Below are 57671 nucleotides of genomic sequence, written 5' to 3' on the forward strand. Positions count from 1 at the left end.
CTATCCGGGTGCGCCGCACGGCATCACCGATACGCACAAGGATCGGCTGAATCAGGACTTGCTGGATTTCGTCCGCAAGTAAGGCTGCGCGAAACCCGGTTCCGCGAAGCGGGCCGGGTTTCGTCGTTCAGTGGCGGATGGACCACAGCAGTGACGGACCCGCTGAACAAATGGAATCTGACCCCGTTGACGGAAAATCGTGACCTGTCCCCTATTGTTCCTTTTTTGTCTGTGCCTTTCGTGCTGCGTTCCAGAATGTGTTGAATACGATCTTTATCCCAAGCCACCACGCATAAATTGCATAGGTGGATTGACACTCTTCTTCGGAGAGCAATCCATGGGCTAGCTCATTTCTGAGGTTCGGCCCAAATGCATCGCAGAGGAGTGCTTTGAGCTCAAACGTTAAGTCCTCTCCGAATATTTGTGTGGCCTGTGGAATCTCCATTAATGTGCTGAGGCCGTTCTCGTTCTCGATTCCATCCTTATCAATGTTGGTGGTTTTGACGCCAGCCGCCTTCAAGTGCCAACGAACCATATGTTCTATCTGAGGAATCAGAATTTGGAGAGCCACAACAAAATCATTGTCGTAGCCCGCGAAAAGTGCTCGCCCCATGAGCTGCTTTCTGTCTTCTGGGACGATTGGAGAGCGATTTGCGATAAAGATAAAATCCTCCACGCGGAGCCGGTGTTCGAGGCGCAAAATTTCCAGCGCAGGCCATATTTCACCCTGTACGACCAAGCCTAGCTCCATGCCGTAGTGCTTGACCATCTCTGCCCATAATGTGGCCTTGTTCTCATCAGAATCGGCGTCTCCAAACCCCATTCCAGGGCGTTTCGCAATCACGCGACCGTCACGCGACATATGGGTCGCAGAAAATAGGGCCTGTAGGGGATGCTCGCGAAGCATCTTCTCTGAGAACTCCCGAATCTTGGCTGCTTGCGCTCCACGATAGATGTTCGCAAACGCTGCGAGCGCGTCTAGCGTTGATTTTCCCTTCACGGCATTTATGGCCGTTTCGACGATCTCGGAAATATCGATAGTCGGCGAAGAAATTACGCCCATTTCTGTGAGTGACTTGGCCCCCGCATCGTTCAGGTGCTTGTGCAACTCGGCGATCCGTTCGTCGGCCCGATGGGTGTTCCGTTCACTGTGAGGAATCTTGCGATAAGTCTGGAGTGCGCTTTCATAAAAGCTTGCGGCAACCATATTGCTTGGCTGTTCTGACGATAGTCTAGCTATCGCCTCCTTAACCCAACCTTCGGCTAGGCAAGCAGTCATTTCTGCTGCTTTGGATATGTTGCCTGTCTTGTGAAACCATCTTGATGCCGCATCAAAGTAGTCTCTAGCTCGATGCAAGTCGCCTTCGACGTCAAAGGAGCGCGCCAAGGCTTCAAGCTTGGTAGCAATTGATGGACCGTGATCCTGTCCAAGCCTATGCATTGCAAGCATGTCTGAAACCCAAAGTGCAAGGTACACGTCTTCTTTTCGGGATTTATCGAACGCAGCCAGGATGGCGGTTTCGATCTCATTCATTCGATCACCAGCTCCGGACTTGAGCATTTTGGTCAGGCTGATCGCTCGCTGCCAACACTCACGGCTGCCACGTATCCACGTTTCAGAATCGAGGGGAAGTTGACGGTAGGCGTCGATCGCGAGCAATGCGTGTTTTGGGCTTCGCGGTTCAATCAACAGCCAAACTAGATCGGCTAGTCTGGCTTGAAGCCAGGGGTCATCGACTTCCTCGGCAAACGCGGAGAAGAGCTCTACATCTGACTGATGAAAATCGATTGGCAGGGATGACCGTCTGCCACTCATGATCATGAATGGTTTAAAAGGCTCATTGGAACTGCTGGGGTTCAGCATCATCGAACAAGCGTCCGCGAGCAGCCAAAGGCTTTTGCCCTCAGAATGAAGGCCATTCTCAATTGCCGTGCGAGCGGCAGCCGATAGAGATTGCCACATGCTTGAGTAGCCTTCGCGGTCACCAGCCGCGAGAGCATGCTTCCAGCCCGAGTTGCGGAGGCTATCGACAGTGGCTGTCGTATGTTCTGGGTAACGTTCCATGCAGAAATGGTTTGCCGTGGATCAAGGGGCCCAACGTTTGAGCTCAGGGCGTGGCCCGTCAGGGCCGTCGACCCTGCAGCGAATGGTTGGGCATTTCTATCTCGCTATTTACGGTTTTGTTCTCCAGTCCTTCACGTAAAGAACAGAATTATCACTTAACTGAACTACGCTTCTTTCCTTCAGCATGTCGCTCGTTTCCTTGCCATATTTTTGGGCCTCGTCCACAGCGACGAATGACTGCTTACTGTTTGCAAGATATACGCCAAATAGATTGGCCATTGAATCATTTTCAATGTTCTTAAATAGGAGAGAGTCGTGGGCCAAAATCGGCAACTTGGTTGTAGAAAATATAGTCAGATCCAACACAATCAGGCTGGCATACGCGGTGCCTGTGCCGGTGTCATCAAAAACCTCGTACGAGTATGAGTTTCCGTTGATAGATACCTTCGGGCTCTTCCTTGATTTACCAAAAACAGAGGTAACAACTCGATGTATCCCATCATTAATTGAGCATTCAATTAGGCGTAGTATTTCCACTCTCTTCTCGGAGAGACTGTTTCTCAATTCAGTCGCACGTCTTTTAAGAGACGCCTCGCTCTCAAAGTACTCATTTTCCTGTTTTACGGCTCCGAGGGTCGTGGCCAACTCGCAGACGCGGTCTACCACAATAGAGGGCACGTCTACCGAAGAAATGGCGTTTGCCATTGCGGCGTCTATGGAAGATATTTCTTGATTTATGCGTGAAAGTTGTGAGTTCAGATCGCGCTCAGACTCAAGGAGTTCCTCCTTCAATATTTTTGCCACGCCAACATGGAATTCTTCAATTTCCGCCAAGCGATCCGCGTTGACTTCCGGAAAGAACTTAATGAGCCCGTCAAAGTGCCTACTCTTGACGTGCCTGTTCTCCGCGATGTTTCGCGAAATTCTTGACCTCTTTCCGTCTAGCTTCATCTTTACGGACAGAAGCGCGTCTTTTTGATTCTTTAATTCCAACACCTCCCGATTCGCGACTTCTGATATGTTTGTTGCGAACTTGGCCAGGCTAACCTTAATTTCCTCAATTTCAGTCTCTATCTTGGCAATGCGTCCTTCATTCTCAGCCCGCTCCTTCTTCCCAATTTTCGGGATGATGTTGTTCTTCAATGCCGCACTAAGCGCCTTCCGCTCATTTTCCGCCTCATCCTGTTGGCTGGTTAAAGATCTAATTGGCTCGTAGTAGCCGTAGGTTTTAATTAGATTTTCAACGCAATCTCTAGCCGCCTGCTCCGGTACAGCATGAAATGGCTTATGAACGTCTAGATTCGACTTGCCCCATACCCGCAAGTAGAGGCCAACCATTGCTCTAAACGAAATGTCCTCATAAGGAATTTCATATGCATTCTTAAGAAATGCAGTGAACTGCTGGACAGGCATTGGAGAACCTGACTCGTACCGCTCATTGCATCTGTAGACAAGATCTGGGGCAAGCGTCCCCCTTCTAAACTTGTACTCCTCTCCACCAAATATAAATGAATAGTAGTAATCATGGTGATCGAGTTCTCGCACTATGTCAGTGTTGTGCTCTAAGAGAGAATTGCCGCCGAAGACAAAGTCAACAATCATCAGCAAGGTGGACTTACCGATTGAATTTGTGGCGTTTTCGTCTCCAAGGATGACATTGAATCCACCGTGGAATTCAATGACCTTTTTGCGAAATTTCTCGCAAACAATTTCCTTAAGCATAGGATACGATCCCTGTTTCCAAATTAACACTGATTCGACCGAGAACGTATAGAACATCAACGGCTAGCAGAAACTGATCAACGCTCTCGAAGTGCTTCTCGCTTTGGCGATATAGAGTTGCGAGTTGAATTTCCGATTTACCGAAAGCCATGAGTATTGGCAACAAGCCCATAGCCGTCGACTCTAGAGACAAAACCTTATTTGGCGTTATCACTAGAACACCTCGCAATTTTGAATAAAAAATGATGTGACGATTTCCGAAGAATCAATTGTTCTCGGATTTGTTTTTGCGTATATCCAATTAACGATATTTCCGTATATGTCCTGCTGGTCAAGACCTAGGCTCTTTTGCTTTATGTAATAGGCTTTTACCTGAACACATATCAGTTCTGAAGCATTGGGGTTTTCTCTATCCACCTCAGCGAGAACGGATTTAATGTACTGGAAGTAGTTCGCTACGTTGTTCTTGATTTTCTGCCTTGAGAGCGTAGACATTGATTGGTCAAGCTTACTCTCCAGCCTCTTTGGATCGTATTCAATGCTCGCAGGGTCGTCAGAAATGTTTAGTTCGTAAAGGCGGTCAATTACACGCTTTATGTCGCCCTCTATTTGATACGAAGATTGAATCTCTTGCTGCCTCGACCACCTGATACATTCCTGCTTCTTCTTAGCGAGGTCTCGGTATTCCTTCGCAGTTCTTGGCTTATCGAACTTGCCGTGGCACGAAAGACAAAGAGGAATCAAGTTGTCTGGGTGGTTGACGTCATCGTGTAATCTCACCTCATTCTTGAGTTCTTCAATCTCCTGCTTCGACGGATGTAGCGGGTATATGTGCGCGAGCTCATATGCCTTTTGAGTGCGCGTTCCTTTTGTATAAAACAATTGAACGCCGCATAGCGGACATTTCCCATCGACCTGCGATACCAGATAGATGTTGTCCGCCTCGCCGTACTTGCGCCGACTCTCTGACATCACTCTTGCTCCATATCGCCAACAATCTCAGTTTTATCGATTTTTCGGTTGCCGACTACAGAACAGAAGGCCGACTGAAATGCCCAACGTCCAAGCTCAGTGGCGCTGCGCGGCTATATCGCGTAGCGTCCCTTGGAGCGCAGTGTTAGGGGGTAAGCCAGTCACGATCAGGCCGGGCCAATTGACGAGCATTGTTGTATGCCATATCGAGAGTTAAACAAGTGGCACCACGATAGAAGTCTGTAAACCGTTCAACAACGAGCGCTAGGTCTGCCTTTGAAGGGTCTAGCAACGTCAGCGGCAAAAGCAACTGAATGGCGCCCTGGTAATACTGAGGAATTGCGGTCTTGTAATTTCTCTTCACTCTTTCGGATGCCGTATCAATGGCACCCTTCGCGAGATTCTGAAGTCCAAATGGGTTCATCGATTTTAGTTCGGCTGGAAAGCGGTCTAAGTTGTCTTCGATGATGTGCTCAACATTTACGCGTAATTCCTTTCGCGTGTCAAATACAAGGACTGACGGATCGTCAAAGTAATGAGCCATTTCGGGGAGGGCTGGGAACTTATTCAAGTCCCACTCACCCTTGCGGCAGAACTTCCAGAAATGCCAGTAGTGCGCAACGCCATCCAGTTTGTTTTTCTCAAACAAAACAAACAGAGGTTCCTGCTTCTTCGTGATAAGGCCGGTATTCCAGCACGCGAACTCTTCGTCAGCGGTGATCGCAATCTTCTTTTCATCAGCCAACCGTTTGTAGGTGTATGTAAGGTAGTTGCGTAGGATCGGCTTTGCGTGATGTGCGGCGGTTGATTTGTAGTCCCAATCCTCCGGTTCAGCCAGCGCCGCCAATGCCTCTATGTTTTCATCAAACTTTGGCATGAAGACAAAATCGCGGAAGTGTTCCGGGAAATCATACGGTTTGTTCTTTTCCATCAATGCTCCCTAGGTATTGAATGAGACATGGAACCCCGTAACTTTGTTTTCTGGCGCAGTTGTGCGCCATAACTATGGGTGGTGCCGGATAAGCACAAAGGATTTTCATGGGGACTTCTTTTGTTTTCAGTTGGTTGGCGCGGTGTGCCGTACAACTACCTGTTAAACGAACACAGAAAACCTCACCCCTTATATGTCAGGCAAGTGGAGCATGTCCACGGTGTCTGTTCCATCAGTCATTTATCCGAGTGGTGACGCGATGGGGCGCGCCCCAATGCGCACGGTCGTTCGGGCGACTTCGCCCTTTTCGCACCTGTGCGGCCAGGGGTGGGGCCGGGGCCATGGTAGTCACATGCTTCGCTGCTTTTCGAAGCAGAAGCTTGACGCATGCCCGGGCATGCCGCGCTGTCAGCGGATAGATTGCGGCCTTTCCTGCTTCTTTCCGGTCTCGCTGCCGCACATATGAACGCTTCCACCTTGTCACCCCTCCAGACCGAATGGGCCACGCTGCAGCAGGACCACGAGCGCCATGAGCGGTGCGCGGTCGGGATCAAGATTGCGGCGGTGGCGCTGACCGCCGGTGCCGCGCTGTTCGGTTTTCCGTTTGAACTGGCGGCGCCGCTGATCGCCATCGTGTGGGTGATCGAGGCGATGCTGCGCACGGTGCAGGGGCGCCTGGGTCAGCGCTTGCTGAAGGTGGAAACGCTGATCGCTGACGGGGCGTCGGAGTACGCGGCGTGCCAGTTGCACACGGAATGGCAGGCGACGCGCCCGGGCGCGGCCGGGCTGCTGATGGAGTACGCGAAGAGTGCGCTGAAGCCGACGGTGGCCTTCCCTTACCCGCTGCTCATCATCCTGTCGTTCGTGCTTTCGCTGCCGGGCTGACGCCCGATTCGTCGCGGCGGCTTGCCGAAGGTCAATACACGCGCGCCGGAGACGCGCACTATGGGTGGCGAGGCCGTACGCCGGCCGCCTGCAGTGACCCCTCGCTTGTTTCCGGACCGCCCGAATGTCAGAACCCCGTTCACGCCCCTGGCTCGTGCCGATCGCCATTGCGCTGCTGGCCATCGCAGCTTTCTTCGCGTGGAAGCACTTCCAGTCGCCACCGCCGATCGACGCCTTCGCCTCGGGCAACGGTCGCATCGAAGCGACCGAAATCGATGTCGCCAGCAAGACCGGCGGGCGGCTGGCCAGCGTGACGGTACGCGAAGGCGATGATGTGAGCGCCGGGCAAACCCTTGCCGGCATGGATGTGCGCGCACTCGAGGCCGAACTGCACATGGCCGAAGCCCAGGTCGCGCAGGCGAAGGCGGCGCATGTGGCGGCGATCGCGGCGGTCGCCCAGCGGCGTAGCGACGTCGCCACCGCCGGCGCGGTGGTGGCGCAGCGACAGGGCCAGATGGCGCTGGCCGAAAAGGACATCGAACGCACGCAGCAACTGGTCGACAAGGGGTTCATTTCAGCGCAGAAGCTCGACGTCGACCGCACCGCGAAACAGACGGCGCAGGAGGTGGCCCGAGCCGCCGTGTCGCAGATGCAGGGCGCGCAGTCGTCGATCGAGGTGGCCCGTGCCGCGGTGGCGCAGGCGGCGGCGGCGGTCGAGGCCGCGCAGGCGCGGGTCGAGCGCATGCGCGTGGACCTGCAGGACGCGGTGCTGGTCGCGCCGGCCGATGGCCGCGTGCTGTACCGGCTCGCCGAGCCGGGCGAGGTGCTGCCCGCTGGTGGCAAGGTGCTGACGCTGCTCGACATCACCGACGTCTACCTGACGCTGTTCCTGCCGACCTCGCAGGCCGGGCGCGTGGCGATCGGCAGCGAGGCGCGCATCGTGCTCGACGTGCGGCCCGACATTTCGATTCCGGCCAGCGTGAGCTTCGTGTCGCCGCAGGCGCAATTCACGCCGAAGTCGGTGGAGACGCGCACCGAGCGTGAAAAGCTCATGTTCCGCGTGCGCGTCAAGATTCCGCCCGAACTGCTTCGGGCGTACGCCAAGCAGGTCAAGACCGGTCTGCCCGGCGTGGCCTGGGTGAGGCTGGACGCCAATGCGCCGTGGCCGGCGACCGTGCCGCCCCCGGTGACCTTGCCCGCGCAGCCATGACCGGAACCGGCGTCGCCCGGCTGGCCGGCGTGGGCCTGCGCTATGGCGATACGGTGGCGCTCGACGCGATCGATCTGGACATTCCGTCGGCCTGCATGGTCGGCCTGATCGGACCGGACGGCGTCGGCAAGTCCAGCCTGATGGCGCTGGTGGCCGGCGTGCGCGTCATCCAGCAGGGCACGGTCGAAACGCTGGGTGGCGACATGGGCAGCCGCGCTCATCGGGAAGCCGTGTGCCCGCGCATCGCCTACATGCCGCAGGGGCTGGGCAAGAACCTCTACATGACGCTGTCGGTGTTCGAAAACGTCGACTTCTTCGGCCGCCTGTTCGGCCAGTCATCGGACGAACGCGGGACGCGCATCGCCGAACTGCTCGACAGCACCGGGCTCACGCCCTTCCGCGACCGGCCGGCGGGCAAGCTGTCCGGCGGCATGAAACAGAAGCTCGGCCTGTGCTGCGCGCTGATCCACGACCCCGACCTGCTGATACTCGACGAGCCGACCACCGGCGTCGATCCGCTGTCGCGCCGCCAGTTCTGGCAACTGATCGACCGCATGCGCGCGCGTCGCCCCGGCATGAGCGTGCTGGTGTCCAGCGCCTACATGGCCGAGGCGGAGCGCTTCGACTGGCTGGTGGCGATGGACGACGGCCGCGTGCTGGCCACCGGCAGTCCGGCCGACCTGCTGGCACGCACCGGCACGACGGATCTCGACGCCGCGTTCATCGAACTGCTGCCGCCGGACAAGCGCCGCGGCCACGCCGCGCTGGTCGTGCCGCCGCGCGTCGTGCAGGGCGACGGCCCGGCCATCGTCGCCGAAGGGCTGACGATGCAGTTCGGCGATTTCACCGCGGTCGATCACGTCGATTTCGAAATCGGTCGCGGGGAAATCTTCGGCTTCCTCGGGTCGAACGGCTGCGGCAAGACGACGACCATGAAAATGCTCACCGGCCTGTTGCCGCCGACCTCGGGCAGGGCGCTGCTGTTCGGCCATGAAGTCGATGCCGGCGATCTCGACACGCGCCGCCGCGTCGGCTTCATGACCCAGGGTTTTTCGCTGTACGGCGAACTGAGCGTGCGCCAGAACCTGGTGCTGCACGCCCAGTTGTTCCACCTACCGGCGGCGGACGTGGCGCCGCGCGTGCAGGAGATGGTTGATCGCTTCGGCCTTGCCGGCTACCTCGACGCGCAGGCCGCCGGCCTGCCGCTGGGCATCCGCCAGCGACTGTCGCTGGCCGTCGCGGTCATCCACAAGCCGGAAATGCTCATCCTCGACGAACCGACCTCGGGTGTCGATCCGGTCGCTCGCGACGGCTTCTGGCGCTTGCTGATCGATCTGTCGCGCAAGGACGGCGTGACCATCTTCGTGTCGACCCACTTCATGAACGAAGGCGAACGCTGCGACCGGATATCGCTGATGCATGCCGGCCGCGTGCTCGCCAGCGGCAGCCCGGCGGCACTGATCGCCGAGCGCAACGCGGCGTCGCTCGAAGACGCCTTCATCGCCTGTCTCGAAGAAGCCACCGGCGAGGCGGACCGGCCTGCCGCAGCGGCGGGCACGGCCGTCGCCGCCCGCGCGGTGAGCACCGAACGCCGCGCCTTCAGCCTGATGCGCCTGTTCGCCTACGCGCGCCGCGAGTGGTTGGAAGTGGTGCGCGATCCGGTGCGGCTCACGTTCGCGCTGCTCGGCTCGGTCATTCTCGTGCTGATACTCGGCTACGGCATTTCGATGGATGTCGAAGATCTGAAATTCGCCGTGCTCGACCGCGACCAGTCGCCGGAAAGCCGTGCCTATGTGGAGAACATGGCCGGCTCGCGCTACTTTCTCGAACAGCCGCCGCTGGCCGGCAGCGCCGAACTCGACCAGCGCATGAAGGCCGGCGAACTGAGCGTGGCGCTCGAGATCCCGCCCGATTTCGGACGCGACCTGCGCCGCGGACAGGCGGTGGAAATCGGCGTCTGGGTCGATGGCGCCATGCCGTTCCGTGCCGAAACGACGCTGGGCTACGTGCAGGGCCTGCATGCGGACTTCCTGCAGCAGGCGGCCCGCCGGCAGGTCGGCGCGGCGCAGGAGGCGCCGGCGCGGCTCGACATGCGCTACCGCTACAACCAGGACTTCAAGAGCGTCTTTGCCATGGTGCCGGCGGTGATTCCGCTGCTGCTCACCTTCATTCCGGCCATCTTGATGGCGGTCGGCGTGGTGCGCGAGAAGGAACTGGGGTCGATCACCAATCTGTACGCCACGCCGGTGACCCGGCTGGAATTCCTGCTCGGCAAGCAACTGCCCTACATCGGCGTCAGCATGATCAGCTTCTACGGGCTGGTCGCGCTGGCCGTGTACGTGTTCGGGGTGCCGCTCAAGGGCAGCCTGTTCACGCTGAGCCTGGCGGCGCTCATCTTCGTGACGACGACCACCGGCATCGGCCTGCTGATGTCGTCCTTCGCGCGCACGCAGATCGCCGCGCTGGCCGCCACGGCCGTGGTCACCATGCTCGCCACCGTCACCTTCTCCGGCCTCACCCACCCGGTGTCGTCGCTCGAAGGGGCGGGGCGCACGATAGGCACCTTCTTTCCCGCGACCTACTTCCTGAACATCAGTCGCGGCCTGTTCACCAAGGCGCTCGGCCTGCGCGACGTCTACACGGACTTTCTCGCGATGCTCGCCTTCGTGCCGGTGCTGACGATGCTCAGCGTGCTGTTGCTGAAGAAGCAGGAGCGGTGATGAAGGTGCGCCTGCTCAATGCCTGGCGGCTCGGCATGAAGGAACTGCTGAGCCTGTGGAACGACAAGGTGCTGCTGATCATGATCGTGTGGGCGTTCAGCGGCGGCATCTACACGGCGTCGACGGCGACCTCGCAGGAGCTGCACAACGCGCCGATCGCCATCGTCGACGAAGACCAGTCGGTGCTTTCGTCGCGCATCGCGGGGTCGTTCTACGGGCCGTACTTCAAGCCGCCGGACATGATCACTGAATCACAGGTCGACGCCGGGCTGGATGCCGGCATCTACACCTTCGTGCTGAACATCCCGCCCGATTTCGAGCGCGACGTGCTCGCCGGGCAGCAGCCGGTCATCCAGGTGAACATCGATGCGATGCGCGTCAGCCAGGCCTTCATCGGCGCCGGCTACATCCAGAACATCGTGCTGGGCGAAGTGGGCGAGTTCGTGCAGCACCGGCGCAGCGAGGCGGCATCGCCGATCACGCTGGCGCCGACCGTCATGTTCAATCCGAACATGACCAGTTCGTGGTTCGGCAGCGTGATGGAAATCATCAACAACGTGACCATGCTGTCGGTCATCCTGACCGGTGCCGCGCTGATCCGAGAGCGCGAGCACGGCACGCTGGAACACCTGCTGGTGATGCCGCTCGGCGCCTTCGAAATCATGCTGGCCAAGGTGTGGTCGATGGCGCTGGTGGTGTGGATCGCGGTCGGACTGTCGCTGTACTTCGTGGTCGGGCGCGTGCTCGACGTGCCGATCGCCGGTTCGATTCCGCTGTTCATGGCCGGCACGCTGGTGCAGTTGCTGGCCACCACCTCGCTCGGCATCTTCATCGGCACGCTGTCGCGCAACATGCCTCAGCTTGGCCTGATGATGATTCTCGTGGTGCTGCCGCTGCAACTGCTGTCCGGCGGCATGACGCCGCGCGAAAGCATGCCCGAGGTGGTGCAAAACATCATGCTGTTCGCACCCACCACGCATTTCGTCAGTCTGGCCCAGGCGGTGCTCTACCGCGGCGCCGGGCTGGATGTGGTGTGGCCCAGCCTGCTGGCGATGGCTGGCATTGCGCTCGCCTTCTTCGTTGCGTCGCTGCTGATGTTCCGGCGCAGCATCGCGGCGCAGGGCTGAAGTCAAGGCGGCGACCGCAGTTGGCGACTGGCGCCGACCCCTGAGGGCGCGGCCCCGGTCGCGCTCAGCGCCGTGACAACGCCTGTTCGATCCGTCCGAGCGCATCCAGAATGACTGCACGGGGCGAACCGAGGTTGAGCCGCATGAAACCGCTGCCGCCGGTGCCGAAAGTGATGCCCGGGTTCATGCCGACCTGTGCGCCGCCGACGAAAAAGTCGCGCAGCGCGCTGTCGTTCAACCCCAGTGCGCGACAGTCCAGCCAGATCAGGTAGGTGCCTTCCGGATGCACCGCGCGGATGCCCCGCAGGTGCTGTGCGGCGAACTGCATGACGGCGTCGCGTGTGTCGGCCAGATAGGTCATCAACGCATCGAGCCACGGGCCGCCGCCGCGGTAGGCCGCTTCGAATGCGGCGACGCTGAACGGGTTGGACGCGCTGACGTGCAGGCGCCCGAAGACGTTTTCGATCGCGCGCCGCTCGGCGTCGTCCGCGATCAGCGCCGACAGGCCCAGCCCCGGAATGTTGAAGGTTTTGCTCGGCGCCACCGTGGTGACGATGCGGTCGCCCGGCTGCGCCAGCGTGGCCAGCGGGATATGCGTGTGGCCCGCGTAGATCAGGTCGTGGTGGATTTCGTCGGCCAGCACGACCAGTCTGTGGCGGCGCGCCACGGCCAGCATGCCCTCCAGCTCCTCGCGCGACCACACGCGGCCGACCGGATTGTGCGGCGAGCACAGCAGCAGCAGTTTCGCGCCGTCGGCGGCGCAGCGCTCGAGGTGATCGAGATCGATGGTCCAGCGGCCGTCGCGCTCGATGAGCGGGTTTTCGATCACGCGCCGGCCGGTGTCGCGGATGGCCGAGAAGAAAGGCGGGTACACCGGCGGCTGCACGATGACGCCTTCACCGGTCGCGGCGAACGCCTGAACCGCGGCATACAGCGTGGGCACGACGCCCGGGCACATCAGCACCGTGTCGCGCGCCACGAACCAGCGGTGCCGCGAAGCGAGCCAGCCGGTCAGCGCATCGAAGGTGCCATCCGGGTACAGCGAATAACCGAACACCGGGTGCGCCGCGCGCGCGGCCAGCGCGTCGAGCACGGCGGGCGGCGCCGCGAAATCCATGTCGGCCACCCACAGCGGCGTGACCGCAGCCGTGCCGAACACCGCGACCCGTCCGTCATGCTTGACGCTGGCGGTGCCGTCGCGCAGGATGATACGGTCGAAATCGAAGCTCACGTTGGTGGCCTCATTCAGCGCACGCGCTCCCACAACGTCACCTCGGCCACCGTGTGCTGGTGCTTGCGACGCGTTTCGCGGATGACGAAAGGTACGTCGCGGGGCGCTCCGAGCTGACGGAAGTGCTCGCCCAGAATGACCTTCATGCCGTCGAGCGTGGTCCAGCTTTCGCCGTCCTTCTTGAAGCCACCCAGCCAGTCGTCGCGTTTCGTGTGCTCTTCCAGCCAGGTGTAGGGCGAGCTGATCATCAGCACGCCGCCGACATTGAGGCGTTCATGCACCGACTTCAGGAAGGCGGCCGGATCGTACAGGCGGTCGATCAGGTTGGCGGCCAGCATGAAGTCGTAGCCGGTCAGCACGGATTTGAGGTTGCAGGCGTCGCCCTGCATGAAATCGACCCGCCCGCGCACCGCCTCCAGCCCCATGTCGGCCAGGCGGCGGGTCTTGTACGACACGAGTTCGCCTTCGTCCGGCATTGTGTAGCGCAGCTCGCCCTGTTCGGCCAGATGCACACCGGCGTTGATGAAGCGGGCCGAGAAGTCGACGCCTGTGACGTGTTCGAAGTGACGCGCCAGTTCGAAGGTGGAACGACCGGTTGCGCAGCCCAGATCGAGCGCGCGGCGCGCCGGGCGACCGTCCATGGCGTCAATGGCAATTTGCGCCAGCGCCTTCGGGAAGTTGGGCACGCCGAAGTATTCGTCGCCGTAGTGGAATTCGGCGTATTCGGACAACTGCCGGTCACTTTCGTAATAGATGTTCGGCGCTGTGGCCGGTGTATCGCTCACCACGTATCGGAACCCCGCATGCTGGAAGAAATGGCGGCGGAAGGCATAACGCGATGCACGCGTCGCTTCGTTGCCGCAGGAAATCCACGAGCCACCCTTGATCAGGTTGTGGCGCGCGTCGAAGGTCGGTGTCGAGAAATCATCATACGTCGGGTGCACATCGAAGCCGGCGAACGGGTAGATCGGCGTTTCGGTCCATTGCCACACATTGCCGACCACGTCGAAGAAGTCGCCGTGGGCAAAGCGATCGACCGGACAGGACGACGCCCAGTGATCGAGGTGGATGTTGGCGCTCGCTGCGCCGTTCTCCGGTACTTCGGTCACGCCCGCCGCGTCATGCAGGCGATACCACTCGTCTTCGGTAGGCAGCCGCACCGGCGCGCCGCTGCGTGCGGCCTTCCAGTTACAGAAGGCCTTGGCTTCGTGGTAATTCGTCTCCACCGGCCAGTTCCATGGCATCGGTATCTGTTCGAGCATGAGCCGCAGGTGCCAGCCATCGGCCGTGCGCACCCAGAACTCCGGGTGTGCGGTCTGGTGACCATCGCCGGTGCGCCAGGCGCGCCAGGCACGACCTTCTTCTTCCCACCAGGCGTCGTTCGCGTAGCCGCCATCGTCGACGAACTCGAGGAATTCGCGGTTGCTGACGACGTAACGACCGGCCTGGAAGGCAGCGACCGCAACTTCACGCTGCGCGTATTCGTTGTCCCAGCCATAGATCGGGTCATCGCGTCGCCGGCCCAGTTGCGTGACGCCGGCGGCGACCGGGTGCAGCGCGTTCTCCGGTGCATCGCCGGTGTCGCGACAGGGCTCCCAGGCCGGATGCGGGTGCACGTAATCGAGCCGGCTCTGGCGGATCAGCACCGACGAGGTTTCGAGATGGATGCGTTCGTGCTCGATACCCATGATGATTACCCACCACGGGTTGCTCCAGCCGATCGGCGGGGCGAGCGGGGCAGCGTGGATCACGCGGTCCACCACGCTGCGCACTTCGTTGCGGTAGTCGCGCACCGCCTGCACGCTCGGCCAGTCGTAGTTCGACTCGTTCAGATCGTCCCAGCTCATTTCATCGACGCCGACCGCGAACATCGATTCGAAGCGCGGATTGATGCGCTCGTCGATCAGGCCGGCGAGCAGCAGTTTGTTAACGAAGAAGGTCGCGGTATGGCCGAGATAGAAGATCAGCGGATGGCGCAGCGCAATCGGTTTCTTGTAGTACGCGTCGTCGCAGGCAAGCACTTCGAACAACTGTTCGTAGCGACTGAAGGTGGCATGAAAGTAGTCGCGCAGCGCGCCGCGCAGCGCATCCGGATCGGTCGCATCGAGTCGGGGCGTGCGCAGGAAGAGCGTATCCTGATGGGCTTGCATGTTGTTGTAATACTCCGGCGGATGCGGGTGTTGAAAGGGCTGCCGGTGTGCGGTGATCATGGCGCGACCATCCGCTGGCGCCGACGGCGACCGCGCGTGAGACGCAATGCAGGGCCGACAAGTTCAGATATTGTGCCGCGCCCGTTGGGTCGTGCGTATTTCATGCCGGATCCGGCGCAAACGCGGCGCTGTCGCCACCCAGTTCTCGCGTGAGCCAGTCCACCAGCAGTCGCGTGCGGCCGGGCAGCAGGCGGGCATGCGGATAAATGATATTGACGGGTCGTGGCGGTGGCTCGAATTCGCGCAACACGACGCGCAACGTGCCCTGTTCAAGATGCGGCCTGACCTGGTAACACAAGAACAATCCGAACCCGGCACCGGCGGCGCAGGCGGCCACGGCCGGTGCGACGTGGTTGAATTCCAGATTGCCGGCGACTGGCACCGGCACGATACGGCCGTTGATGTGAAAGCTCCAGCCGAGGCTGGACGCGCCGGTGAAATGTACGCACGGTGCGCCACGCAATGCATCGGGATGCGACGGCTCGCCGCGCGCAGCGATCAGCGCCGGGCTGGCGACCACGACGCGGCGAATCGTTCCGAGCGGGCGCGCGATCAGACCTGAATCGTCCAGTGCGCCGATCCGCACGCCGACATCGATGCCTTCCTCCAGCAGATTGACCACGCGGTCGTGCAGCAGGACGCGCAGCTTCACGCGCGGATACTGCAGCGCGAAGCGGGTGACGACCGGTGCGACATGCATCAGACCGAACTGCACCGGCGCGGTCAGCGTGATCGGCCCGGACGGCTCTGCCGCCCCTTCCTTCAGCGCCTCCTCGGCGTCCTGCACGGCCGACAGCACCTGACGGCAGCTTTCGAGATAGTTGCGGCCTTCGTCGGTCAGTGCGATGCGGCGCGTCGTGCGGTTGATCAGACGCACACCCAGATGCGCCTCGAGTGCGGCCAGCGTGCGCACGACGGCCGGCAAGGAACTGTCGAGTGCCCGCGCCGCCGCCGTCAGGCTGCCGTGCTCCGCAATGTTGACGAAGGCGCGCATCGCCCTGAGTGTGTCCATGCGCGATATTACTGCGATAAGTGGAGCAGTGTTATCCACTTCAGGTCATTTATTGCCTGATACGGATCATGGATAGTGTGTTGCGTCGCCATCCGGCGTCACGTAACCCAAGCGAGGAATTCGCCATGTCACTGACTGCCACCCACCGTCCTGAAGTCCCGATCGTGCTGCACGGTTTCAAGCTGTCCGGTCACAGCCACCGCGCCGAACTGTTTCTGGGCCTGCTCGGCCTGCCGTATGAATTCCATCAGGTCGACCTGGCGGGTGGCGAACAGAAGACGCCGGCGTTTCTGCAGAAGAACAGTTTCGGCCAGGTGCCGGTGATCGAAGACGGCGCGACGGTGATCGCCGATTCGAATGCCATCCTCGTCTATCTGGCACAGCGCTACGCGCCGGGTCGCTGGATGCCGCTGGACCCGGCCGGTCAGGCGCGGGTGCAGCGCTGGCTCACGGTCGCGGCAGGTCTGGTCGCCTTCGGTCCGGCGGCGGCACGGCTGGTGACACTGTTCCGCGCGCAGTTCGACACCCAGGAGGTGATCGCACGCGCACACCGCCTGCTCGCCGTGATGAACGGCGAACTGGCTGCGCAGGACTGGCTGGCGGGCACGGCACCGACGCTGGCGGATGTCGCGGTCTATAGCTATGTCGCCCATGCGCCGGAAGGCAATGTGTCGCTCGACGACTACCCGAACGTGCGCGCCTGGCTGGCGCGAGTCGAAGCGCTGCCGGGCTTTGTCGCGATGCCGGTCAGCCAGGTCGGCCTGCGCGCCTGATCGCCATGGACTCCACACGCGATCCCTTCCACGATGGCGAGCGCGCGCTGCAGGCGCGTGCCGGCATGCAGGCCCGCATGGCCGAGATCGGCCCGCGCGCCATCCGCGACCACATGCCCGATCAGCATCGCGACTTCTTCGCGCGGCTGCCGTTTCTCGTCGTCGGCAGCGTCGACGTCGACGGCCAGCCCTGGGCGTCGGTGCTGTCGGGCCCGCCGGGCTTCGTGCAGTCGCCCGATCCGCGCACGCTGCACGTCGCTGCGCAGGCACCGGCGGGCAGCCCGCTGGCCGCCCACTTGCGCGTCGGCGCGCCGCTCGGTCTTCTTGGCATCCAGCCGCACACGCGGCGGCGCAACCGGATGAATGGATCCGTCACCCGGGCAAGCGAGGCCGGTTTCGATGTCGAAGTGGAGCAAAGCTTCGGCAACTGCCCGAAATACATCCGCACGCGCGAAGCCTTTTTCTTCGGTGACGACGAGCAGCCTGCGCCTGCGCAGCCGCTGGCGGCGCTCGACGATGCGGCGCGCGCGCTGATCACGCGCGCCGATACGCTGTTCATCGCCAGTGCACACGCAGCCGGCGTTGATGTGTCGCACCGCGGCGGCGCGCCGGGCTTCGTGTCGGTCGGCCCGGGCGACGTGCTCACGCTGCCTGACTATGCCGGCAACTTCTTCTTCAACACGCTGGGCAATCTGCTGCTCGAGCCGCGCGCCGGTCTGCTGTTCATCGATTTCGACAGCGGCGATCTGCTGCAGGTGAGCGGGCGCGCTCAGATCGTGTGGGAGGACGAAGCACTGGCCGAAGCACTGGCCGCCCATCCCGGGGCGCAGCGCCTGGTGAGAATCGCGGTGAGCGGTGCGTTGCGCGTGCCCGGCGGGCTGCCGCTGCAGTGGTCGACCACCGGTCCTTGACGAGGACGGCGCCACGCCGGTCTGCCGCATCATCATCCGCAAGGCTGCATTGCATGCAGGCACAACCACTCGGTGCTGTATGCCGCGACGGATCTGATGCGGGCGTTCGGAGACCGCGGCCGTCGCGATCCGGTGCCGACAGATCCCTGACCGTCGGAAAAATTGACAGCACACCGCCATCGCGTGGTTCCGACCCATTGAATCAATGGCTTGCGACGCTGGTTTGGGTTTTGCTTATACCGTCGCAGCGCCCCACTCACGAAGGACACACCACTCATGAATTCCCTGCTGAAATCCCTGTTGATCGCCGCTTCTCTGATCAGCGCCCCGGCCGCATTCGCGGCATCGCCTGTCACGCCGGTCTCGGTGTCGAACAATGGTCTCGTTGCGATCGACGGTGCTGACCTGTCCATCCTGTTCGATGGCTACATCGCGCCCGAGGGGACGCCGTTCCAGACTGACGCCGTGTCCTGGTTCAATCAGGTCGGCAGCAGTGGCGTCACGCTGGATTTCGACTTCGGTGAGCTCTATACGCTGAGCGATGTGCTCCTTGGCGTTGATCACAACGACTTCTATCAGGTTCAGGTGTCGCTCGATGGATCGGTCTGGAACACGCTGTTCACCAACCTCGCATTCGAAGGCCAGTCGAATTTCGGCAGCGAAATCATTTCCAGCGTGGCGGGCGATCCGGAGTATCAGGCGACCATCGATTTCCCGACGACAGTCGCGCGCTACGCCCGTCTCTACGCCGTCGGCGGTGATAACGCGTTTTCGGTGTCGGAAGTGAGCTTCAGTGGCGTGGCCGTGGTGCCGGAGCCGGAGACCTGGGCGTTGCTGATCGCCGGTCTCGGCCTGATCGGCGCCATTGCCTACCGTCGCAGCTGAGTCAGCGACGCTCGAAAAAAGGCCGGCACACGTGCCGGCCTTTTTCTTTGCAGCGGGACTGCGTTCAGCTGACGTAATCACCCATCGCTTCGGGCTGCATCAGCACGTCGAGCACGCGCACCGTGATCTGCCGCCCACCCGGCACCTGCCACGGGATAGCCTGGCCGACCGACAGCCCGAGCAGTGCGCTGCCGATCGGCGCCAGCACGGACACGGTGCCGGATACGCCGCTGGTTTCCGGGTAAACCAGCTTGAGTTCGAAGGTGGCACCGTTCGAGTCGTCGATGAAGCGCACCGTGGAATTCATCGTCACGACGCCCGGCGGCATGTCGGCCGGTGCCACCGTTGTGGCGCGATCCAGTTCATCGCGCAAGGCGTCGGCGCCCGGCTGATGCCGGTAGGCCTCGCGGTCAAGCAGACGGTAAAGGCGCGCAGTATCCAGGCTGGACACGGTGATGGGGGGCGAATGTTGCATGCGGGTCACCTCATGATTGATGGACGTCTGGATGAACGAACGCAAGGTCCGGCGTTCGATGATGGTTCCCCAAAACAAAAAGGCAGCGCCTTCGTCAGGCACTGCCTCTGGAATCACCAAGTATCTGAAAAGTTTACTGCAAATGGGGCAACCGGGCCAGCCCGCCCACCTTTTTCCGGCGCGTACGCGCGGCGGCAGGCATCATGGCGACCCCATCCGAGCACGCAGGGAGCAAACATTGAGCCGCAGTGACAGCGAACCAAACCGGTCGGTCGCCCTATATTGGGATTTCGAGAACCTGCACGCCAGTCTGGTCGAGGACCGCTACGGCGAAGGTCATTACGCCAAGCCGGATTCCCGCTTCAAGGTGCAGGAGCCGCTGGTCGACATCGATGCCATCGTCGGCCTCGGTGCATCGTTCGGGCCGATTGCGATCAACCGCGCCTATTGCAACTGGCAGTACTTCGGCCGCTATCGCGACGTGCTGCTGCAGAGCGCGGTCGAACTGATCCAGCTGTTTCCGCCGGGTGCGTCAGCCAAGAACGGCGCCGACATCAAGCTGTGTCTGGACGCGACCGAAGACATCAGCCGCTTCGGTCACATCGGCACGGTCATCATCGTCGGCGGCGACAGCGATTTCATGCCGGTCGCGCAGAAGATCAAGGCAGCCGGACGCACGTTGATCGGCGTCGGCACGCGCAAGGCCACCAATCGCCACTGGGCGAAAAGCTGCCACGAGTTCCGCTATTACGAAAATCTGATCGGCAAGAGCCCGTCCGACGAGGCGTCGACGGCCGAGGCAACCGCCGCGTTGCCGGCGGACCCGGCGGCCGATATCCTGCGGCGCGCCGTGCGTCTGCTGTCCGGTGCCCAGGGCGAACCCTGGGTGAACAAGGCTTCGATCTGGCCGATGATCAAGCGGCTCGACGCCACCTTCGACGTCAAGGACCACGGCTATACCGACTTCACCGACATGCTGAAGTCACTCGACGCGGTGGTTGAAGTGAAGAAGGGCGAGCTGGACCACGTTGTGCGCCTGCGCTGAGCCCTCGCTGGCGGGCGCGTCAGTAAGGTCGACGCATGCGCCGTCGCGGCGGCGGCAGACCGGTATCGGCACGCAGTCGACCGTGTTTCTGGGCGTCCAGCCGCAGCAGCTGGCGCGCCACATAGATGCCTGCCGCGAGCGGCATGACGAATTCCGGATAGATGGCCTGCACGTTCTTGCCCAGTTCCATCAGATAGCCGACGTAGCCGAATGCCAGCTTGGCCAGCGCGACGACGATCCATACCTGGATGAAGATCACGACCATGACGAGCGGGCTGGCCACCAGGCGCTGCGAATGGCGGCCACCGAATGCGCCGGCGACCAGCGCGATCAGCGCGATCCACCAGGCGCCCAGGAAAAACAGCAGATAACCCTGGAACTCTTCGATCACTAAAAGGCCTCGGCTACTTCGGATGCGGAAGGAAGGCCGGCCGCCGTTCTGCAGCGCAGGCGGGACCGGTTGGCGCGTCAGGATAGCGGATCACGCGCGCTGCTGCGGACGGATCCGGCGAGGCAGTGAAGACTGGAACTTGAAAGGCGCGGGCGTTGCGACAAGGATGTGCCGCAACGAGGTTGCCGGGAGGTCCGCCGAGCGACGCAGCTGTCCGCGCCCGCGGATCAGCGGCGGCGCAGCCCCGCCAGCAGCGCAATGCCCAGGCCTGCCAGCATCAGCATCCAGGTTTCGGGTTCCGGTATCGGCGGTGCGATGCCGTAGGTACCCACCGTGAAGCCGTTCCAGTTCTCGTTGGTCAGACTGGTCCAGGTGATCGAACTGACAGCACCGGTGAAACGGATGACGCCATGCGGTTCGCCAGTGCCGTTGAGCTGGAACTGGCCGCCGCCCAGCTCGGCACGGTTCAGCGTGCCGTTGCCCCAGTAACCCGCGCCGAAACCGACCACCTCGAAATCCTGGTCGAAACGGTAGCCGTTGCCGTTCAGGCTGACCACAGCAAAGAAGAGGTCCTGTACCGGCACCGAGAAGGAGAGTGTTTTCGATGTGGCCCGCGACAGCGCGATGATGTCGGTCGTGTCTGGTGCATTGTCGACCAAGGCGCTGATGTAGGGCGACGAGGGGTTCCAGTAGTTGATGCCGCCAGCCGTCTGGATGAACGCGATTTCACCGCTGTAATCGACATCAACCGTCGATTCGCCGATATTCAGCACGCCAGTGGCCGAACCGCTGGCGCCGGCCGTGCCGCTGGTCCAGTTCACCCAGTTTACCGGCGCGGCATTCGAGGGCGCGACGATGAGTGCCTGCGACAGCAGGCCGAGCACGACGAGCGTACGGCGGACGAACATGGCGAATCTCCTGAGAATCTGACCTCCTCCCTGTGGGTGGAGCATTTTTTGTAAACGGAACGCAAAAAACATACCGAGCGGCTAAGCGCATGATTTTTCTTTGCTTATCTTGACAGGCCGCATTGGGCTGTAAACCCCTTCGACAAGAGAAATTACGACTTTGGTATTAGGACCGTCGGGTCGCTACGGGCGCGGTCCGGCCAAGCCGAGCGGGTCACGCCGGCAGCTCGGGCGCGTCTGCCAGCACGACCTGGTTGCGCCCGCGCCGCTTGGCCTCGTAAAGCGCCGCATCGGCCCGGCGCACCAGCGCGTCCGGGCTGTCGTGTTCGCCCGGCACGATCACGGCCACGCCGATACTGGCGGTCAGCACGGCAAAGGGCGAGCGTTCGTGCGGCTGCGCGCACGCTCGCAGCGCCGCACAGACCGACTGCGCCGTGGCGAGCGCCTGTGCCTCATCGACATCCGGTCTGATGAAGGCAAATTCCTCGCCACCGTAGCGGGCCACCAGATCGGTCGAGCGTCGCACATGCAGACCAATCACTTCGGCCACCTGACGCAGGCAGTCGTCGCCAGCCTGATGGCCGTAATGGTCGTTGTAGTCCTTGAACAGATCGACATCGAGCATGCACAGCGCCAGAGGCGTTCCGTTGCGTCGCGCCCGCGCCCATTCCAGCGCCAGCGTGGTATCGAAGGAACGTCGGTTGGCCACACCGGTCAGGCTGTCGGTGGCGCTCAGCTCGGCCAGCCGGCGGTTCGACTCTTCAAGTGCCCGGGTGCGCTCGTTCACCTTGTCTTCCAGCTCGTGCGCCAGCGCGCGCTGTTCGCCCAGCAGGATGGCGAGCCCCATGCCGATGATGCTCAGCGTCAGGATGTACTCCTGCGCGCGCAGGATCATTTCGTGCGGCGTCGCGTCGCCGAAGGGGCGGAATCCGGTGGTTTGCGACCACGCCGCGGTCAGCGCAATCATTGCCACGGTCAGCGCGGTGAGCCGGCGGCCGCAGCGCGCGGCGATGTAGAGCACTGGCAGCAGCAGCAGGTGCGGCGTCAGTGCCAGCCGGCTATCCGCATCGGCAACGTGCTCCTGCAGGAAAATCGTGCCGGCCAGCAGCCCGGTGAACACGAACACCGCCGTATCGCGCCAGCCCAGTACCGGGGGATCGCGCTCGGTTTGCAGCAGTGCGAGCAGCAGTGGCGTCCAGATGAGCAGACCGAGCGCGTCGCCGAACCACCATAGCAACACGAGTGTCGAGTAACTTGCGCTCACGCTGTCACGTGTGAATACGAGCACTGCGCTGGCCAGCAGGGCACAACCGAGCGCACCGAGCAGCGGCCCGGCGAGCAGGAAGCGGCCGAAGTCGCCGATTCGCTCCAGCCCGGGCGAAGCACCTAATCGGCGCATCAGCAGGTAGGTGACCGTGACCTCGGCCAGATTGCACAGGCTCAGCAGCACTGCCTGCAACAGCGGGAATACCGGCAGGTTGGCCAGCACATCGGAACCCAGCGCAAGCAGCGCGAGCACTACCGCGCGCTCGCCGCGGTAGTGCAGCAGCGCAGCGAGCAACACCGCGTTCGGCAGCCACATGACGACCTCGTTCTCGGGCGACAGCGCGGTCGAGAACGTCAGTTTGACGCTGGCGAAGTGCAGCAGCGGCAACAGCATGAAGACCCGCCAGTCGGGGCGGCTGCGCAGTGCATCCAGAGTGTTTGTCACGTCGGCTTCCGGTGGTTCACGGTGGACAGGCGCGCCAGCATGCCGGATCAGCCGGCCGGCGTTGCGCGCAGCGACAAAAAGTTACCGTGAATAGTTAGCGCCGCACCGTGACCTGGCCACCGCCATGCCCGACGTTCAATGGACGAGAGGGCTGACCGATGCGGGAATCGATACCCCCTTTCGCACCTCAAGCTTTCCGGAAACGTGCCGGCGCGCAGGCGTTCCTGCTTGCCATGCCGTCTGCTGATCGAAAGGCGTGATTTTTCGCGCGCACATGACCCTGGCGCGGCGCATGATCGTCATTCGGAGGACGTCACTGTTTCAGGCGTCCATGTCCGGCGGGCGCCTCGCCTTGCCGTCTGCTGCATCCACGTACGCCGTTTGTGTGTAATCAGACGTTGAAGCGTCCAGTCCGGAAGATTCGCCCGCCGGGGCGACCGTCCCGCACCGTGATGCCCGTCTGCCTGGAGACCGATGTGAGCCGAGCCGCAACACACGCCCTGTCAGCTGCGCTTGCCGCGCCACCCGCCCCACTCGGCGCTGTTGCGCCGAGTGGGGCGACGCACGCGTTCGACCTGCTGGCCGACATTGCACGCGAACTGCGGCCGGGTGTCATCTTTCCGATCTGCTTCGATGCGCTGCTGCGCGTGCGCCAGACGCTGCGCGCACCGGATGCATCGCTGCAGCAGCTGGCCGGCGCGGTGCGGGTCGATCCGCTGCTGTGCGCGCGGGTGCTGCGTCGCGCCAACCGGCTGCGTCCGGCCGTCCCGGTGACCGGCCTGCGTGACGCGATCTCACAGCTGGGCGGCGAACGCAGCCGGCACATCGCAAGCACGTTGTCCGGCTGCCAGATCGGTTGTTCGCGCCAGCTGACCCACGTCGACGCGCTGTCGCGCCGTCTGTGGTTGCACACGCTGCGCACCGCCGCCGCGGCGTACGTCATGGCTCAGCGGCTGACATCGATCGACCCTGACGAGGCGATGACCGCGGCGCTGCTGCACGATATCGGCGCCTTCTACCTGCTCGACCGGCTGGCCCGTCAGCCTCAGGCCGCTCACGATCAGGGCGGAGTGGAGGCGCTCATTCTGGAATGGCACGAAACGATCGGTGAGGCACTGCTGCAATCGCTCGGCCTGCCGGTGGTGCTGATCGATGCGATGCGCGACCATGAACAGCCGCGCACCGCGCCCGTTTCACCGCGCACCGTCGCCGACGTGGTGTTCCTCGCCAACGTACTGGCCGGCGGCGCAACCGAGCTGTACGGCGACCGGGTGTGCCACGTGAGCCAGCGCCCGGAGCCGGTGCGCGAGCGCTTCGCCGAGCTGTTGCCGGACATCGAACGCGAATTCGCCGCGCTGTGTGGCGTCGCGGCAGAGGGTGCCGCCGCCGATTGACGGGCGTCTTGATCGTCGGCGCTTACCGGCGCGGCTTACACAGGTAGCGGGCTGTCCGCCTGGACCAGGCGCACCTCGATGCCGTGTTCTGCCGCGAACGTCGGCAGCCAGGTATCCACGATGCCGCGTCGGGCCAGTTCGGTCAGTGGCACCTCGGGAATGTCGCACGACTTCACCAGCAGCACGCGCGGCAGGCGAAGCTGGAGGGTCAGCCACGCGGCAAGACTGTCGGAGGTGACGCGCCAGTCGCGCGGCAGGTCGAGCCGGGCGTCGAGTTCGCGCGCGGGCATCCACACGGGGGTGCGGCCGGCAGCACACACGTCGGACAGCCGCGCGATCTCGTCGGTGGCGACAAAACCGGGACGGGATCCCGCGAGCATCAGCGCGTACTGGTCCATCGCGCGCAGCGCCATGCGGTGTGCGACATCATCCTGAAAACCCCAGAGCGCCTGATGGGTTCGAACCGCATCGGCAAACGGACCCCCGCCGGCCACGACGATGTTGCGCCCCGCGCCCGCGCCGGCCAGCCAGTCGCACCAGCGCTGCAGCCGGCCGTCTTCCGGGTCACTCAGCAGGCTGCCGCCGAGCTTGATGACGAGCGGGGCGTTCATGCCGAGCCCGCCCGGATTGCTCCGGAAGCGGCGCACCACGGCCGGCACTTGCCGCGACCGGCTCTGCCCACTGTGGGAGCGGCGGCCCCGCCGCGATTTGAACGCTGCAACGCGACCAGCGCGGTGCAATCGCGGCGGGGCCGCCGCTCCCACAGAGGCCGCGCACAAAGGGGCCACACCCACAGGGGCGGCTCGGACTCGAATGGCGCCAACGCGCCATCGCCTGACGAGTTCATCGCGCAGGCTCGGCCAGCAGCGCGACAGCGACGGCCGGGGCGCAGGTGGTCGCATCGTCAGCACAGGACGGGGCGCAGTCGGCCAACAGGCTGGCGAGCATGATGGAGCGGCGACCGAGCGTGGCAGCAAGGCGGGCGGCGATCGCGCAGCCGGCGCCGGCGCACACCACCGGTGCGTCGGCGGGCAGGGCGGCGATGCCGGGCAGTGCGCGGCTGGCGTTGAGCAGTGTGGCGAGCTGGGCGTCGGCGAACGCGTTGGCGAGCGAGCGCCAGTCGGCCATCGATCCTTCATCGACATCGCGGCCGATCATGCGGGCGAGGCGCCGGGCGCTGGCTTCCGGCGTTTTTGCGCCACCGTCGGCGGCCGGATACGGGTCGGCGTGTTCCGGCAATTCGCCCAGCAGGCGCCAGACGTCAGCGGTGGTCGCGAAATGTTCGGCCATCAGGCGGTGCCGCCGGCCGCGGAAATCGATGTCCGGGGCCAGCGCCATCAGCGGCGTGCGAACCAGACCGGCATACACCAGCTCGCCGCTGATCAGCCGGTCGGCATCACTGCGGCTGGCGCTGGCCACCCCGCGATTGATCACGATGAGGTCGCTCGTGGTGCTGCCGATGTCGGCCAGCAGCGCCTGCGGGCAGCGGCTCGCGACCCAGGCGGCAGTGGCCAGCCAGTTGGCTGAAGCGATGTCGTCGGCGCGTGCGGCGGCGCCTGTCGGTGCAACCCAGCCGCTGCGCCCGGCATACAGGCGCAGCTCGCCCGGAAGCGCGGCAGCCAGCCGATCGACGATAGCCACCACGCCGGCCGCACGCGAATCGAACAGGTCGACCATTTCGCCGGTCATCGTGATGGCGTGACGGGTGGTGTTGCCGAGCGCAGCGCGTGCCTGGACGACGGCTGCATCCAGCTTGTCCAGCCCCTGCCAAAGCGGGCAGGCGATCTGTACGACACCGGTGACCCGGCCGTGCTCGACGCGCGCCGCCTTCACGTGCGCGCCGCCGATGTCCCAGCCGGTCAACGAGCTGTCAGACGGCATCGACGGCCTCCGTCAGTTCGATGCGCTGCGGCCGCGCGGCGCCGGCCGGACGCCACAGGGGGCCGCCGTCGGCCGCGGCCAGCGTGGCGGCGAGCAGGTTGCAGCCCAGCGTGTCGTGCAGTGCGCAGGCCGAGGTGCTCAGGCGTGGGTTCAGTTCGACCACGATCGGGCCGTCGGCGGTGTGCAGCACGTCGACGCCGACATGCCCGAGCAGGCCGGGCAGGGCGCCAGCGATGCGCCGTGCCAACGCCCTGTACATATCGTCGATCGGCACGTCACCAACGGCCAATGCGACGAGCGACACCTGTTCGCCATCTATCGCGAGGTGCTGACGGTTGATCGACAGCAGCACCGCTTCGCCACGCGCGCACAGCAGATTCAGGCTGCGCGCCTCGCCCGCCATCCAGGGCTGCGCAACAAAGCCCGGGCGCAACGCCTGCGCGGCCTGATGCACGGTGTCGAACAACCGCAGGCCATCGCAGCCGGCGCCGTCATCCGGCTTGACGACCCAGCGACCGGGCAGCGCCGGCAGCGTCGCGGCATCGGTGAAGTGCGGCAACACGGCGATACCGGCCGCACTCAGTCGCTCCGCCGTCAGCGACTTGGAGGCGCCGATGCGGCAGGTGTCGGCGCTGCAGCCGAGCAGTGTTTTGCCGGCGCCCGTGACCCGGGACGTCAGTGCAGCGAGCACGCCACCGGTTTCCGGCGCGACGATGAGCACCGCGTCGGCGGCGTCGAGCGCGTGGTCGAAAGACGCTTCAAAGCCGGCGTCGAAGGCATGGTCAGGGGTGACCGCAATCAGATGTGCCGGGAAATCGGGCGGTGGCAGGCGGGCGTCATGCAGCAGGATGATGTCGATATCGGGCAGCGCGGCTGCGTCGCGCAGCAGTGCATCGCGCATCAGCCGGCCTTCTCGCAGCAGCGAGGGCGGAAGCCCAGGCTGGCCGGCCAGCCCGCCGCCGGTGATAAACTCGAACACGAAAATTCGACGCTTCATATAAGGATTCGTGGTGCCTCAAATCATTCCCGTCATCGACCTGATGAACGGCCAGGTCGTGCATGCGCGCCGTGGCGACCGGCAAGCTTACCAGCCGCTGCAGTCTTCACTGGTTGATGGCTGCGACCCGCATGACGTGGCGCAGGCGCTGATCGAGGCGACCGGCGCGCGTCAGGTCTATGTGGCCGACATCGATGCCATTCGTGGACCGGGCGCTGGCAAGGTCAATGGCAAGGGCGATCGCCAGGACGGCGGCGAGCGTGTTGCCAAGCCCGACCACGCGACGCTGATCGCCGAACTGGCAGCGCGCCACCCGGATGTCGAGTGGTGGGTCGATGGCGGCTATGTCGATGCCACGCCTGCGCTGGCGCTGCATCGTGCGGCCGGCGTGACGCCGGTGTTCGGCACCGAATCGATGCGCAGCTATGGCGCGCTGCGCAAATTCCGCAACGCGCACATCGATACCGTGCTGTCGCTCGATTACCGGCGCGGCGTCCCGCTCGGCCCGGACTGGTCGTACGACCCGGTCGAATGGCCGGCCCGGGTGCTCGCAATGGAACTGGGGCGCGTTGGTGCTGAGGACGGGCCGGCGCTGCAGCTGATCCGTACGCTGCAGTCAATGCGCTCCGACGTGGATGTCATTGCCGCCGGCGGTGTGCGCAACCGCGAGGACCTGCGCGCGCTCGACGGCATCGGCGTCACGGCCGTGCTGGTGGCCAGCGCGTTGCACGATGGGCGGCTGTAGGCCGCACACATTCATCACCAGCTGAGCGGATTGACCCGGTAGTAGCGGCTCAGCTCGCCGAACATGTCGGGAAAGCTTTCGGCCAGATGCTGCGGCCGCTCAAAGAACGCTTCCGACGCCACCGCGAAAAACTCGGCCGGACTGCTTGCGCCGTATGGATTGAGCGTTGGCACGGCGCCGGCCTGCAACTGCCGGAGCAGACTTGCGTAGGCGGCGTCGAACACGCGCGTCCAGCGCTCGACGCGATGGCGGCCCACCATCGGCGGAGCGCCGTTGGCGTCGCCGTTCTCCTGATCGAGTTGATGCGCGAATTCGTGGATGACCACGTTGTGGCCGTCGGACGCATCGGCGGCGCCGCGCACGACGTCGTCCCACGACAGCACGACATGCCCGCGCGACGATGATTCGCCCAGATGGACCGCACGCCCCTCATGCACGACGCCGGCGGCGTCGGTGGTCAGGCGCCGCACCGCGAAAGCCGACGGGTAGATCAGGATTTCACGCAGTTCCGGGAAGTAGCCGCTGCGTCGGTTCAACAGCAGCAGGCAGGCCTGGGCGGCGATGGTGACCCGCATATCGTCGGTCACGTCCAGTCCGTCGCAGCCGACAAAGGTCTTTTCGGCCACGAACACCTGGATGTGCTTCTTCAACTGCAGTTGCAGGTCGGCTGGCAGCCGCCGCACCTGTGGCACGCGTCGGCGCAGGATGTCCCGCCAGGCCGGCGGGAACGGCCGGCTGCGCAGCCAGCGGCGGCGCGATTCGATGCGCAGCGGTTCGGCAAGCAGCCACACCGCCGGAATCAGCGTCAGCAGGATGAAGAAAAGCAGCGGCACGTCTTGCCCGTCTCACCGGTTGGGGTTTGCAGAAGCTGGGGTCGCGCCGCCGCCATTTCAACGCCGTCGCCTCAGGCGAGCGGCGCGTCGCCCAGCACCGCCGCGCCGAGAAAGTCCATCTTGCCGATCTCGACGCCGTTGTGTCGCAGGATGGCGAAGGTGGTCGTGGCGTGGAAATACAGATTGGGCAGCACGAAATCGAGCAGGTAGCGCAGGCCCTTGAAATGCGCGTCGCGCCCGGCCAGCCGGAACGTGATGTCGCGTTCCTCGCTGCCGTCGATCTGCGCCGCGCCGAAGCCCTGCACGAAGTCGATGGCCTTGGCGATGCGCGCCTGCAGTTCGGCGAGGGTCGCTTCATCGTCTTCCCAGCGGGGGACCTCGGCACCGGCCAGTCGCGCCGCGCCACCCTTGACGATGTCGGTTGCGATCTGCACCTGACGCGGCAGCGCGAACATGTCGGGTGCCAGCCGCGCGTGGATGAACACCGATTCATCGATCTTGCGTGCGGCCGCGTGTGCCGCGGCCTTCTCAAGAACCACGGACATGTTCTGGAGCACCCGCACGAAAACGGGTACCGAAGTTTCATACATGGAAATCGTCATCATCGCTCCAGGGGGAAGGTGCAAGGTGCAAGGTGCAAGGGGGGCGGCTTCGAGTTCTGTACCTTGCCCCTTGCACCTGCTTCACCAGGGCAGCGCGTCGCCGACGTGCGTGAAAGTGCCGGTGGGACCGTCGGCGGGCAGGGTTGCCAGCAGCACGCTGGTGCGGCCGCCCTCCGATACTTCGATCGGCGCGTTCTCACCGCCCATGTCGGTCTTCACCCAGCCCGGGTGGGCCGAATTGACCTTGATCGGTGTGTCGCGCAGTTCGGCGGCCAGATGCACCGTGAATGCATTGAGCGCGGTTTTCGAGGCGTTGTAGGCAAAGGCCTTGGCGGCTGCGATCGGCGACTTGGGGTCGCTCTGCAGCGTGAGCGAGCCGAGAATGCTCGACAGGTTGACGATGCGACCTTCCGGCGACAGGCGGATCAACGGCAGCAGCAACTGGGTCAGTTCGACGACGGCGAAGAAATTGACGTCGAAGGTTTCACGCAGCACGGCCGGCGTCACGCTGCTGGCATTCGGTGCGAACAGGTCTTCCAGCGCGATGCCGGCGTTGTTGACCAGGATGTCGAGCTGGCCGTAGTGGTGCGCGATGTGGTCATAGGCGTTCTGGTAAGTCGCCGGTTTCTTCGCGTCGAACGCGATTGCGCTGGCCGTGATGCCATCGGCGCGCAGCGCGGCGACGGCTTCTTCCGCGCGTTCGGCGTTGCGTACGCCGAGCACGACTTCGATGCCGAGCTGGCCGAGGCCGCGCGCGGTTTCCAGGCCCAGACCGCGATTGGCGCCGGTAATGAAGGCGACTTTACGGGTGACGGTCATGATGGATCTCCTCAAGGATGTCGAGCATGCAGGGGCTGGACCGGCCCTGCGTCGGATGTATGGATGGCGGAGGCCGGGGGGCCAGTCTGCGCCGAGCGCACGGATGAGACCGGTGGCGGCGCGCGCGCGTTCGCCTTCGAGCTGCGACGCGATCCGCCGCCGCAGCAGCACGCTGCGGTCCGCGTCGATCACGTCGACAAAGCTGACCGGGCCTTCGCGGTACTGGATCTGCAACGGCCGGGCCGCACGCGTCGCCGCGCGAACGGCTTCGTCCTGTGTGCGCATCTGCTCCGCCAGTATGGGCAGTCCGGCCAGATTGTCCCCGACTTTGCGCACCGCAGTCGAACCCCGGCAATGTGCCCACCAGGCCAACACGCTGGCAAGGGCCACAGCACCCAATGCAGCTTTGTCGGGCACACGGGATGTGCACACGTTGCCGGCCTTGATGGACCCGCCGGAGATAACCGTTCAACCCCGGGGGCGCGTGATCGACCTGTTGTCCGACAGGCCGCAGGACGGCCTCGATCAAGGCCATTGAGGGCTGATCGTTCGGACGCTATGGCGTTGCAGACCGACGCTCGCTGGCGGTCTGCAATGTGCGTTGTATCTTGTCGAGCAGACGGACCTTGTCGACGGGTTTGACGACGAAACCGGATGCGCCCGCGTTCCGGCTTTCGATGACGATGTTGCGTTCGCTGTGGCCCGTGATGATGAGCACCGGAATATCCGCAAACTGTTCCACCGATCTGATCCGCCGCGTTGCTTCGACGCCGTTGAGCCCGGGTAGATCGAAATCCATCAGGATGATGTCGGGCCGGTGCTTGCGCAGAATGCCAATGGCTTCGATTCCGGATGCGGCAAAGAGGGGCTGCAGGTTCTCCGCAGACAGAAATTCACCGAGCAGCCTGCGCTGGAATTCGTCGTCGTCGACGATCAGCACCACCGGTCTGAACTGCTCTGCGAGCTTTTGCAGCGAGCGGGCCGATTCGATCTGGGGCGACAGCGCGTGGGCGAAGTCGCCTGCCCAGGCCCGCACGGGTTCGACGGCATCCGTGGCGTTCTTCAGCTCGGGTTCGATGTACCTGATGCGCAACTGGTCGAACGCCTGTTCGAAGCGCGCCCTGTCCTTCACTTCGACACTGCTGCTCTGGCTCAGACTGCGGGAAAACTCTTCAAGGGCTGCGCCGATATGGTGCTCTGCGTCGCGCAATGTGCGGTGCACCGTGTCCACCCTGTCGTGTCCGCGCGCCATGTACTGCGCCAGCGCGCTCTCCAGCTCGGCAATTCGTCTTGCCTGGGCGGCAAGCTGCGTCATGCTGGCCGGCATCGAGCGCTCGACGTTCATCTGTCGCAGGGCGTGAAAGACCGCCATCGGCAGACGTGGCGCGTCATGCGTCAGCGGCCAGAACAGGATGTAGTCGTCGAAATACTCGCGCTTGCACAGCTCATAAACGCGCTTCAGGTCGTCCTTGTTGCACAGGATGACGGTTCGGTGCGGCAAGCCATGCACGGCTGTGCTGAGACGGTAGAGACCGAGGTAATACCGTTCGGCTTTTTCCAGCGAATTGAACGCCAGCACCAGCACGTCGGGCTTGAAGCGCTCGAAGTCTTCGACCGACCGATCGGCGTCGGTCGACAGCGAAATCTTTTCGAATTCATCACGCAGCAGCTTGCGCACGAGTTCGGCATCGCTGACCACATCGCTGGCGACCAGAATGCGCGCGGTGTCGGCCAGCTTTTTCACGACACCAGTTCCAGGCGACGTATGCCCCAGGCGTCCAGCCACTCGGGCAGACGTTCGGCCGGCATCGGACGGGCGATGAAATAACCCTGTGCAATGTCGCAGCCGAGCTGGCGCAGGCAGTCCCAGTCCGCGCGGGTCTCGACGCCTTCGGCGACGGTGCGCAGCCCCAGTTGGCGGGCCATGCCCAGATTGGCGCGCAGGATGGCCACCATCGATGTGCTGGTGCCGGCACCGTGCACGAAACTGCGGTCCAGTTTAAGTTCGTCGAAAGGTATGTCGCGCAACTGCGCAAGCGAAGAAAACCCGGTGCCGAAATCGTCAATCGACAGGCCGATGCGTTTGAGGCGCAGTCGCGCCACGATGTCGAGCAGCGCCAGCGGGTCACGCATCAGCTGGCTCTCGGTCACTTCGAGTACCAGCTGCGAAATCGGCACCCCTGCAATGTGCGCAGCGCGCGCGACTTCGTCCGGAAAGTCGAGTGCGACGAGATTGTCCATTGATACATTCACGGCCACGCGCATTGTCTGGCCGAGACCGTTCCAATGCGCTGCATCACACAGCGCCCGGGACAGCACTGCATGGGTCAGTCGGTCAATCAGGCCGTGCGCTTCCGCGGTGCCGATGAACTGGTCCGGAAAGACGAGACCGTCGGCCGGATGTTTCCAGCGCACAAGGGTTTCGACCCCGACTACGCTGGCGGTTGCGAATTCAACCTTGGGTTGGTAGTGATTGACGAGCTGACCGTCGTCGATTGCCTGCAGCAGCGCATCCGCCGGATAGAGCGCGCGCTGTGCGCTCGCGCGGGTTTCGCCGGAATTTGTCAGGGCAGAATCGAGCACCGCTTTGAGGGCATCCAGCCCGAACGGCTTGTGCAGCGCACCCCACAGCTTCAGCGCACGCGCGCTGGCCAGTCGGCCGACCGTATCGAGGATGCGCTGGTCTTCGCCGCTGATCAGCACGAGGCCACCGCAATAATCGCTTCGCGCGAGGTGCCTCAGGAACTCGATGCCATCCATGCCCGGCATGTTCAGGTCACAGAAAAGCGCGTCGAATCGCTCATCAGGATCGGCAAGACGGTTCAGCGCCATATCTGCGCTGTCGCAGGTCTGCACGCCTCGAACTCCCAACTCGTTGAGCTGCTGAGAAAGCAGCGTCAGTGCGAACGGGTCGTCATCGATGATCAGTACGTTCAATTCAGCGGCTCCGTGCGGTCGTGCTGATGAGTAACGGCACCTGCGAGATAGCGGCGTATTGCTGCGTCCGTGCGGTCGTAGATATTGTCCAGCCGCTCCAACTGCTCCGCGAGATGTGCTGTCCCGCCCGCCCGGGCCGCCTGCTCGATATCCGTGCAGTACCCGGCCAGCTTCATGGCGCCGACTGAACGCGATGACGACTTCAATTTGTGTGCGACGTTCGCCACCGAGTTTGCGTCACCGCTGGTGCAGTGGTGTTGCAGTTCCCGACACTGCTGCCCGGCGCGTTCGACAAAAAGCTGCAGCAGGTCACGGATGGTCTTTTCCTTGTTGCCCAGGAAACGCCGCATTTCAACCGGGTCGAATATTTCGCTGTTGCCCTGTGCACCCGTGTCGCAACCCCGGTCCGGTTCAAGTTCCGAATCCGGCATCCACTGTTCGAGCGTCGCCTTCAGCATGTCGAGAGCAAGCGGTTTGGTCAGGTAGTCGTCAAATCCTTCGCTACGCGCCTGCGCTGCGGCACTGCGCAGTGCATTCGCGGTCAGCGCAATGATCGGCAGCGGCCTCCGGAATGACGCCATGTCGCCCGCACATGCAGCCTCTTCGGCACGGATGGCGCGCAACAGCGCGTAGCCGTCCATTTCAGGCATGTGCACATCAGTCAGCAGCAGCGCATAACGGCCGGTCGCCCACATTCTGAAAGCCTCTCTTCCGTTGCTGGCCACCTCGGCCGTGCGACCGAGCAGCTCGAGCTGCTGCAGGATGACCTTCTGGTTGATGGCATCGTCTTCGGCAACCAGTATCAGCTCGCCTCTTGCCCGGGCGTCCACGATGGAAAGCGGTGCAATCGCGTCGAATGTTTCGCGTGCAGTCCACTCGCTGACAATGTCGGGCGACGCGCGCCCCGCAGCAATCGCGACCGCACGCAACAGCGCAGCGCGGCGCAGGACGCCTCCGTCAAGGCTGACCGCGTCCACGCCGGCGATGCGCGGCCGCCTGCGTCTGCCGTGCGTGATCAGCACATGCTGCAATTCGTCCAGGCTGTCCAGCGCCGATGTCCGGTTACGCGCGTTGGCGCTGCGGATGAGCACCACGGGTGGCGTGCATCCGACGGCGCGCATCGCCGCCTCGTCAGCGCTGGCAACCGAATGAACCGAAGCACCAGCGTGCGAAAGATAGCGCCGCAGAAGCGCCGGAAACAGCGCGTCGTCCAGCACGATGCATGACACGCCTGACAGGTCGGACAGCGTGTGCGGAGTCTGTTCGTCCGCCGCCACGAACGGCAACTCGACCGTGAACAGCGAGCCCTCGCCCGGCGCACTCGAGACCGCGATGGTGCCCCCCATCAGTTCGACCAGCCGCCGGCAGATGCTCAGGCCAAGCCCGGTGCCGCCGAAGCGGCGTGTGGCGGAACCTTCGCCCTGCAGGAATGGCGTGAACAATCTGACGATCGTCTCTTCCGGCATGCCGATGCCATTGTCCCGGATGCTGAAGGTGAGGCGGAGCGGATCGCTGGAAACCACTTCGACGTTCAGGCTCACCCGGCCACGCATGTGCTTGCGGCCGCCGGAGAACTTGATCGCATTACCGACCAGGTTGTACAGAATCTGGCGCAGGCGTACCGAATCGGTCAGCACCTGCGATGGAATGTCCGGATCGACGAATACACTGAGATCGACCATGACGCCCTCAGCCACCGGAAGCAGGGCGTCACACAGGTTCTCGGCAAGATCCGACACCGTGACCGGTTCGTAAGCAATGTCCAGGCGTCCGGCTTCGATCTTCGAGAAATCCAGTACATCGTCGATCAGGCCCAGCAGGATGCGGCCGGATTCGCGAGCGGTACGCACCATGTCTTCCTGCTTTGGCGAAAGCGGGCTGTGCGCCAGCACTTCGAGCATGCCGAGCACGCCGTTCATCGGTGTGCGGATCTCGTGGCTCATATTGGCCAGGAATACGCTTTTGGCCTGGTTGGCCGCTTCGGCCTGCCGCTGCGCCTCTTCGAGCAGGGCGGTGCGGGACAGCACCAGCTCTTCCAGCCGGGTCTTGTATCGCGTCAGTTCCTGCTCGGCCTCCCGGCGTTGTGTCACGTCGGACCACTTGCCGACGATGCGGATCGGCACGTCGGACGAATCACGTTCGACCCGCATATGGTCGTTGATCCAGATCCAGTCGCCGTTCCGCGTGCGGAAGCGATACTCGTGGATGACATGGCCCTGCGTGAGTGCTTCGCGCACCCGGGGCAGCGCGCCTCCGAGGTCGTCCGGATGGACATTCGAAACCCACCAGTCCCGTGCCATGGTCTGTTCCGGCAGGTAGCCGAACAGCCACTCGATATTGTCGCTGACCCATTCGGGCACCACGCGGTTTCCCTGCACGGCCAGCGCGTAGGTCACGCCCGGACTGACGGCGAGGTAGTGCTGAAGCCGGCTGGCGACGGTACGCAGTTCTTCCTCGGCCTGCCTGCGATCGGTGATATCGGTCATGCCGCCCAGCATGCGTTTCGGAAAACCGTCGGGGTCACGGATCACGTAAGCGCGGTCTATCACGTAGGCGTAGCTGCCGTCGCTGCGCCGGAAGCGATAGCTGTCGGACCACTGCTCGCTGCCGTCATCGATGACGCGGGTCATGCTTTCCATCACGCGCGCCACATCGGCTGAATGGATGCGTGAAATGCGCGATTCGATGGTTGGCTCCACCTTCGTCCGGTCATAGCCGAACAGTGTTTCAAGCCCGTCGTTCCACCACAGCGTGTTGTACAGCAGGTCCCAGTCCCAGATCGCGTCATTGGTCGCACGAGACAACCGGCGGAAGCGGTCTTCGCTGTCGCGCAGAGCCTGCTCCGCCCGCTTGCGCTCGGTGATGTCACGCTCGATCGCGACCCAGTGCGTGTACCGGCCCTTGTCGTTGGCGATCGGGACGATCTCCAGTTCCAGCCACAGCAATTCACCCGATTTTCTGTAGTTGATCAGCTCTTCGCGGACCGGTTGCCACTCGCCCAATGCCTTGCGCAAACGGGCCAGCGCCTCCGGCTGGGTCGCCGGCCCCTGCAGGAAGCGCGGTGTCCGGCCGATGGCTTCCTCGCGCGAATAGCCGGTCACCCGCTCGAACGCATCGTTGACGAACAGGATACGCGGCCCGTCCGGCGCGTCGATCGGCTCCGCTTCGGTAATCACGATGATGTCGCCCATGTGGGCAACACAGGTTTCGAGCAGACGCAGTTGCTCTTCGTCCTTGCGCCGCTGAGACACGTCGGAAATGACCCCTTCGATGGTGGTCCGGTTGTCTTCCGGGTTGAATACGCCTTGTCCGCGCTCCCACATCCAGCGTTCTCTGCCGTCCCGCGCGATGATTCGATAGCTCAGTTCGAACGGACGACCAGCCTGTATCGCGGCCAGCAAGGCGCGCCTGACGCCGGCGCGATCGTCGGGATGAATCAGCGACGCGTAGTGGGTGGCGCCGTCGCCCATCAGTTCGTCCGGTCTGTAACCGGTCAGATCGACGACTCCTTCGCTGACGAATTCCATCGTCCGTTCGTCGTCTGCCAGGCAGCGATAGACCATGCCGGGCAGATTGGCCATCAGCGTCAGCAGTTCGCGCCGGCTTTCCTGCAGCGCGTGCTCAGCATCCTTGCGCCCGGACACGTCCTGGAGCGCGCCCTGGAGCTGCACGATTCCGCCGGCTGCGTTGCGAACCGCTTCGCCGGTCGTGCGCACCCAACGCCGCTGCCCGGCAGCGGTCACGATCTGCACTTCAAGGTCGAATGGCGCGCCGGAGTTCAGGCATTCGGTGATCGCCGTGCTGACCAGAGGACGGTGTTCGGGGATGTAGAACTGCAGTGCCTGATCGAGGCTGGGCGTCTCGTCCGGGTGCAGGCCGTGGATGCGTCTGACTTCATCCGACCAGATCATCGCGTGATCCGGCGACCTGATGATCCAGGCGCCGAGGTGGCTGACGCGCGAGGCCATGGCAAGCAGCGCCTCGGTTTGCATCAGGCGTGATTCGGCCTCTTTCTGCTGCGTGATGTCTTCGCACACGCCGATCATGCTGTGTGGCACACCCGCTGTATCGCGTTGCATCGACACGCTCATGCGACACCAGACAGTACGGCCGTTCGACGCAAGGTCGCGTTTTTCCATGACGAAGCTGTCACGTTGACCGACCTGCAACTGGCTGATCAAGGCGCGAACGTCTGCAAGATCATCCGGATGCGTGATCGACCACAGGGTGCACGCCAGCAACTCGTCTTCCGGGTAACCGAGCATGCGGCGATAGGCTGCATTGGTCGCGACGAAACGCCCGTCTGGCGTCGTGATCGCGATGCCGGTCGCGGCGTCCTCGAACACCTTGCGGAAGCTCTTTTCGGTCGACGCCAGCGCCTCGCGGGCCAGTTCCCGCTCGGTGGTATCCATCACCATGCCGAGGCGCCGCCGCGGTTGGCCGTCGCCATCGAACACCACCTTGCCACGCTCGTACATCCATCGGATTTCGCCGTTCGGGCGCCGTATTCGGTACGTGTTCTCGACGATGCTCCCGGCAAGCGTTTGCTCATAGATGCATGCGGCGACGGTACCGCGATCTTCCGGCACGATGTACGAAAGAAATTCGTCGAATGTGCAGCGGAAGTCTTTTGGGGCAGTGCCGAACAGCAGGCAGGTCTGTGCTGACCAGGTCAGTACCTTGCTGTCGAGATCGAATTCCCAGCTGCCCATTGCGGCGATGGCCTGTGCTTCATCAAGCAGCGCCGCCATGCGTTCAGTCTGATGCTGCGCGGTTTTGCGGGCGGTGATATCGGAGTGGGTGCCGACCATGCGCAGCGCCTGACCGTTGCGATCCCGGGTGGCAACCATGCCGCGGTCGAGCACCCAGATGTAATGGCCGTCACGCGAACGCATGCGGTACTCGGCTTTATACGTAGGCGCCGACCCGTTCTGCAGCGCCCGCCGTTGCGCAATCGCCGACGCCAGATCGTCCGGATGCACGCGTGACGACCATGCCTCGGGTGCAGGAGCGATTTCCGACGACAGGTGGTCAAGGATCGTGCTCCACCGCTCGGAGTAGAACACCTCACCTGTTTCGATATTCCAGTCCCATACGCCCTGGGCGTTACCAGCCAGTGCGAACTGCCAGCGTTCCTCGCTCTCGTGCAGCGCCGCCTCGGTTCGCGCACGCAGCTGCAGCTGCCGGCGGAGCTGTAGCTGCGTCATTACCTGATCGGCCAGCGTTCGTAGCGCCTGGCGCTGCAACGCGTCGAGCCGCCGCGGCACCCAGTCGATCACGCACAGCGTGCCCAGTACTTCTCCACCTGGCGTCACCAGCGGCGCACCCGCGTAGGCGCGAATCTTCAACCCGCTCGTCACGAGCGGGTTGTCGGCAAAGCGGGGGTCGGCAAGTGCGTCTTCGACTTCGAGCGTGCTCGTCGAATCGAGCGCATGCGCGCAGAAAGACACGGAACGCGGCGTCTGATCGATATCGGTGCCGACTGCCGATTTGAACCATTGCCGATCGCCAGCCACCAGCGAAACGAGGGCGACCGGCATGGCGCAGATGTCTGCCGTCAGACGGGTGATCGCATCGAACGACTGTTCGGCCGGGGTATCGAGGATGTCGAACTCGGCCAGGGCGGCGAGGCGACTCGCCTCGTTTGCAGGCAGCGGGGCTTGCATGATTGCGTTCAAGCTCCTTGTGGCCGGCTTCAACCGTTAGGGCGCAGCAAAGGAAGCCGCGCATTTCAGCTTGCGCACTGATAGTTGATTGTGGACGGTCGGATCGCCTGGCAACCGGAGAACACGATGCATTTTGTATCCATCTGTTTCAGAACCGATCGCACATCGCCCACTTTCACCTACCTGCTCGGTCATGATCGACCGGATGGATCAAGCGTGCAATATGTGCAGGCCGCGTCTTGCCGAATACCCAAAGTCTTGTGCGGCACCGGGACCATCGCTCTGAACGCTGGCGTGCAGGTTCGGCTGCAGTGTGTGTTGTGTGTGAGGCAGTCGGTGCGGCCGCGCTGAAATGGCGCTGCAGAAAATCCTGAACACGAACTTCGAGCGTCGAACGCGATCAAGTTCCGGTGCCGAAACCCGTTAAGACGACGTATAAAACCGTTCCGATCAATCTGGCCATGACCCGCTCCATCACCGATATCCAACCCGGAACCACCGGCTGTTCAGGCTGCAAGTCGCCCGCGGACTCCCAGTTCCAGCTTTCCTTCGCCTACCAGCCGATCGTCGACGTCATTGCTCGGACGATATTTGCCCACGAGGCTCTGGTGCGCGGCCCGGCCGGCGAAGGTGCGGCATCGGTGCTCGACAAGGTCGATGACAAGAACCGCTACTGGTTCGACCAGATCTGCCGCCGCACGGCCATAGAGGGCGCTGCCCGCCTGGGCATGTCCGAGCTGCTGTCGATCAATTTCCTGCCCAACGCGATCTACCGCCCCGAAGTGTGCATTCGTGCGACGCTCGATGCCGCGCGCGACTTCAACTTTCCGGTCGAGCAGATCCTGTTCGAGGCAACCGAAGGCGAACGGGTCGGCGATGCGCGCTGGCTGAGCGAAATCTTCACCGAATACCAGCGTCTTGGATTCAAGACCGCCATTGATGATTTCGGGGCGGGTTATTCCGGCCTGAACCTGCTTGCGCTGTTCCAGCCGGATTACATCAAGATCGACATGGAACTGATCCGCAACATCGACCAGCGTCGTGCGAGCCGCGCCATCGTGCGCGGCGTGCTGCGCACCTGCGAGGAGCTGGGTATTGCCGTCATCGCCGAGGGCGTCGAAACCGTGGCCGAGCGCGATGTGCTGATCGACTCCGGTGTGCGGCTGATGCAGGGCTGGCTGTTCGCAAAAGCGGCCTTCAATTCCATTGCCACCGTGGACCCGCTCGCGTGGCCAGATCCGTCACGCGTGCTGCCGCCACGCAGACGCGCCTCCGATCGCATTTCCCCTGAATGAACCGATCTGTCGCAGCACATGCCGGCTTCACGGCTGCGCTCGATCCGGGCGGTGTGTTCGACCACGCTGCAGCCGGCATCGCGTGGTTTGATGCAGACGACGTGCTGCGCTATGCCAACCGCTGGTTCGAGTCGAGCTACAACGTCCGTGCGGCGGACCACCCGAGCTGGGAAGACATGATGCGCAACTGCCACGCCACGCGGCAGGGCGTGCTGATCGACACCGACGACATCGACGGCTGGATATCCGCCGTGCAGTTGCGCCGGCGCAGCCGGCCGACGCGCAGTTTCGAATCCGATCTGACCGACGGGCGCTGGGTGTGGGTGGTCGAAACCATCGACGCCGGCGGCGGTGTGCTGACGCTGGCCAGTGACATTTCCGACCTGAAACGGCGCGAGGTCGTGCTGCAGCAGAATTACGATCATGCATTGCATGTGTCGCAGCGCGATGCGCTGACCGGCCTGTACAACCGGCGCTATGCGTTCGAGCACCTGCAGGCGGCGGTGGCGGCATCGGTCATGGGGAGCATGACGCTGATTCTGGTCATGATCGACATCGATCACTTCAAGGCCTGCAACGATCTGCACGGACATGACGTCGGTGACCAGGTGCTGCGCGATTTCGCCGAGCGCCTGCGCAGCGGCATCCGCGCCAGCGATGTCGCAGCCCGTATCGGCGGCGAGGAATTCCTGCTGATCATGCCCGACATGCAGATTTCCGGCGTCGCCATGCTGTTGAACCGGCTGCAGGCGCCCGAATCCGTGCCATCAGGGTTGCCGGCTTACACGTTCTCCGCCGGTGTGACTTCGGTACGGCCCGACGACTGTCCCGAGACCTTGTTCCGACGCACCGATCGTGCGCTCTACTCGGCGAAGAACCGCGGCCGCAACCGCTACGTCTTCGTCTGACCAGAACGGCGTGCGCTAAAGCTCGTCTGCTGTGCCGGCCCAGCGACAGTCGTCGCCACTGTGCTTGGCGCGATACATGGCTTTGTCGGCGGCTTCCAGCAGCGCGAGCGCAGCTTCACCATGATCTGGATAGACCGCGATACCGATGCTGGGCAGCACCGTGATATGGCGACCGGCCAGCGTGACGGGCTGACCGAGCGCACTGCGAATCTTGCGGGCGACCACCAGTGCGTCCTCGCGCTGCGGAATGCCGGGCAGCAGCACGACGAATTCGTCGCCGCCGACGCGCGCCACCGTGTCGGCTTCGCGCACACAGCGCTTGAGCCGCTGTGCAGTTTCCTGCAACAGTTGATCACCGGTCGAATGGCCCAGCGTGTCATTCACTTCCTTGAACCGGTCGAGATCCAGATAGAGCAGGCCGACGTGACCGTGCTCGCGGCGCGCTGCGGATAGCGCCGTGTCGAGGCGGTCGCGCAGCAGCGCGCGGTTGGGCAAGCCGGTCAGTTCATCGAACCGGGCCATGCGCTTGAGCTGCGCAAGCAGCTGCATGCGTTCGATGGCGGTGGCAACCTGGGTCGATACAAAATGGAGCAGTGCAAGGTCACGGTCGGTATAGCAGGCTTCGCCAGGCATGCTTTTGAGCACCAGCGCACCGGTTGTGCGGTGCTCGGTTTTCAGCGGCACAGCCAGCCAGCAGCAGGCGTCGGGCGTGGCGGCGGTGCGCAGCTGCGACTGACCGGTACGAACCACTTCGCTGCACAGCGCGTGCGGCGGAGCCGCTCGATGTTCGTCGAGGCTGTAGGGAAAGCTGAGCACGCCGTCGCCGTCGGCGGTGGCTACAAAGAAGTTGTTGGCCGGCACCAGACTGTCGATGATCAGCCGGATATGAGCGCACAGTGCCGGCAGGTCGCTTGCTGCGTGCGCCGCTTCGGACAGCGCGTACAGCGCGGCCTGTGTGGCTTCGGCACGCTTGCGCTCCGTGATGTCGCGCGCAACCGCAATGCGCAGCCGGTCGGAGTCGGACCAGCGGGCCGACCACAGGATATGCACGCGCCGGCCATCCTTGCGCACATAGCTGTTTTCGAAATTCAGCTTGTGCTCGCCCGCCATGATGTCGGCCGCCGCCTGCAGCGTGCGGGCACGGTCTTCCGGTGCCACCAGATCGATCATCGCGCGGCCGATCATTTCGTCCGGCGTGTAACCGAAGATGCGTTCGCAGGCCGCGCTGACGAACACGAAGCGGCCGTGTTCGTCGACGACGCATATGGCGTCGGGCAGCAGGTCGAGGAAGGCCCGTTTCGCAAGTATCGGCGGTAATGGCATAGCCCCGAAAATACTACGCGAGCGCAGCCTGGCGGGTGAATTTTGCTTGCGCGCCTCGTGCGCAATCAGGAGGTCAACGGACGATCAACGTGCCGGCACGATGCGCAGGCTATCCATCAGCCGCTCTGCAGCAGGCCGGCCGCGGTCGAAATAGCGACCGCGCGGCGCGTCGAACAGAATCAGGTAAAGCCGGTCGCCGACGACGGCACCACGGCCCGCCCCCGCGCGCTCCACCTCTTCGCTGCGCGCCGTGAAGAGATACGCGAAGCGAAAGCCCGGGCTGCCCGATACCGTGTCGGGTGCAAGGGACTGCAGCTGGAACTGTCCACCATTGCCGGCCAGCATGGTTTCGACGAGGCCGACCGTGTCCTCCGGCGTCATGTGGCTGCGGAACAGCGGTGGCTTGCCATTGCGCGGCGCCAGGTCGTCCAGTGCCACACCGTCGGCCACACCGCTGAAGAACGCCAGCCGATCGATCGGCAGACCATGCTGGGTCCACATTTCCCGGTGCCTGGAGCCGTACGGCGTGTGGTGGTTCCAGTCGCCGCCGGCCTGCACTTCCATGCTGCCGCGCACCAGAACGGGGGCCGATTCGACGCGCTTGAACTGGCCGCCGCAGCCGGTCAGCAGAAGGGTGAGGAAAAGCAGGCAGATCAGTTTCATGGTGCGGGGGTCTCGATGTAGCTGCGGATCATTGGTGCATCGGGCGCGCCGGGTCGAAGCTCAAGATAGTCGCGGAAGGCCTTGCGCGCGCCGTCGGCGTCGTTGCGGCTGCGCAGGATCTGGCCACGCAAGCGCACGGCTTCTTCCGGCCGGTCGGAAAGACCTTCAGCCTCGCCGAGCGCGGCAAGTGCCTGATCGAGGTCGTCGTCCCGGGCGCGCGAGCGCAGCGCTTCCGCCCGCGCATACAACAGCTGGCCATCGCGTCCGTGGTGGCTCATCAGGCGGTCGAACAGGCGCAACGAACTGTCCGGTACGCGCCGGCGCAGTTCATCCTGCAGCATCTGCAGGCGCAGCGGCGCGATGTGCGCACGATAACGTTCGGCATGTGTCTCGCCGGGATTCCGGTCTCCGGCCAGTGTCGTGGCAGCCGCCTTCAGCGTGTCGCGACGCTCGTCGGCTGACGGATGGGTGGCGAACAGCAGCGTGCCGCCGCCGTCTTCGCCGGCGTTTTCCGCGATCAACTGAGCCCAGACCTTGGCGGCTTCGCCAGCGTCGTAGCCGGCGCGATGCATCAATTCCAGACCGATCGCGTCAGCCTCGCGCTCGTGGTCGCGCGAAAAGGAATAAACGCTGGCCAGCACACCCAGCTGTGCGACCTGACCGATGCTGCCGGCACCGGCCGCCCCGAGCGCAAGGCCCAGGAATTGTGCGAAACCCGCCTTGGCGCGCGCGTCGCGCAGGCGTTCCAGGCTGTGTCGTTTCACATAGTGACCGACCTCGTGCGCCAGCACGGCAGCCAGCTGCGCTTCGTTGGCGGCGCGCAGCAGCAGGCCGCTCCACACCTGCATCATGCCGTTGGGCGCCATGCTGGCGTTGAAGTAGGGTGTGCGCACCACATAGACCCGCATGTCGGGGCAGTGATTGCCGGCCAGCCGGCAGGCGATGTCGGTTACATAGCGCTGCAGCGCGTCGTCGCCGAGCAGGAAGCGCGAGCGGCGCAGGCGCTCTTCCTCACGGTCCATCAACGCCCACAGCCCACCTTCGTCGCTGGCCAGATCGGGCCGCGCAAAGCGTGTGTCGGCCACGCCAGCTGCGATGCGGCCGGGCCAGAGCGTCAGCAGCCCGCCGCCGCAGCAGCCGCAGAGCAGATCACGACGTTGCATGTCAGCGCGGAAACTTGTCGAGCAGGGCGCTGATCGACTCTTCAGCCGGCTCGGCTTCTCGCAGGTCGCCGGTGCCACGCAGCAGGCGGTTGAACCACACGATGTCACCACTGCGCAGATCGACCAGGGACGCGTAGCCGGTCTGGATGCCGCCAGGCATGGCCAAGCCGATCATGGCGGCCAGCACGATGGCCGCCTTGCGCTCGGCGGTGGCATAACTGTCGCGGATGTACAGGAAGAGAGCGTAGTCGGCGCCACTGCTCTCTCGCAGCCGCGCGGTGTCAGCGCCGATGTGCCATTCGAGACGCTTCTCCTTGGTCGGCAAGGCATAGGGAGCGACGTAGTGGTGTAGAGCAATTGCGGTGGCGACCGTGCCGTGCAGGTGATTCAGCGCGACTGCGTCGTCGTCGCTCAGATCGGTTTCGTGCAAGGTGACGCCAATTGAGGCTTCGCGCCGCCGGACCGAATCGCGCAGATGTTTCGTTGCCTGATCGGTCCATTGCGCCTGCGGCTCGGCAACGCCTCCGGCACCGACCGAGAACAATTCGACGTCGAGTGGCATCAGCACGATGCGCGCACTGTCCGGCAGGCGGCCGAATTCAGGCGCCATCGCCGCCTGCGACCAAGCCGGGCGGGCGTCCAGGCACAGGATGAACAGGACAACGACCGAAAGGACGGGGGGCAGAACGGAGCGAACTGAAAAACGCGACATCACGACATGCCAATAGCGACGAGCAGGGCACGAATTCTATGCGAAAAAAATGTGCGAGAGCCGGTCCCGTGGAGTCAGATTGCGCTGCCGCCGCCAGGCACGACGCGACAGCCCATGATGCGCCAGCTGCCATCTTCCGCACGTCCCATGCGGTAGATCGCGACCCACAGCACGCCGTCGGCATCGGACATTTCGACCGCCTGGAAAACCTCGTCGCCCTCGAGTTCCGGTTCGAGAAAGCCGACCGAGCGTGGCCGGTACACCACCGGGTAGCTCTTGCGCACCATTTCAAGGAAACCTTCCGGCGCCGGGAAGCGCTTGCGGATATCCGGGAAGGCGTAGGACAGGGCACGCGGACCGTCGTCGGCTGCGAAGGCTGCCAGCTGCGCTTCGATGACGGCGCGCACCGCCTTCGCCTCGATCGCATCGAATGTGCCCGTGTCGCCCGCCTGCGTCGGCAAGGCCTGCATCAGCAGCACGGAAAACAGAACATGCGTCAAACAGCGGAACAGGCGCTTCATGATGATCTCCCGGGCGGGCGTGGCAATGGGTGGCCCCACGAAGGTCTGCGATGGAGTGCAAACAGATCCTGTTACGCGCGGGCCGCGATGGCGGATGCATCCGCGCAGCTCAACCGCATCTCCGAAAGAGCGTAGACGAGCGCCGCGCCTCTGTCAGCCGTCGGCGTTGATGCGTGCGATCAGCGCGCGCAGCGTGTTGTCGGCTTGCGCATTGTCGACCTGGCAGGTGCCGGCGGCCTGGTGACCACCGCCGCCGTAGGCCAGCATCAGTTCGCCGACATTGGTGCGGCTGGAGCGGTCGAGGATGGACTTGCCGGTGGCGAGTACGGTGTTCTGCTTCTGCACGCCCCACATGATGTGGATCGAAATATTGGTGTCCGGGAACAGCGCGTAGATCATGAAGCGGTTGGTGGCCCAGATCGTTTCTTCGTTGCGCAGGTCGAGCACGGCGAGATTGCCGTGCTGGCGGGTGCAGCGCACGATCTGCGCCTTCGCCTTCTCCGCCTGTTCGAAGTAGAGCTCGACGCGCTCCTGCACGTCGGGCAGTTGAAGGATGTCGGTGATCGTGTGATTCCGGCAGTACTGGATCAGATCCATCATCAGCGTGTAGTTGCTGATGCGGAAATCGCGGAAGCGGCCCAGCCCGGTGCGGGCGTCCATCAGGTAGTTCAGCAGCACCCAGCCTTTCGGGTCAAGAATCTCGTCACGCGAAAACTGCGCCGAATCGGCCTTGTCCACGGCATCCATCATGTCCATCGCGATGGTCGGGAAGGCCTTCGGGCCGCCGTAGTAGTCGTACACCACACGCGCGGCGGACGGCGCATCGGCGTGAATGATGTGATTGGGTCGCTCGCCGGTATTGCGCAGTGTCTCCGACAGGTGGTGGTCGAACGCGAGGTGGGCGCCAGCGACATAGGGCAGGTTGGTCGTGATGTCGCGGTCGGTGATGTCGATCTTGCCGTCCTGCATGTCCTTCGGATGCACGAACTTGATTTCGTCGATCAATTCGAGCTCGTTCAGCAGCACGGCGCAGACCAATCCGTCGAAATCGCTGCGGGTGACCAGGCGAAATTTCTGAGTGCTCATGGGGAAGTCTCCGGTTCGGGCAGAATAGGTTTTCGGTACCTTGCTTCTACGGCGCCCTGCGGCCGGTCTTGAACGCGGCCACCCGGGCCCGCGCGATATAATCGACTCCGTTCCGGCGACATCGGGTTGCCGGACGGTGCGCTGCGGCGTGCCAGACCGGCAGTCGGGGTGTCCATGTCGCAAGTCCTTTCCGCTGTGCCGGCGTCGCCCGACGTGGCGCAGCCGTCCAATACCTTCCTGAAGTTCCGCAAGCGGCTCGAGCGCGCGACCGGACAGGCGATCGCTGATTATTCGATGATCGAGGACGGCGACGTGATCATGGTGTGCATGTCCGGCGGCAAGGATTCGTACACCATGCTTGAACTGCTGCGCGGCCTGCAGCAGCGCGCGCCGGTGCGCTTCCGCCTGATCGCGTTCAATCTTGACCAGAAGCAGCCGGGCTTTCCGGACCACATCCTGCCAGCCTATTTCGAATCGATCGGCCTCGAGTACCGGATCGAAACCGAAGATACCTACAGCATCGTCAAGGACAAGATTCCGGAGGGCAAGACGACCTGCGGTCTGTGCTCACGACTGCGCCGCGGCATTATCTACCGCGTGGCAGGCGAGATGGGCGCGACCAAGATCGCGCTCGGCCACCACCGCGACGACCTGCTGGAAACGTTGTTCCTGAACATGTTCTTCGGCGGCAAGATCAAGGCTATGCCACCCAAGCTGGTCAGCGACGACGGCCGCCACATCGTGATCCGGCCGCTGGCCTACTGCACCGAGCGCGACATCGAGCGCTTTGCCCGCGCCATGGCCTACCCGATCATTCCGTGCAATCTGTGCGGCTCGCAGGAAAACGCGCAGCGCAGGCAGGTGAAGGCCATGCTGCAGGAGTGGGCCCGCCTCTACCCCGGACGCATCGAATCGATGGCGACCGCGATGCGCAATGTCGTGCCGTCGCATCTGGCCGATTCGAAGTTGTTCGATTTTGCCGGCCTGCAGCCGGGCAGCCACGTGGGCGAGGGCGACACGGCCTTCGATCCGGTCGAACTGCCGGCGCGCAGCTGGGTGGATGACGAAGCGGTGGGCGGCATTCCGGTCCGGCTGGATATCGCGGCGAGCGGCAGCTGTGCTTGAGCGCTGGCTGCGTCGCAGCCCGCAGTATACGGACGACGCCGAACTGCGCATCCTGTTCTGCTGCATGGGCAATATCTGTCGCTCGCCGACCGCAGAGGGTGTCGTGCGGGCGAGGCTCGACATCGCCGGGCTTGCAGAACGGGTGCAACTTGCCTCGGCCGGCACGCATGCACACCATATCGGCAGTCGCACCGACCCGCGTGCGCAGGCGGCCGCTGCAGCGCGCGGGGTCGACCTCTCGCGCATCCGTGCCCGGCGTGTCACCGACGAGGATTTCGTCCGCTACGACCGCATCTACGCGATGGACCGCGACAATCTGCGCAATCTGCAGCGTAGCTGCCCGGACGACATGCGGCACAAGCTCGCACTATTCCTGCAGCATGCCGAATCCTTCGACGAGGACGAAGTGCCGGACCCTTACTACGGCGGTCCGGCCGGCTTCGAACGCGTGCTCGACCTGATCGAGGACGCTGCCGACGGATTGATTCGTGATCTGGCACAGCAGCTGAAATGAAAAAGGGCGGCCGAAGCCGCCCGCATGGCTGCGTGTGACAGGTCTTACTTGTCCAGCAGCGCCTTCAGGTTCGTCAGACCGTCGGTGTAGACCTTCTTGATCGTGCTGGTTGCCGTTTCATCGTCCTTGCCAGCCGCCGGGTAGTCGCCCTGATCGACGCGGAAGAACACCGAACGCCATTCCACTTCACTGCCGCCATCGGCCGCCGGCTTCACCGTCAGCCAGGCCTTGTACTTGGTGACCGGCAGCGCACCGCCGTCCTGGGCGGTGTAGATCATGCTGCGCTCTTCATCGGAAAGCTTTTCCAGCTTTTCGATCACTTCGCCGCCGCCCTTCACCTTCAGCGTGCGTACGGACCCCACGTCGCTACCGGCGGTGGCAGTGCTGCTTTCGATTGCAGGATGCCAGGCCTGCACCTGGTTGAAGTCCTTCACCTTGGCCCAAACCACATCCGGGCTGGCCTTCAGCATGATGGTTTCGTTGGCTTTGAGTCGCGACGGACCGTGGGCGAACACCAGCGTGCTGGCGAGCAGGGCTGTCAGTGCAGCAAAGAAACGCATGTAAATCTCTCCTCTGTGAATGTTGTCAAGGTGCTGAGTGTCGGTGAAAACAGGGTGCCTGACCCGGGGAAAATACCCGCGAAAGCTTCGCCAGCGCCATGAAAAGGGCCCGGTTTCCACCGGGCCCCGTTCATCGCGGACGACTTGGCGCGAGCGCTTACTCGCCGCGCGTTTCCACCTGTTGCATCGGCTCGCTGGCGATCACCGGAGCCTGACGACGGCGACGCCCCAGCAGAACCGGTTCGGGCTCGATCGCCGCCTGATCTGCATTGCTGCCAGGCTGTGTTTCGACCATGACGAGGCCGCTTGCATCAAGCGAACTCTGCAGGTCAGCCGGCGCGGCCACAGGCGCCGGCGCGGCCTGGATCGGTGGCGAACCGATGCTTTCCATGGCACGCACCAGCGTCGATTCGGCGCTGTCGGTCACCGGCGGTGCGGAACGCACAACCGGCACGTCGACAACGACCGGGATGTCGATGACCGGTGCAGCCTGAACGGGCTCGGGGCTGATCTGCTCCACGGCATCCGCTTCGGCAACAGACATCACGGCCGGGGCCGGGACTTCGACCTGTTCCGGTGCGTCGACATGCTCCGGTGCTTGGATATGCGCCGGTGCTTCGACATGCGCTGGCGTTTCTTCAATCACCGCAGCCACCGGTTCGGCGCGGGCAACGATGTCGACCGGTGTGACCTGTTCGGCAGCCGGCACAAACACCGGTGCTTCCTCGAGCGGCTCGGCGGCCGCCAGCGCCAGCGGCGCCTGGGCATCCGTCAGGTCGACCGGTGCTTCGTTGGCAGCAGCCGTCACCCCTTCGATATCCCCCTCGACCGCTGCGACATCACCGATGGCAACGCCTTCGGCACCTTCGGGACGGCGTTCGCCACGTTCGCGACGACCACCACGGCGGCGGCGGCTGCGCGGTGCTGCACCGTCTGCTCCCTCGGTGGGGACACCGTTTTCCGGCTGCGTCGAATCGGCACCCAGCGGCAGGTCGACCTGCTGCTGCTCGCGCGCATCGTTGGCAGCCCGTTCGCGGGGCGCGCGCGGCTCCCGCGGTTCGCGCGGTTCGCGCGGCGGCTTCGGCTCGCGCGGGGCACGTTCGGCCTGGACGACGCTGCTGTCCTGATCCTGCGTGCGCGGCTCGCGCGGTTTGCGCTGGCCTTCAACACGGCTACCTTCCGGACGGCTCTCGCTGCGCCCTTCACTGCGTCCCTCACTACGCCCGTCCGTGCGATTCGACTGCTCGCGCCCTTCGCGCGGCTCGCGCCCTTCGCGCGGCTCGCGGCCCTCGCGACCTTCGCGACGGCCGCGGCCGCGACCGCCGGAATCACCGGAGCGCGGACTGCGCTCACGATTGCCGGCCGGTTTCGGCTCGGCGACCGGCGGTGCAACCGGCGCAGGCGCCGGATCGGAACCGCGGAACCAGGACGCGATCATGCCGAACAGACCGCGTGATTCCGGGGCCGGTGCCGCAACGGGCGCGACGGCGACGGGTGCGGCCGGCACCGGATCGGCCACCATCGGCGCCGGCTGGTCGGGCGTGAGGTGCTTGATCGCGGCTTCCATGCGCTTCGGGCGTTCATCGGCCGGAATGGTCGACGGCGGCTGGTAGCTCTCGGCCAGCGGGTTGACCGCCATCTGGTAGGACGGCGCGACCGTGCCTTCAAGATTCAGCTGGTCGTGGCGCAGGCGGATGATTTCGTGCGCCGGCGTCTCGAGGTGCTTGTTCGGGATCAATACGATGTTGACCTTGTGTCGCAGCTCGATGGCGTTGATGTCGGCGCGCTTCTCGTTCAGCAGGAAGGTGGCGACATCGACCGGCACCTGGGTATGCACGGCGCCGGTGTTTTCCTTCATCGCCTCTTCTTCGAGGATGCGCAGGATGTGCAGCGCGGCCGATTCGGTCGACCGGATGTGGCCGGTGCCGCTGCAGCGCGGGCACGGGATGTAGCTGGTTTCGGCCAGCGCCGGACGCAGCCGCTGACGCGACAGTTCGAGCAGACCGAAGCGGCTGATCTTGCCCATCTGCACGCGGGCGCGGTCGTGATGAAGCGCGTCACGCAGACGGGTTTCCACCTCGCGCTGGGCGCGCGGGTTTTCCATGTCGATGAAGTCGATGACGATCAGGCCACCCAGATCGCGCAGGCGCAGCTGGCGGGCGATTTCGTCGGCCGCTTCGCAATTGGTGCGCAGCGCGGTTTCTTCGATGTCGCTGCCCTTGGTCGAACGGCCCGAGTTCACGTCCACCGCCACCAGCGCTTCGGTGTGATCGATCACGATGGCACCGCCGGACGGCAGGGTGACCTGGCGCGAGTAGGCGGATTCGATCTGGTGCTCGATCTGGAAGCGCGAGAAAAGCGGGACGTCGTCGCGGTAGCGCTTCACGCGCGCCACGTTGCCGGGCATCACGTGTTCCATGAAGGTGTAGGCCTGGTCGTACACCTCATCGGTGTCGATCAGGATTTCGCCGATGTCGGGCTGGAAGTAGTCGCGGATCGCGCGGATCACCAGACTACCTTCCTGGTAGATCAGGAAAGCGCCGGTCTGCGATTGCGCCGCACCTTCGATCGCGGTCCACAGCTGCAGCAGGTAATTCAGGTCCCACTGCAGCTCTTCGGCGTTGCGGCCGATGCCGGCGGTGCGGGCGATCAGGCTCATGCCTGCGGGCACTTCGAGCTGATCCATCGTTTCGCGCAGCTCGGCCCGATCGTCGCCCTCGACCCGGCGCGACACACCGCCGCCACGCGGATTGTTCGGCATCAGCACCAGATAGCGGCCGGCCAGCGAAATGAAGGTGGTCAGTGCGGCGCCCTTGCTGCCGCGTTCGTCCTTGTCGATCTGGACGATCAGTTCCTGGCCGACGTGCAGCGCATCCTGGATGCGGGCGCGGCCGGGCTCCAGATCAGCCTTGAAAAAGACCTTGGAGACTTCCTTGAACGGCAGGAAGCCGTGGCGATCCGCACCGTAGTCGACGAAGCAGGCTTCGAGACTGGGTTCGATCCGGGTGATGACCGCCTTGTATATATTGCTTTTTCGCTGTTCCTTGCTGGATGACTCGATGTCGAGGTCTACAAGTTTCTGTCCATCAACAATCGCAACGCGCAGTTCTTCTGCCTGCGTTGCGTTGAAGAGCATTCGTTTCATCAACTTCTCCCGCGCGCACCGCACACGGGCAGGACAAACCGCTCGTCAAATGAATAACGTCTATCGTTTCGGCGGCAATCGGGTTCTATCTCGATGAGGACGGGACGGGGACGTGGAGGGGTTTGCCAACTCTCAATGCAGCCGCGGTCTCGCAGCTGCCTGGGGGATTCTGCCTGTACGGTACTCGCGCTACTCAGTACACTCGCTACTTGGGGTGAGCGGGATTAACCCGTGATCCGGTTTTCGTCTGTCCAAGAAAGACCGCATGAAGCACTTCACCGAACACTTTGTCACCGGCGTCCACCACTTCGGGCTGGATGTGCTCCGGACTGCGTCCAACTCGCAAACAGACCGAAAACGCAGCGCAGTATATTTGAAATGAAGGAGTTGGGTAAAGCTCCGAAAGTAGTGCGGCATGTCGTGGACATCGAAGAAGCCGGCCAGCGCATCGACAATTTCCTGATCCGTATCTGCAAGGGCGTGCCGAAAAGCCATGTTTATCGGGTGCTGCGTTCGGGTGAAGTGCGGGTCAACAGCAAGCGGGTCGATCAGACTTACCGGCTGGTGGAAAGCGACGAAGTGCGCATTCCACCCATGCGGCTGGCTGAGCCCGGTGCGCCCGCGCCAGTGCCGTCGCGCGATTTCGACATCCTTTATGAAGACGAGGCCTTTCTCGCGCTGAACAAGCCGGCAGGCATGGCGGTACATGGTGGCAGCGGCGTCAGCTTCGGCGTCATCGAAAGCCTGCGCCGTGCCCGACCGGAGGCGCGGCTGCTCGAACTGGCGCACCGCCTGGACCGCGAAACTTCCGGCATCCTGCTCATCGCCAAGAAGCGGTCGGCGCTCACTTCGCTTCACGACGCCTTCCGCGATGGCGGCATGGAAAAGCACTATTTCGCGCTGGTCAGCGGGCGCTGGATGAATCCCCAGCAGCACATCAAGCTGGCGCTGACCAAATACCTGACCGAGTCCGGCGAGCGCCGGGTGTCGGTGGACAGTGAAGGCAAGGCGGCGCACTCCATTGTCCGGCTCGAAGTACGCTGGCCGGGCTACAGCCTGCTCGACGTCCGGATCAAGACCGGCCGGACGCACCAGATACGTGTGCATCTGTCGGCCAGTGGTTTTCCCATCGTCGGCGACGAAAAATATGGAGATTTCGCGCTCAACAAGGTGTTGCGCAAGGAAGGCCTGCCGCGCATGTTCCTGCACGCCCACAGCCTGGCCCTGAAACATCCGCTGACCGGAGAGCCTGTTGAACTGGCAGCGCCGTTGCCGGCTGACCTGACGGGCTTCGTGCGCCGCATCGATCAGCAGCAGCGGCGCGAATTCGAACGAAAAGAAGCCGATCTACCTCTACAGAACGAACACCCCGACTGACATTCTCATGCCCGCACAGTTTGACCTCATCGTTTTCGACTGGGACGGTACGCTGCTCGACTCGGCCGCCGCCATCGTCCATGCCATACAGCGCGCCTGCGAAGATCTAGGGCTGGACACGCCGGACGAGCGCACTGCTCGTTCGGTGATCGGCCTTGGCCTGGTCGACGCACTCGCCCGCGTGGTGCCCGAGTTACCGTCGTCACGCCATCAGGAACTGGCGGGCCGCTACCGCTACCACTATCTGGCACGCGACCACGAACTGACACTGTTCGACGGCGTGCCCGCATTGCTGGACAGTCTGAGCGCGCGCGGACACACCCTGGCGGTCGCCACCGGCAAGAGCCGGGCGGGGCTGGACCGCGCGCTTGGCCACACCGGACTCGGTAGCCAATTTGCCGCGACGCGCTGCGCCGACGAGTCTGTATCGAAGCCGGCACCGGACATGGTGCTTGAACTGATGGACGAACTGTCGTTCGATCCGGCGCGCACACTGGTCATCGGCGACACGACGCACGACCTGCTGATGGCGCGGCACGCCGGATGCGAGTCGGTCGCGGTGACGTACGGCGCACATCCGCTGCACGAACTGCTGGCGGCCCGTCCGAAGGCACATTGCGCGAGTGTCGATGAACTGATGGCGTGGCTGGCATGTCACGCATAGCGGTGTGCGAGTCGGCCGAACTGGTCGATGGCGGGCCCGGCGTGCGCTTCGAGGTCGAGCAGCGCGGCAAGGCAGTGGCTGCATTCGCGGTCAGATTTCGCGGGCAGGTGCATGGCTACGTCAATCGCTGCGCCCACGTGCCGATAGAGCTTGACTGGAATCACGGCGAGTTCTTCGACGACACAAAGTTATACTTGATGTGTTCCACTCATGGCGCGATCTATGCTCCTGAATCCGGGCACTGCGTCGGCGGACCCTGCCGCGGCAGCCGTCTCGAACCGGTAACGCTGGAAGAATCCGGCGGAACGGTGTGGCGGCCCGCGTAAATATTTGTTTAATTGGCTAAAAATGTCTGAACCGGAAAAGCAGCGCGACCCCATTGCAGAACCCGTCTGGGAACGAAAACTGATCGAGCGGCTGGCGCTTGAATCGGTGGTCGAGCAGCGGCGCAAACGTCGCTGGGGGATATTCTTCAAGCTGGTCGGCTTCGCCTACCTGGGCGTGCTTCTTTTTGCGCTTGTCGACTGGAGTACGTTGTTCAGCCAGGCGGAACATCGCAAGCACACTGCGCTGGTCGAACTGAGCGGGGTCATCGCGCCCGGGGCCGAAGCCAGTGCCGAGAGCGTGATGGCATCGCTACAGTCGGCATTCGAGGACAAGAACACCCAGGGCGTCATCCTGCGCATCAACAGTCCTGGCGGCAGCCCGGTGCAGAGCGGCATCATCAACGACGAAATGAATCGCCTGCGCAGCATGTATCCGAATGTGCCGCTGTACGCGGTGGTCGAGGACATCTGCGCCTCCGGTGGCTACTACGTTGCGGTCGCGGCTGACCGCATCTATGTAGACAAGGCGAGCATCGTTGGCTCGATCGGCGTGTTGATGGAAGGTTTCGGTTTTACCGGCCTGATGGACAAGCTTGGCGTCGAGCGTCGCCTGCTGACCGCAGGCGAAAACAAGGGTTTCCTTGACCCGTTTTCGCCGCAGGACGAAGGTCATCGCGTGCACGCACGGGAACTGCTTGGCGACGTGCATCAGCAGTTCATCGACGTCGTGCGCAAGGGGCGCGGCGATCGGTTGAAGGAATCGCCGGACATGTTCTCCGGACTGATGTGGAGCGGTACCCGCAGCATAGAACTCGGCCTCGCCGATGATCTCGGTAGCGTCGAATTCGTCGCGCGCGAGGTGGTCAAGGCGGCAGACATCGTCGACTTCACCCAGCGGCAGAATCTGGCGGAACGTTTCGCCAAGCAATTTGGCGCCGACGTCGGGGAAAGTGTTGCGGGTGCCTTTTCGCGCATCGGTCTGCGCTGAGGTTTGCTGCGACCGGTCAGCGTTCAGGCGCCGGCCAGCATCAGGAACAGGGTGGGGCGCCGGTCGATGCGCGCCACATCCGCCGTTTTCCACTGCGCCACAGTAAGCGTACGCACGTACTGATCAGGCGCAGTCAGCGCGCTGGCGATGCACAGCAATGTGTCACCGCGGCAATGCGCGCGGAGAGTCTCGAACATTTTCAGATTGCGATAGGGCGTTTCGATGAACAACTGCGTCTGGCGCAGTTGCGCCGACGTCTTTTCGAGGGTGGTCAACGCACGCGCTCGCTCAGCGTCGTTCACCGGCAGGTAGCCATGAAACGCAAACGACTGGCCATTCAGTCCCGAAGCCATCAGGCCGAGAAGGATGGACGACGGACCGACCAGCGGTACCACTTCGATACCCATGGCGTGTGCAGCGCGCGCCGCCAGCGCGCCGGGGTCGGCGACACCCGGACAGCCGGCATCCGAAATGACGCCTGCGCTGCGCCCCGCGCGTACCGGTTCAAGCAGCGCACGAAGCGGAGAGCCGCCGCGCTCAGGGGGCAGTTCGACGATTTCCAGCTCGCGCAGCGGCGTCGGATGCTCCAGTCGCTTCAACGTCGCCCGCGCGGACTTGGCGCTTTCGACCAGAAAGTAGTCGAGCCGGTGCGCACACTCCCGCACCGCCGAAGGTGTATCGGCATGCCACAAGGCGCGGCTGTCGAGTGCGCTGGGCAACATGTAGAGCACACCGGGCGGCGGTGTGCTCATGGCAGCGGATAACCGATGCGACGCAATATGCGGCTCAACTCGATCAGCGGCAGACCGACCAGTGCGGTCGGGTCGTCCCCGCTCAGCCTTTCCAGCAGCGCGATGCCGAGGGACTCGGATTTCGCGGCACCGGCACAGTCGACCGGGTCGTCAAGTTCGACATAGCGTTCGATTTCCGCCAGCGACAGCGTCCGGAACACCACTTCCGTCGGAACGACTGCTTCGTGCAGCGCGCCGTTTCGCGCATCGAGGACACAGAGCGCGGTGTCGAAGGTCACTTTCGCGCCGCTCAGTTCGAGCAACTGGACGATTGCGGCATCGCGCGTTCCGGGCTTGCCGTAGCGACGGACGCCGCACCAGGCGACCTGGTCGGAGCCGATGATGCAGCTGTCCGGATGGCGGAGGGCGATTGCTTGTGCCTTTTGGCGGGCGAGCCGGGCGGCCTGCGCACGGGGCGTTTCGTCACCAAGGCAGGATTCGTCGATGTCCGGCGAAGCCGTTGTGAAGGGCAGGTGCAGGCGCACCAGCAATTCGCGTCGATAGCGCGACGAGGAACCAAGAACGAGCGGGGGAAGGGCGTCGGACATAAGCGGGACGGGCGGCGTGTCGTTGCGGAACGCTTTGACAGTTTTACGTGCTGGATAGTATCATTTTGGGTTTGATTCTTCGGCCTGATGCGCCCTGTAGGCCCGCCGACAGGCGGTCTGGTTCCGACAGCGTGCGACAGAGGGTCCCGTGACAAGCATGGATGAGAGCGAACGGCAGCAGGCATCCGGCAAGGTTGGCGGCATGCCTCGTCAGCTTGACGCGATACAGTTTGCACGAACGTCCGGCGTCCTTGATGGCAGTACGGATGTCGCATTGCTTGAACGTGTCGCGCAGGAGTGCTCAGCGGTTCCGGCACGGATAGACTGGTCGATCGCCGGGCAGGTTGATGATGAAGGAGCGTGCTGGCTTGAATTGGCGCTTGAGGGTTCATTGATGTTGCAGTGTCAGCGCTGCCTCGAAGACGTCGCAGTGGGTGTGCGCAGCCGGTCTCGCCTCCGTCTTGTTCCAGCCGGTGAAGACTGGGGCGATCAGGACCTTGATGACGACAGCTATGAGGCGCTTGAGCTGGAAGGTTTGCTGGACGTGCGAGCGCTGATCGAGGACGAGGTGTTGCTTTCGCTGCCCGCCATCGCGCTTCATGAACAGTGCAGTCCGCCTGGCGCGGGCGCAGACTCCGATGTGGCCAAGCCGTCGCCGTTCGCTAAGTTGGGCACTGAGTTGGGCAGGTTGAAGCAGGGGAAGTAGCAGAAGTCGTAGGTGCCGGCGGCTGATGGCCCGGTGGTGTGCAAAAAGCAGGGTCGGCGCGTAACGCGCAGTCCGAACGCTCGGCAACTGTCGACCGGTCGGGAGAGCAGCGGCGATCCATCACGTTTTATTCATCCGGTTTTCCGGTAGGAGTGGTTCCATGGCAGTCCAGCAAAACAAGAAGTCCCCGTCGAAGCG

Annotated in this window: 50 protein-coding genes (1 of these 50 running past the window's edge); 20 read left to right on the forward strand and 30 right to left on the reverse strand. The window is 63.4% G+C overall.

Annotated features, from left to right (window positions below; genetic code table 11):
* Positions 1-211 precede the first annotated feature (211 nt).
* The 4 genes from Q8R75_RS07855 to Q8R75_RS07870 form a co-directional block, all read right to left on the reverse strand.
* Complete coding sequence (locus Q8R75_RS07855; RefSeq protein WP_305612252.1) at positions 212-2065, reverse strand: DUF4209 domain-containing protein; 1854 nt, start codon at positions 2063-2065, stop codon at positions 212-214.
* A 108-nt stretch (positions 2066-2173) separates the two neighbouring features.
* Complete coding sequence (locus tag Q8R75_RS07860) at positions 2174-3787, reverse strand: DUF2326 domain-containing protein (RefSeq protein ID WP_305612251.1); 1614 nt, start codon at positions 3785-3787, stop codon at positions 2174-2176.
* A 213-nt stretch (positions 3788-4000) separates the two neighbouring features.
* Entirely contained in the window at positions 4001-4759 is a 759-nt protein-coding gene (locus Q8R75_RS07865) for an ABC-three component system protein (RefSeq protein WP_305612249.1), read from the reverse strand.
* A gap of 145 nt (positions 4760-4904) precedes the next feature.
* On the reverse strand, positions 4905-5690 hold the full coding sequence (locus Q8R75_RS07870; protein WP_305612248.1) for a DUF3825 domain-containing protein: 786 nt from the start codon (positions 5688-5690) through the stop codon (positions 4905-4907).
* Positions 5691-6152: 462 nt separating this feature from the next.
* On the opposite strand from Q8R75_RS07870, the gene Q8R75_RS07875 reads away from it, so the two are divergent.
* The 4 genes from Q8R75_RS07875 to Q8R75_RS07890 all read left to right on the forward strand — a co-directional run bounded on the left by Q8R75_RS07875 (position 6153) and on the right by Q8R75_RS07890 (position 11632).
* Positions 6153-6575 (forward strand): hypothetical protein, encoded by a 423-nt coding sequence (locus Q8R75_RS07875; protein ID WP_305612246.1) that lies wholly within the window; start codon positions 6153-6155, stop codon positions 6573-6575.
* Between the two features lie 124 nt (positions 6576-6699).
* On the forward strand, positions 6700-7785 hold the full coding sequence (locus tag Q8R75_RS07880) for an HlyD family efflux transporter periplasmic adaptor subunit (RefSeq protein ID WP_305612244.1): 1086 nt from the start codon (positions 6700-6702) through the stop codon (positions 7783-7785).
* Entirely contained in the window at positions 7782-10505 is a 2724-nt protein-coding gene (gene rbbA, locus Q8R75_RS07885) for a ribosome-associated ATPase/putative transporter RbbA (protein ID WP_305612242.1), read from the forward strand. The genes Q8R75_RS07880 and rbbA overlap by 4 nt, the downstream gene beginning before the upstream one ends.
* The gene (locus Q8R75_RS07890; protein ID WP_305612240.1) at positions 10505-11632 is read left to right on the forward strand and encodes an ABC transporter permease; all 1128 of its coding nucleotides are present in this window, start codon (positions 10505-10507) and stop codon (positions 11630-11632) included. The genes rbbA and Q8R75_RS07890 overlap by 1 nt, the downstream gene beginning before the upstream one ends.
* Before the next feature lie 64 nt (positions 11633-11696).
* Here the strand turns inward: Q8R75_RS07890 and Q8R75_RS07895 are convergent, their stop codons facing one another.
* The 3 genes from Q8R75_RS07895 to Q8R75_RS07905 form a co-directional block, all read right to left on the reverse strand.
* Positions 11697-12863 carry a PatB family C-S lyase gene (locus tag Q8R75_RS07895; protein WP_305626140.1) on the reverse strand — a complete coding sequence of 389 codons (1167 nt, stop codon included), beginning with the start codon at positions 12861-12863 and terminating at the stop codon, positions 11697-11699.
* A gap of 14 nt (positions 12864-12877) precedes the next feature.
* A complete protein-coding gene (gene ovoA / locus Q8R75_RS07900) occupies positions 12878-15013 on the reverse strand; it encodes a 5-histidylcysteine sulfoxide synthase (RefSeq protein ID WP_305612409.1) in 2136 nt (711 codons plus the stop codon).
* A gap of 160 nt (positions 15014-15173) precedes the next feature.
* Complete coding sequence (locus Q8R75_RS07905) at positions 15174-16085, reverse strand: LysR substrate-binding domain-containing protein (protein WP_305612411.1); 912 nt, start codon at positions 16083-16085, stop codon at positions 15174-15176.
* Between the two features lie 125 nt (positions 16086-16210).
* On the opposite strand from Q8R75_RS07905, the gene Q8R75_RS07910 reads away from it, so the two are divergent.
* The 3 genes from Q8R75_RS07910 to Q8R75_RS07920 all read left to right on the forward strand — a co-directional run bounded on the left by Q8R75_RS07910 (position 16211) and on the right by Q8R75_RS07920 (position 18654).
* Positions 16211-16858, forward strand: coding sequence for a glutathione S-transferase (locus Q8R75_RS07910; protein ID WP_305612414.1), 648 nt, complete (start codon positions 16211-16213; stop codon positions 16856-16858).
* Positions 16859-16863: 5 nt separating this feature from the next.
* The gene (locus Q8R75_RS07915; protein WP_305612416.1) at positions 16864-17769 is read left to right on the forward strand and encodes a pyridoxamine 5'-phosphate oxidase family protein; all 906 of its coding nucleotides are present in this window, start codon (positions 16864-16866) and stop codon (positions 17767-17769) included.
* Positions 17770-18045: 276 nt separating this feature from the next.
* The gene (locus Q8R75_RS07920; protein ID WP_305612417.1) at positions 18046-18654 is read left to right on the forward strand and encodes a PEPxxWA-CTERM sorting domain-containing protein; all 609 of its coding nucleotides are present in this window, start codon (positions 18046-18048) and stop codon (positions 18652-18654) included.
* A gap of 64 nt (positions 18655-18718) precedes the next feature.
* On the opposite strand, the gene rnk is transcribed toward Q8R75_RS07920, so the two are convergent.
* A complete protein-coding gene (gene rnk, locus Q8R75_RS07925) occupies positions 18719-19129 on the reverse strand; it encodes a nucleoside diphosphate kinase regulator (RefSeq protein WP_305612419.1) in 411 nt (136 codons plus the stop codon).
* Between the two features lie 238 nt (positions 19130-19367).
* On the opposite strand from rnk, the gene Q8R75_RS07930 reads away from it, so the two are divergent.
* Entirely contained in the window at positions 19368-20174 is an 807-nt protein-coding gene (locus Q8R75_RS07930) for an NYN domain-containing protein (protein WP_305612421.1), read from the forward strand.
* A gap of 19 nt (positions 20175-20193) precedes the next feature.
* Here Q8R75_RS07930 and Q8R75_RS07935 read toward each other — a convergent pair whose 3' ends face one another.
* From Q8R75_RS07935 to Q8R75_RS07945, 3 genes are all read right to left on the reverse strand, one after another.
* The gene (locus Q8R75_RS07935; RefSeq protein WP_305612423.1) at positions 20194-20565 is read right to left on the reverse strand and encodes a hypothetical protein; all 372 of its coding nucleotides are present in this window, start codon (positions 20563-20565) and stop codon (positions 20194-20196) included.
* A gap of 227 nt (positions 20566-20792) precedes the next feature.
* Positions 20793-21473, reverse strand: coding sequence for a PEP-CTERM sorting domain-containing protein (locus Q8R75_RS07940; protein ID WP_305612424.1), 681 nt, complete (start codon positions 21471-21473; stop codon positions 20793-20795).
* Between the two features lie 214 nt (positions 21474-21687).
* Positions 21688-23184: a diguanylate cyclase gene (locus tag Q8R75_RS07945; RefSeq protein ID WP_305612425.1), complete on the reverse strand. Its 1497-nt coding sequence runs from the start codon at positions 23182-23184 to the stop codon at positions 21688-21690.
* A gap of 476 nt (positions 23185-23660) precedes the next feature.
* Here Q8R75_RS07945 and Q8R75_RS07950 point away from each other — a divergent pair, with 476 nt between their 5' ends.
* A complete protein-coding gene (locus Q8R75_RS07950; protein WP_305612426.1) occupies positions 23661-24578 on the forward strand; it encodes an HDOD domain-containing protein in 918 nt (305 codons plus the stop codon).
* A gap of 35 nt (positions 24579-24613) precedes the next feature.
* Here Q8R75_RS07950 and Q8R75_RS07955 read toward each other — a convergent pair whose 3' ends face one another.
* The 3 genes from Q8R75_RS07955 to Q8R75_RS07965 all read right to left on the reverse strand — a co-directional run bounded on the left by Q8R75_RS07955 (position 24614) and on the right by Q8R75_RS07965 (position 27456).
* Positions 24614-25228 carry an aspartate/glutamate/uridylate kinase gene (locus tag Q8R75_RS07955; protein WP_305612427.1) on the reverse strand — a complete coding sequence of 205 codons (615 nt, stop codon included), beginning with the start codon at positions 25226-25228 and terminating at the stop codon, positions 24614-24616.
* Between the two features lie 193 nt (positions 25229-25421).
* Positions 25422-26459, reverse strand: a complete 1038-nt coding sequence (locus Q8R75_RS07960) for a hydantoinase/oxoprolinase family protein (protein WP_305612429.1) — start codon at positions 26457-26459, stop codon at positions 25422-25424.
* Complete coding sequence (locus Q8R75_RS07965) at positions 26449-27456, reverse strand: ATP-grasp domain-containing protein (protein WP_305626138.1); 1008 nt, start codon at positions 27454-27456, stop codon at positions 26449-26451. The genes Q8R75_RS07960 and Q8R75_RS07965 overlap by 11 nt, the downstream gene beginning before the upstream one ends.
* Positions 27457-27469: 13 nt before the next feature.
* On the opposite strand from Q8R75_RS07965, the gene Q8R75_RS07970 reads away from it, so the two are divergent.
* Positions 27470-28201: a HisA/HisF-related TIM barrel protein gene (locus tag Q8R75_RS07970; protein WP_305613366.1), complete on the forward strand. Its 732-nt coding sequence runs from the start codon at positions 27470-27472 to the stop codon at positions 28199-28201.
* A gap of 14 nt (positions 28202-28215) precedes the next feature.
* On the opposite strand, the gene Q8R75_RS07975 is transcribed toward Q8R75_RS07970, so the two are convergent.
* The 6 genes from Q8R75_RS07975 to Q8R75_RS08000 all read right to left on the reverse strand — a co-directional run bounded on the left by Q8R75_RS07975 (position 28216) and on the right by Q8R75_RS08000 (position 39058).
* Positions 28216-29034: a M90 family metallopeptidase gene (locus tag Q8R75_RS07975; RefSeq protein WP_305613367.1), complete on the reverse strand. Its 819-nt coding sequence runs from the start codon at positions 29032-29034 to the stop codon at positions 28216-28218.
* Positions 29035-29105: 71 nt separating this feature from the next.
* The gene (locus Q8R75_RS07980; protein WP_305613368.1) at positions 29106-29636 is read right to left on the reverse strand and encodes a DUF1993 family protein; all 531 of its coding nucleotides are present in this window, start codon (positions 29634-29636) and stop codon (positions 29106-29108) included.
* 81 nt (positions 29637-29717) lie between these two features.
* Positions 29718-30455, reverse strand: coding sequence for an SDR family oxidoreductase (locus tag Q8R75_RS07985; protein WP_305613397.1), 738 nt, complete (start codon positions 30453-30455; stop codon positions 29718-29720).
* A gap of 556 nt (positions 30456-31011) precedes the next feature.
* Complete coding sequence (locus Q8R75_RS07990; RefSeq protein ID WP_305613369.1) at positions 31012-32199, reverse strand: response regulator; 1188 nt, start codon at positions 32197-32199, stop codon at positions 31012-31014.
* Complete coding sequence (locus tag Q8R75_RS07995; RefSeq protein ID WP_305613370.1) at positions 32196-33392, reverse strand: EAL domain-containing response regulator; 1197 nt, start codon at positions 33390-33392, stop codon at positions 32196-32198. Before Q8R75_RS07995 ends, Q8R75_RS07990 begins: the two co-directional genes overlap by 4 nt.
* Positions 33389-39058: a PAS domain-containing protein gene (locus Q8R75_RS08000; protein ID WP_305613371.1), complete on the reverse strand. Its 5670-nt coding sequence runs from the start codon at positions 39056-39058 to the stop codon at positions 33389-33391. The genes Q8R75_RS07995 and Q8R75_RS08000 overlap by 4 nt, the downstream gene beginning before the upstream one ends.
* 461 nt (positions 39059-39519) lie before the next feature.
* Here Q8R75_RS08000 and Q8R75_RS08005 point away from each other — a divergent pair, with 461 nt between their 5' ends.
* Together Q8R75_RS08005 and Q8R75_RS08010 are read left to right on the forward strand one after the other, a co-directional pair.
* A complete protein-coding gene (locus Q8R75_RS08005; protein ID WP_305613372.1) occupies positions 39520-40353 on the forward strand; it encodes an EAL domain-containing protein in 834 nt (277 codons plus the stop codon).
* On the forward strand, positions 40350-41261 hold the full coding sequence (locus tag Q8R75_RS08010) for a sensor domain-containing diguanylate cyclase (RefSeq protein ID WP_305613373.1): 912 nt from the start codon (positions 40350-40352) through the stop codon (positions 41259-41261). Before Q8R75_RS08005 ends, Q8R75_RS08010 begins: the two co-directional genes overlap by 4 nt.
* 15 nt (positions 41262-41276) lie before the next feature.
* Here the strand turns inward: Q8R75_RS08010 and Q8R75_RS08015 are convergent, their stop codons facing one another.
* The 6 genes from Q8R75_RS08015 to Q8R75_RS08040 all read right to left on the reverse strand — a co-directional run bounded on the left by Q8R75_RS08015 (position 41277) and on the right by Q8R75_RS08040 (position 46729).
* Positions 41277-42584, reverse strand: a complete 1308-nt coding sequence (locus tag Q8R75_RS08015; RefSeq protein WP_305613374.1) for a diguanylate cyclase — start codon at positions 42582-42584, stop codon at positions 41277-41279.
* 84 nt (positions 42585-42668) lie between these two features.
* Positions 42669-43247, reverse strand: a complete 579-nt coding sequence (locus tag Q8R75_RS08020) for a hypothetical protein (RefSeq protein WP_305613375.1) — start codon at positions 43245-43247, stop codon at positions 42669-42671.
* Positions 43244-44410 carry a M48 family metallopeptidase gene (locus tag Q8R75_RS08025; RefSeq protein ID WP_305613376.1) on the reverse strand — a complete coding sequence of 389 codons (1167 nt, stop codon included), beginning with the start codon at positions 44408-44410 and terminating at the stop codon, positions 43244-43246. The genes Q8R75_RS08020 and Q8R75_RS08025 overlap by 4 nt, the downstream gene beginning before the upstream one ends.
* 1 nt (position 44411) lies before the next feature.
* Positions 44412-45020 carry a hypothetical protein gene (locus Q8R75_RS08030; RefSeq protein WP_305613377.1) on the reverse strand — a complete coding sequence of 203 codons (609 nt, stop codon included), beginning with the start codon at positions 45018-45020 and terminating at the stop codon, positions 44412-44414.
* 176 nt (positions 45021-45196) lie between these two features.
* Positions 45197-45643: a DUF4864 domain-containing protein gene (locus tag Q8R75_RS08035; protein WP_305613378.1), complete on the reverse strand. Its 447-nt coding sequence runs from the start codon at positions 45641-45643 to the stop codon at positions 45197-45199.
* 153 nt (positions 45644-45796) lie between these two features.
* Positions 45797-46729, reverse strand: a complete 933-nt coding sequence (locus Q8R75_RS08040) for an exopolyphosphatase (protein WP_305613379.1) — start codon at positions 46727-46729, stop codon at positions 45797-45799.
* A gap of 174 nt (positions 46730-46903) precedes the next feature.
* Here Q8R75_RS08040 and ttcA point away from each other — a divergent pair, with 174 nt between their 5' ends.
* On the forward strand, positions 46904-47854 hold the full coding sequence (gene ttcA, locus Q8R75_RS08045) for a tRNA 2-thiocytidine(32) synthetase TtcA (protein WP_305613380.1): 951 nt from the start codon (positions 46904-46906) through the stop codon (positions 47852-47854).
* Positions 47847-48368, forward strand: coding sequence for a low molecular weight protein-tyrosine-phosphatase (locus Q8R75_RS08050; RefSeq protein ID WP_305613381.1), 522 nt, complete (start codon positions 47847-47849; stop codon positions 48366-48368). The genes ttcA and Q8R75_RS08050 overlap by 8 nt, the downstream gene beginning before the upstream one ends.
* 44 nt (positions 48369-48412) lie before the next feature.
* Here the strand turns inward: Q8R75_RS08050 and Q8R75_RS08055 are convergent, their stop codons facing one another.
* Positions 48413-48928 carry an SRPBCC family protein gene (locus tag Q8R75_RS08055; RefSeq protein WP_305613382.1) on the reverse strand — a complete coding sequence of 172 codons (516 nt, stop codon included), beginning with the start codon at positions 48926-48928 and terminating at the stop codon, positions 48413-48415.
* 157 nt (positions 48929-49085) lie between these two features.
* Positions 49086-52073 (reverse strand): Rne/Rng family ribonuclease, encoded by a 2988-nt coding sequence (locus tag Q8R75_RS08060; RefSeq protein ID WP_305626137.1) that lies wholly within the window; start codon positions 52071-52073, stop codon positions 49086-49088.
* A gap of 378 nt (positions 52074-52451) precedes the next feature.
* On the opposite strand from Q8R75_RS08060, the gene Q8R75_RS08065 reads away from it, so the two are divergent.
* From Q8R75_RS08065 to Q8R75_RS08080, 4 genes are read left to right on the forward strand one after another with little or no spacing between them, the layout of a single operon-like run.
* Positions 52452-53450: an RluA family pseudouridine synthase gene (locus tag Q8R75_RS08065; RefSeq protein ID WP_305613384.1), complete on the forward strand. Its 999-nt coding sequence runs from the start codon at positions 52452-52454 to the stop codon at positions 53448-53450.
* A gap of 7 nt (positions 53451-53457) precedes the next feature.
* The gene (locus Q8R75_RS08070; RefSeq protein ID WP_305613385.1) at positions 53458-54114 is read left to right on the forward strand and encodes an HAD-IIIA family hydrolase; all 657 of its coding nucleotides are present in this window, start codon (positions 53458-53460) and stop codon (positions 54112-54114) included.
* A complete protein-coding gene (locus Q8R75_RS08075) occupies positions 54102-54440 on the forward strand; it encodes a Rieske 2Fe-2S domain-containing protein (RefSeq protein ID WP_305613386.1) in 339 nt (112 codons plus the stop codon). Before Q8R75_RS08070 ends, Q8R75_RS08075 begins: the two co-directional genes overlap by 13 nt.
* Before the next feature lie 22 nt (positions 54441-54462).
* Entirely contained in the window at positions 54463-55428 is a 966-nt protein-coding gene (locus Q8R75_RS08080; protein WP_305613387.1) for a S49 family peptidase, read from the forward strand.
* 23 nt (positions 55429-55451) lie between these two features.
* On the opposite strand, the gene Q8R75_RS08085 is transcribed toward Q8R75_RS08080, so the two are convergent.
* Both Q8R75_RS08085 and Q8R75_RS08090 read right to left on the reverse strand, forming a co-directional pair.
* Positions 55452-56180 carry an SAM-dependent methyltransferase gene (locus Q8R75_RS08085; protein WP_305613388.1) on the reverse strand — a complete coding sequence of 243 codons (729 nt, stop codon included), beginning with the start codon at positions 56178-56180 and terminating at the stop codon, positions 55452-55454.
* Positions 56177-56767 (reverse strand): Maf family nucleotide pyrophosphatase, encoded by a 591-nt coding sequence (locus Q8R75_RS08090; RefSeq protein WP_305613389.1) that lies wholly within the window; start codon positions 56765-56767, stop codon positions 56177-56179. The genes Q8R75_RS08085 and Q8R75_RS08090 overlap by 4 nt, the downstream gene beginning before the upstream one ends.
* A 157-nt stretch (positions 56768-56924) precedes the next feature.
* Here Q8R75_RS08090 and Q8R75_RS08095 point away from each other — a divergent pair, with 157 nt between their 5' ends.
* Both Q8R75_RS08095 and rpmF read left to right on the forward strand, forming a co-directional pair.
* On the forward strand, positions 56925-57473 hold the full coding sequence (locus tag Q8R75_RS08095; RefSeq protein WP_305613390.1) for a YceD family protein: 549 nt from the start codon (positions 56925-56927) through the stop codon (positions 57471-57473).
* Positions 57474-57633: 160 nt separating this feature from the next.
* Positions 57634-57671 carry the beginning of a 50S ribosomal protein L32 gene (gene rpmF / locus Q8R75_RS08100; RefSeq protein ID WP_019917801.1) on the forward strand. It continues 142 nt past the right edge of the window, so the window shows 38 of its 180 coding nt (coding positions 1-38); the start codon lies at positions 57634-57636; the stop codon falls past the right edge of the window.

Origin of the sequence: Methyloversatilis sp., from assembly GCF_030696805.1 — a bacterium.
Lineage (GTDB): Bacteria > Pseudomonadota > Gammaproteobacteria > Burkholderiales > Rhodocyclaceae > Methyloversatilis.

Excerpts from the sequence above, each read along its gene's own strand:
- Q8R75_RS08025 (WP_305613376.1), bottom strand. The coding sequence starts at position 44,410 with ATGCAACGTCGTGATCTGCTCTGCGGCTGCTGCGGCGGCGGGCTGCTG.
- Q8R75_RS08080 (WP_305613387.1), top strand. The coding sequence starts at position 54,463 with ATGTCTGAACCGGAAAAGCAGCGCGACCCCATTGCAGAACCCGTCTGG.
- Q8R75_RS07985 (WP_305613397.1), bottom strand. The coding sequence starts at position 30,455 with ATGACCGTCACCCGTAAAGTCGCCTTCATTACCGGCGCCAATCGCGGT.
- rbbA (WP_305612242.1), top strand. The coding sequence starts at position 7,782 with ATGACCGGAACCGGCGTCGCCCGGCTGGCCGGCGTGGGCCTGCGCTAT.
- Q8R75_RS08020 (WP_305613375.1), bottom strand. The coding sequence starts at position 43,247 with ATGAAACTGATCTGCCTGCTTTTCCTCACCCTTCTGCTGACCGGCTGC.
- Q8R75_RS08070 (WP_305613385.1), top strand. The coding sequence starts at position 53,458 with ATGCCCGCACAGTTTGACCTCATCGTTTTCGACTGGGACGGTACGCTG.
- Q8R75_RS07865 (WP_305612249.1), bottom strand. The coding sequence starts at position 4,759 with ATGTCAGAGAGTCGGCGCAAGTACGGCGAGGCGGACAACATCTATCTG.
- Q8R75_RS08000 (WP_305613371.1), bottom strand. The coding sequence starts at position 39,058 with ATGCAAGCCCCGCTGCCTGCAAACGAGGCGAGTCGCCTCGCCGCCCTG.
- Q8R75_RS07980 (WP_305613368.1), bottom strand. The coding sequence starts at position 29,636 with ATGACGATTTCCATGTATGAAACTTCGGTACCCGTTTTCGTGCGGGTG.
- Q8R75_RS07905 (WP_305612411.1), bottom strand. The coding sequence starts at position 16,085 with ATGGACACACTCAGGGCGATGCGCGCCTTCGTCAACATTGCGGAGCAC.
- Q8R75_RS08075 (WP_305613386.1), top strand. The coding sequence starts at position 54,102 with ATGTCACGCATAGCGGTGTGCGAGTCGGCCGAACTGGTCGATGGCGGG.
- Q8R75_RS08095 (WP_305613390.1), top strand. The coding sequence starts at position 56,925 with ATGGATGAGAGCGAACGGCAGCAGGCATCCGGCAAGGTTGGCGGCATG.
- Q8R75_RS07915 (WP_305612416.1), top strand. The coding sequence starts at position 16,864 with ATGGACTCCACACGCGATCCCTTCCACGATGGCGAGCGCGCGCTGCAG.
- Q8R75_RS07860 (WP_305612251.1), bottom strand. The coding sequence starts at position 3,787 with ATGCTTAAGGAAATTGTTTGCGAGAAATTTCGCAAAAAGGTCATTGAA.
- Q8R75_RS07960 (WP_305612429.1), bottom strand. The coding sequence starts at position 26,459 with ATGCCGTCTGACAGCTCGTTGACCGGCTGGGACATCGGCGGCGCGCAC.
- Q8R75_RS07965 (WP_305626138.1), bottom strand. The coding sequence starts at position 27,456 with ATGAAGCGTCGAATTTTCGTGTTCGAGTTTATCACCGGCGGCGGGCTG.
- Q8R75_RS08065 (WP_305613384.1), top strand. The coding sequence starts at position 52,452 with ATGAAGGAGTTGGGTAAAGCTCCGAAAGTAGTGCGGCATGTCGTGGAC.
- ovoA (WP_305612409.1), bottom strand. The coding sequence starts at position 15,013 with ATGCAAGCCCATCAGGATACGCTCTTCCTGCGCACGCCCCGACTCGAT.
- Q8R75_RS07940 (WP_305612424.1), bottom strand. The coding sequence starts at position 21,473 with ATGTTCGTCCGCCGTACGCTCGTCGTGCTCGGCCTGCTGTCGCAGGCA.
- Q8R75_RS08005 (WP_305613372.1), top strand. The coding sequence starts at position 39,520 with ATGACCCGCTCCATCACCGATATCCAACCCGGAACCACCGGCTGTTCA.
- ttcA (WP_305613380.1), top strand. The coding sequence starts at position 46,904 with ATGTCGCAAGTCCTTTCCGCTGTGCCGGCGTCGCCCGACGTGGCGCAG.
- Q8R75_RS07855 (WP_305612252.1), bottom strand. The coding sequence starts at position 2,065 with ATGGAACGTTACCCAGAACATACGACAGCCACTGTCGATAGCCTCCGC.
- Q8R75_RS08040 (WP_305613379.1), bottom strand. The coding sequence starts at position 46,729 with ATGAGCACTCAGAAATTTCGCCTGGTCACCCGCAGCGATTTCGACGGA.
- Q8R75_RS07880 (WP_305612244.1), top strand. The coding sequence starts at position 6,700 with ATGTCAGAACCCCGTTCACGCCCCTGGCTCGTGCCGATCGCCATTGCG.
- Q8R75_RS08015 (WP_305613374.1), bottom strand. The coding sequence starts at position 42,584 with ATGCCATTACCGCCGATACTTGCGAAACGGGCCTTCCTCGACCTGCTG.
- Q8R75_RS08055 (WP_305613382.1), bottom strand. The coding sequence starts at position 48,928 with ATGCGTTTCTTTGCTGCACTGACAGCCCTGCTCGCCAGCACGCTGGTG.
- Q8R75_RS08030 (WP_305613377.1), bottom strand. The coding sequence starts at position 45,020 with ATGGCGCCTGAATTCGGCCGCCTGCCGGACAGTGCGCGCATCGTGCTG.
- Q8R75_RS07910 (WP_305612414.1), top strand. The coding sequence starts at position 16,211 with ATGTCACTGACTGCCACCCACCGTCCTGAAGTCCCGATCGTGCTGCAC.
- Q8R75_RS07890 (WP_305612240.1), top strand. The coding sequence starts at position 10,505 with ATGAAGGTGCGCCTGCTCAATGCCTGGCGGCTCGGCATGAAGGAACTG.
- Q8R75_RS08010 (WP_305613373.1), top strand. The coding sequence starts at position 40,350 with ATGAACCGATCTGTCGCAGCACATGCCGGCTTCACGGCTGCGCTCGAT.
- Q8R75_RS08060 (WP_305626137.1), bottom strand. The coding sequence starts at position 52,073 with ATGAAACGAATGCTCTTCAACGCAACGCAGGCAGAAGAACTGCGCGTT.
- Q8R75_RS07870 (WP_305612248.1), bottom strand. The coding sequence starts at position 5,690 with ATGGAAAAGAACAAACCGTATGATTTCCCGGAACACTTCCGCGATTTT.
- rnk (WP_305612419.1), bottom strand. The coding sequence starts at position 19,129 with ATGCAACATTCGCCCCCCATCACCGTGTCCAGCCTGGATACTGCGCGC.
- Q8R75_RS08035 (WP_305613378.1), bottom strand. The coding sequence starts at position 45,643 with ATGAAGCGCCTGTTCCGCTGTTTGACGCATGTTCTGTTTTCCGTGCTG.
- Q8R75_RS08090 (WP_305613389.1), bottom strand. The coding sequence starts at position 56,767 with ATGTCCGACGCCCTTCCCCCGCTCGTTCTTGGTTCCTCGTCGCGCTAT.
- Q8R75_RS07875 (WP_305612246.1), top strand. The coding sequence starts at position 6,153 with ATGAACGCTTCCACCTTGTCACCCCTCCAGACCGAATGGGCCACGCTG.
- Q8R75_RS08085 (WP_305613388.1), bottom strand. The coding sequence starts at position 56,180 with ATGAGCACACCGCCGCCCGGTGTGCTCTACATGTTGCCCAGCGCACTC.
- Q8R75_RS07920 (WP_305612417.1), top strand. The coding sequence starts at position 18,046 with ATGAATTCCCTGCTGAAATCCCTGTTGATCGCCGCTTCTCTGATCAGC.